We start from the raw sequence: 57,671 nt of genomic DNA on the forward strand, positions 1-57,671 counted from the left end.
TTTAATTATGGAAATGCAACAATTTTATTACGACAACAAAATTGTAAAGAAATTCATTTACGCAACCATCGTTTTTGGTGTCGTAGGAATGTTAGTGGGGCTTACGTTGGCCTTTATGTTTCTTTTTCCCAATATGACCGATGGAATTCCGTGGTTGAGTTTTGGACGCTTAAGACCCTTACATACCAATGCTGTAATTTTTGCATTTGTTGGTAACGCCATGTTTGCTGGGATTTATTATTCCTTGCAACGACTCTTAAAAGCTAGAATGTACAGTGATTTTTTGAGTAATTTAAACTTTTGGGGTTGGCAATTAATTATTGTCGCAGCAGCGATATCCTTGCCACTGGGATATAGCTCTTCCAAGGAATATGCCGAGTTAGAGTGGCCTATTGATATCGCCATTGCCTTGATTTGGGTTGCTTTTGGTGTCAATATGATTGGAACCATGCTTAAACGAAGAGAGCGTCACTTGTATGTTGCCATTTGGTTCTACTTGGCGACATTTATAACAGTAGCCGTTTTGCACATTTTTAATAGTTTAGAACTGCCTGTTTCGGCCATGAAAAGCTACTCTGTTTATGCAGGCGTTCAGGATGCTTTGGTACAATGGTGGTACGGTCATAATGCAGTTGCTTTTTTCTTGACCACACCATTTCTAGGATTGATGTATTATTTTGTGCCCAAAGTGGCCAATCGTCCGGTGTATTCCTATAGACTATCAATTATTCACTTTTGGTCGCTTATTTTTATCTATATCTGGGCAGGACCACACCATTTATTGTATTCGGCATTGCCTAACTGGGCTCAAAATTTAGGTGTTGTTTTTTCTATTATGTTGATTGCGCCTTCTTGGGGCGGAATGATAAATGGACTCTTGACTTTGAGAGGCGTTTGGGATAAAGTACGGGAAGAACCTGTTTTGAAATTCTTTGTGGTAGCTATTACGGGCTATGGTATGGCTACTTTTGAAGGGCCAATGTTGTCGCTCAAAAACGTAAATGCAATTGCCCATTATACGGATTGGATTATTGCTCACGTACACGTAGGTGCATTAGCATGGAATGGATTTATGGCTTTTGGTATCATCTATTGGTTGATTCCTCGTATGACCAAAAGTACTTTGTATTCTACTAAATTGGCTAATTTTCATTTTTGGATAGGCACTTTAGGAATCATATTGTACACTTTGCCTATGTATGTTGCAGGATTTTTGCAAGCTTCCATGTGGAAACAATTCAATCCTGACGGGACATTAACCTACGGGAATTTTCTGGAAACGGTAACTCAAATCATGCCCATGTATTGGATGAGAGCTATAGGAGGATCATTGTATTTAGTTGGAATGCTCGTCTTGGTTTATAATATTATTCAAACGGTTCGAGCTGGTGAAACCATTGAAGACGAATTAGCCGAAGCTCCTGCACTACAAGTAATTAGTTCTGGTCGTATTAAGGGAGAAAAATTTCATCCTTGGTTGGAACGAAAACCAATTCAAATGGCAATTCTAGCAACAGTAGCTATTTTGATAGGAGGGATTATTCAAATTGTTCCTACTATTATGGTCAAATCCAATATTCCAACTATAGCTAGCGTGAAACCGTATTCGCCGTTGGAACTCGAAGGACGTGATTTATACATTCGCGAAGGCTGTGTGGGTTGTCATTCCCAATCCGTTCGTCCGTTCAGGAGCGAAGTAGAACGGTACGGCCCACAGTCCAAAGCTGGGGAGTTTGTTTACGATCACCCATTCCTTTGGGGATCTAAACGTACGGGTCCAGATTTGTTAAGAGTTGGAGGAAAATACAATGACAATTGGCATTTTAACCACTTTTGGAGTCCACAAAGTATATCAGCAGGGTCTATAATGCCGGGTTACAAATGGTTGTTTGACAATAAACCATTAGACATTTCATTGACCCAAAAGAAAATGAAAGCTATGGTCACTCTTGGCGTTCCTTATAGTGACGCTCAAGTAGCTAATGGTTTGAAAGATTTAAGAAAACAAGCCATTCAAATTGAGGAAAGTTTGAAAAATGATCCTGATTTTGTAAAAAGCTATGCCGACAGCAAGAAAAAAGCCGAAGCGAAAGGAGAAAAATTTGTTCCAATGAACGAAAGAGAAATTGTAGCCTTGATTGCGTACATACAAAGGTTAGGAACTGATATTAAAGTAAAGAATTAAAACCTAAAAAAGATGTTCGAACAAATAAAACACAATCTGGAAACCATTGCAGGAGTTGCAATCTATCCCATTTTATCTTTGGTTATTTTCTTTGTCTTTTTTTTAGGATTGGGATTTTGGGTCTATTCGTATAAAAAAGATACCATTCAGGAAATGAGCCAAATACCGTTAAATGACAATCAAAAAGTATAATTTTTTAAAATTTAGAAAATGAAAAAAATAATTCCTGTATACGTTAGAGTTCCAGTTATTTTCTTTGCCGTTTTTGGTGCAATGGAATACTTCATTGACTCTGGAGACCAACCTGCCTTTATAAAATTCCCTATGGTTTCGGTGTTTTTATTTGTTTTTTTGTTTCTTTTGATTGCCATCGAGATTACCGCAAGTGCCATTGATGCCATTACCTATCAGCTGCTTACCGAAGACCAAAAAGCAACATTAGAAGCAGTGAGTTCCGTAGGCTTTAAAGAAAGCGAGTGGTACAAAAACCTCTTGCAAAAGCTGACCAAAACCCAACCAATAGAAAACGAAAGCCAATTATTACTAGAGCATGATTATGATGGTATTCGAGAATTAGACAATAATTTGCCGCCTTGGTGGGTGTATTTGTTTTATGCGTGTATTGTTTTTGCGGTAGTTTATTTAGTGAGATTTGAAATAATGGGAGGTGACAATCAAGAAACCGAACTCAAAAACGAGATGGCTAAAGCCAAAATTGATGTTGCCGAATACATGAAAACAGCACCCGATTTAATGGACGAAAAAACAGTTGTCTTACTAACAGATGCACCAAGTTTAGCCGAAGGGAAAAGTATTTTTGCCGCCAATTGTATACCATGCCATAGAGTTGACGCTGGAGGACAAATTGGGCCTAACCTAACCGATGAGTATTGGATTTTGGGTGGTGGTATCAAAAACATATTTCATACATTAGTCAATGGAGGTCGGGACGGAAAAGGAATGATTTCTTGGAAAGGAACTTTGAAACCAAAAGAAATGCAAAAAGTGGCCAGTTATGTTTTATCGCTTCGTGGTAGTAATCCTAAAGATCCTAAAGCACCGGATGGAGAAATTTGGATTGATCCTAGTGCACCTAAAACAGCAGTTGTTGCCACCAAAACCGGAGATAGTACAAAGGTTCAAAAATAAAAATATTTTTTTGATTGAAATTTCTATTCTTTGCAAAAATCCCCACTGTTTCTCTATAGCCCCGATAGTAGCGGCATCCTTTTTCTGGCTTCTTTAGACAGAAAAAGATAGAGCGGATAGCGGGACGATGTTTCCTGAAAAGAACCAGTGTTTTGGCTCCTGAAAGTAATCATGGAATCCCAATTTTGGGGTACTTATTTTAAATAATAAAGAAATGTCAAATTTACAAGACGAAGCTTTTAGAGATACAATCGGGACGATTGATAAAGAGGGGAATCGGAAATTTATTTTTCCTAAAAAACCGTCTGGGATTTTTTATGACTACCGGAAATGGGTAAGCTATTTTTTATTAATTGTTTTGGTCGCCAATCCGTTTGTCAAAATAAATGGCAACCAATTCATGCTGTTTAATGTTTTGGAACGTAGATTCAATATTTTTGGATTTCCTTTTTGGCCACAAGATTTTTATCTTTTTGTGCTCTTTATGATTATTGGAGTTGTCTTTGTTATCTTGTTTACGGTTATTTTTGGTCGAATTTTTTGTGGTTGGATTTGCCCACAAACCATATTTTTAGAAATGGTTTTTCGTAGAATCGAATATTGGATTGAGGGAGATCGTGGGGCACAAATTCGCCTTTCCAAACAAGAATGGAATGCCGAAAAAATTAGAAAAAAAGGCATTAAATGGTTCCTTTTTCTCATCATTTCCTTCTTTATTGCCAATGTTTTTTTGGCATATCTCATTAGTAGTGACGAATTGTTTCGCATGATTGAAGAAGGACCAGAAAATCATCAGAGTACACTGGTTTCATTGCTTATTTTTACAGGGATTTTCTATTTTATTTTTGCGTGGTTTAGAGAGCAAGTTTGTATTATTGCGTGTCCTTACGGCAGGTTGCAAGGGGTTTTATTAGATAATAAATCCATAAATGTTGCCTATGATTTTGTTCGAGGAGAAAAAGAATTAGGAAGAGCTAAATTCAACAAGCAAGAGGATAGATCTGCCACTGGCAAAGGCGATTGTATTGATTGTAAACAGTGCGTTAATGTGTGTCCTACAGGAATTGATATCAGGAACGGAACGCAATTAGAATGCGTGAATTGTACCGCCTGCATTGACGAATGTGATACTATTATGGACAGTGTTGGGTTGCCCAAAGGATTGATTCGATACGCATCCGAGGATGAAATTGAACGAAAAATACCGTTTAAATTCACGGCTAGAATGAAAGGATATTCGGCGGTATTGTTCATTTTGGTGGGCTTACTTACGGGACTTCTTTTTTTAAGAACCGAAGTTGAAGCTACCATTTTACGCTTACCAGGGCAATTGTATCAGCACAAAGGTGATGCTATTAGTAATGTTTTTACGTTCAAAATTATAAACAAAACCAATACTGATTTTAATGCTATTCATTTTAAATTGCACGGCATCAAAGGGCAAATAAAGGTAGTGGGGCAGCAGGAATTTATAATTAAGAAACAGGCCATTAGTAGTGGTACTTTATTTATAGAAATTAATCAAAATCTATTAGAACAGGATAAAACCAAAATTGAAATTGCCATTTATAATGGGGAAACCAAAATTGAAACTACGGCTACCAATTTTTTGAGTCCACGAACTTTTGATTAATTTTAGGGATGCTATTTTTTTTTAATGCAATCATTTCAATTTAATAACTAAATAAACCTATGAAAATTAACTGGGGAACTTCTATTGTCATTGCATTTGCCTTGTTTATGACCTTTATTTTGTATTTTGTAATCAAAGTACAATCGGATAGTAAGTATAATAATGATCTGGTTGTCGAGGAGTATTACAAACATGATGTGCATTTTGGGGATGAAATGGTGCGCATTCAAAATGCCCATGATTTGGTTCAAAAACCGATTATAACAGCAAATAGTAGCGGAATAACAATTGTTTTTCCAGAAACATTTTCCCCCGAAAAAGTAAAAGGAACAGTGTCTCTTTACCGACCGTCTAACAAGAAATTAGATTTTGAAGTCCCAATTTCATTATCTAATCCTACTTTGCTTATACCTAAAACAAATTTGGTAGGCGGTCGTTGGGACATTAATATGGAATGGAAATACGCAGGCAAAGCGTATTTGACAAAAGAAGTTATTTACATACAATAAGGTATTTTCTATCTACCAAAAATTCAAAAACTAAATGCTGTATACCGCTTTCTTGTTTGGGTTAATTAGCAGTTTTCATTGCATTGGGATGTGCGGTCCCATAGCATTGCTATTGCCTGTGGCTAGAAATAATTCAACCCAAAAAGTGTTACAAATTATAACGTATCATCTTGGGCGATTAAGCGCATACGGAACAATAGGATTGTTATTTGGATTACTCGGTCAAGGTTTTTTTATGGCTGGAATACAGCAAAAATTATCCATATTTATAGGAGTAGCCATGATAGTGGTAATTCTAACTCCCGAAAAAAGAATGGCTTCGTATAATTTTTCGAAACCCATTTTTAAATTCCTTTCCAAAATAAAAACTCGATTAGGAAGCCAATTCAAAAATCAAAGTTACCAATCCTTATTTACCATTGGACTATTGAACGGATTTTTACCTTGTGGTATGGTCTATGTTGCTTTGTTCGGTGCCATTGCAATGCAAAGTGCTGGATTTGGAGTTTTGTATATGGGTTTGTTTGGTTTAGGTACGGTTCCTATGATGAGCAGCGTGGTGTATATTAACTCTTTTTTGACTATTAGCACCCGCAATAAAATTCAAAAAGTGATTCCTTATGTGGCGGTTTTACTAGGAATAGTATTTATACTGCGTGGTTTAGGTTTAGGAATTCCCTATGTTTCTCCTACCAATATGAGTTTGTTTGTTCAGCAAAATCCCAATTGTCATTAGGATTTAAACCGTCATCGAAAACAACTCGGTTTGTGGTGCTTTTCTTTTCAAAAGCAAATCAAAAGCCATGCAAATATTGCGAACAAATGGTTTTCCAGCTTCCAAAACCATAATTTTTTTCTCATCAATGCGTAGCAGTTGATCTTGTTGCATTTCGTTTAATTGAAGAATAATTTCGGGGATTTCTTTGCAATAATCCGCTTCATTTGCCCAAGAAGTTTGAAACGTACACATTAAATTTAGGATGTGTTTTCGAATAATTAAATCCTCTTGCGTTAATAAATGACCTCTATATACTGGTAATTGATTCCATTCCAGCATTTGATAATAATCCTCTAAATTTTTTACGTTTTGGGCAAAACTGTACCAACTATCACTTATTGACGAAACCCCTAGTCCAATCATTACTTGGGTTTTAGACGAACTATAGCCCATAAAATTGCGGTGTAATTTCCCGTTTTGAAAGGATTGGTACAAACTATCCGTTGCTAGCGCAAAGTGATCCATACCTATTTCATAATACCCGTTTTTTGACAATAATTTTTTGCCTATTTCGTACAAAACTCTTTTTTCACCATCTTTTGGAATGTCTTCGTCCTTAAAACCTCGTTGTCCGTTTCCTTTTATCCACGGTACATGCGCATAACTGTAAAACGCTAATCGGTCGGGTTGTAATGATTTTGTTTTTTCAATAGTGTCAACCACATCTTCAATTTCCTGAAAAGGCAAGCCAAAAATAATATCGTGACCAATAGAAGTATACCCAATTTCTCGTGCCCAAAAAGTTACTTTGGCCACATTATGAAAAGATTGTTCCCTATGAATGGCTTTTTGAACTTTCTCGGAGTAATCTTGAACGCCAAAACTCACTCTGCGAAAACCCAAATCGTATAGTTTTTTTAAATGTTCGTGAGTTGTATTATTGGGATGACCTTCAAAACTAAATTCATACGTTTCGGCTTTGGTAGCATGATTTAAAATGCCATTAATAAGATCTTCGAGATTTTTTGTCGAAAAAAAAGTAGGCGTACCTCCACCCAAATGAATTTCTTTTATAACGGGTCTTGCTTCTACTAGCTGGCAATAGAGCGTCCATTCTTTCAAAACTGCTTCAATATAAGGATGTTCTACCTCGTGATTTTTTGTAATTCGCTTGTTGCAACCGCAAAAGGTGCACATGCTTTCGCAAAAAGGCAAGTGAATGTACAAACTAATTCCTTCTGATGTATTGCTTTCTTCAAATGATTTCTTGAGCGTTGCAGCCCAAATGGCATACGAAAAGTCAGTTTCATTCCAATAAGGCACCGTGGGATAGCTAGTGTAACGTGGACCAGGTACATTGTATTTTTGGATTAATGAGTTTTTCATAATGCAGTATATTTTATTCAAATGTAAGTGCAGTTGCCAAAAATTAAAATGATAATTATCATGGTATTTCATTTTTTTTATAAAAAAACCTCGAACTAGATTGTAGTTCGAGGCTGCTTTTGTGTGCGTTTTAAAAAACTTATTCTGTTTTTAAATTTCGCAATTGTTTTAATTTATCTTTCCAAACATCCAGACTTTCTTTATGAATGGCAATGTTTTTGCGAACTTCTAATACAATTGAATTTTCTTTTTTTGCATTTCGAGTATTGGTAAAAAACTGAATGTTGTTTTCCAATTGAAAAATTTCATTTTGTACTTCTTCGATTTTGCGCATCAAGAAAATTTTCTCATTGTCTAATTTTCTGGTATCATTACTTTCGGATAGGTTTTCCATTCGATTTGAAAAACGCATCATATCAGTATCTTTTTTACTCAAACTTAATTTTTCAAAAAGAGCGTCTAGTATTTTATTGAATTTCCCTTCGATATGTCTTCTAGCAAATGGTACTTTTCCAAAATTTTTCCAGGTTTCGATATGCAATTTTATGGCATCCAAATCTGTTTTATGATCACCCGTTAGTTCAAATGCTCTTAAGGTGTCCAAATACGCTTTTTTGTTGTCAAAAGAGAGGACTTCGTCGCTGTTTTCCTCGTTTTTTTGTTCTTTTAATTTGTCAAAATAGTGGTTGCACGCTTCTTTGAATTCTTTCCAAATTTTGTCTGAATACTTTCTTGGAACATGACCTATTTGTTTCCACTCTTCCTGAATTTGCTTCATGATTGGGGTTGTGGCAGCAAAGTTAAGGCTTTCTTGTAGTTCTTTTGCTTTGGCTACGAGCGCTATTTTTTTGCTTAAATTGTCGTTTTGGTCTTTCTTGATGTCTTTGTAAAAAGAATTTTTGAAAGTATTAAAATTTCTAACAGCGATTTTAAACGATGACCAAGTGGCTTCATTTACCTCCGAAGGCACTTTTCCAGTTGCAAAAAAAGCATTACGTAAGGCTTCTACTTTGTCTATTTGTGCTAGCCATAATGCATGTGCTGTTACTTTTTCGGTGGCTAGTACTTCTATTTTAGCAATAATTTCTTTTTTCTTTTCTAAATTTTCGAGTTCCGTTCCTCTTAATTTTTCAAACAAAACTTCACGTTTGTCATGCATTTGTTTGGTCAAAGCACTAAAGGTGTTCCAAATTTCGTCACGATGTTCTCTAGAAACAGGGCCAATATCTTCTTTCCAAATGCGGTGTAAATCTTGTAATTCTCGGAATGCTTTATTGATATCGCTTTCTTGAACCAAGGCTTCTACACGAGCAATTATTTTTAATTTTTGGTCTAAATTGTGCTTGAAATCAATGTCGCGCGCTTCACGGTCTAAATGCAAATAATCATAAAAATTTTCTACATGAAAATGATAATTATTCCAAACGTGGTTGTATTTATCCTTTGGAATCGAACCTGCAGCATTCCATCGTTCTCTTAATTCATTGAAATGTTTTAAGGTATCCTTGATGTTTGCTTGTGGATCGATTAGGTTTTTTAACTCTTCAACTATCGCCAAACGGGTTTCTAAATTTGTTTTTAGATTGGTTTGTAAACTCTTGAAATGCGTATTTTTATTATCTCTAAAAAGCGAATAGTATTGGTCAAATTTGGTTTTTAATGGCGAATTGTATTGAAAAGTCTCGTTTGGATCCGTATTTTCTGCATTGAATTCCTCTTTCTTTTCCTCGATTAAATGATTGTATTTGGCCAGAAATGCTTTTTTTATTTCCTCAACATGTTCTTTTACGGACATTACTTTTTCGTTTGAAACTAAATTTTTTAGTTCTTCAACAAGTACTTCCATCGATAGTGTTTCGTAATCCTGCATCGGAATATCGTGACGCTCTTTTAGCGTTTCGTCTTCACTTTCCTCGGCATTTGTCTCGGCAATGGCATCCAGAATGGTTTGATTTTCATCAGGAATATTGAGCTCGGGCGTGGGAGTTGTTTCCTCAAGAATTGGCGCATCACTTTCGGTAACGGCTTCTTCGGTAGCCACTATTTCTAAATTTCCATCTGCTTCAGTCGAAATAGATTCGGCTGCATGGTTTTCTAAATTTCCATCTGCTTCAAGCAGGTTATCATTCTTTTCTTCTAACATTTTTTCAATGTATAAGGTTTCTATTTTTTGAGTGCGAAAGGTAGTAAAGGTGTATCAAACTACAAAACAAATCGTTGATTTATAGTTATTGTGTTCCTATAATTCTTGGTTTTGTGGTGTATTTGATTCGGAAAATTACTTTTTTGACCCGCCAAAAAATATTTGTAAATCAAAAAAAGCATATTTTTTATTTTAATATAAAATGACCAATCCCAATTCCATTCCTGAATTGTAGGCTTTTTGGTAACCAAAACCAAGACTTGGATGGATATAAAACATAGAATTTGGAGTAAATTTTCGTCCATATTCTATAAAAGTGGAATTGGGAAATCCTTTTGATGTGGCATTGTAGCGCAAAGCCATATTAGTTCCAACCCAGTTTTTTCCAAAAGAATACAGCAGTGTGTTCTCAAAAACGCTAGTGTTTATCGTACTTCGAGTACTCGATCCAGCAAAGCTAGATTGGTTTTCTACTGTAGCCATCCAAAGCAATTTCTTGTCATTGCTCAAATAATGCCCATAAACAAGTGCCGTAGATAATACCCATTTTCCAGATCCAAAATTAGAATCACTGGCTGAATTGGATGTGATTTTAGTTCGAATGGCAAAACCATTTTTGGCACTTAAATAGGGAATGTATGAAATCGCCACCGCCACATCGCCAATACCGCTCTTATTAACAGCGGCTGTGTTGGTTGAAATTAAAGGAATATCGGTGCGTAAATTCCAAGAGCGATTCCCAATTGGATGTAAAACCCTTAAATTGGTGGTGTTAAAAGAGCCGTTATCCGTGTCTAAATATTCGTTAAAAACAAGAATGGTTTCCTTGAAATAATTAAAACGAGCTTCGCTTAATGGATTTTCTTGATCTTTTATATCTTGTGCTTTTGTAGAAAAAACAATCAAAATGCAGATTACTAGTGAATAGTATGTTTTTTTCATAATGAAACTTATTTTGCTAAAGCTAATTTAACAAAATAAGTTTTATGTTGTAGCATAATTATCGCAGGATATTGGCTTTTAAAACAAAAGGCACATTAAATAGAAAACATACCGCACATTTTGTATTAGTGTAATAAAACAGCATTGTTTTATTTTTAAAATCTGTGATAAACTTTATAGAAGCGAATGCCGTTGTTTGTTCTTAATTCCCGTATTTTTTTGGAAATAAGTTCTAATTATTTTACTTGTCAATGGTCAATTTATAGATAGCAGATTCTAGAACTTGAGTGTCGTTGTCTTCGCAAAGCAGGAATTCGATGGTTTGATCAGTAGTTTGATACACGGTAAGTCCTTCGAATTTATGGGTGTCACTGATTTTTTGAGTGAAATCTATTTTCATGGTTTTGATATCGATGCGACCCAGTAAACTGCCTAGAATTTTGCCATCGGTGTAAGTAGAATCCGTTTCTTCAGCGGTGGCTAGAAAGTAGATTTTGTTATCGACTAAAATCGCATCGGTAAAACTACTGCGTACGCCATTGATTTTAGGCAGTTTGTAGTCGTTGGATAGAATGTTGAATTCGTTGATTAAGTTTTTTCCTTGAATGGTAAAAAGTACGTTTTTCTTTGATTTTCCGTTGCCTCGATTGAGCAAAAACCATTCTTCACCTGTATAAATGGCGCCTTCTAGATTGAAATCATCGGATTTTATTTCGCCAAAACTTTGCATTACGGCATATAAATCTGTTAGGTCGTTAGTGGTAATTTCTTTCTCTTTGGTATTGACTTCAATCATTTTATTTCGGTTTTTGGTAGAACCAGAACCAAATATGTAGAGGCTGTTGTCAAAATGGGTGATGGCTTCAAAATCAGGTTTTTCTTTTTTGGGAATATTTTCGGTGGCATTTTCTATGATTTGATGCCGTTGTAGGTTTTTGGAATCGAGCGTGTATTCGTAAAGAAATCCGCTGTTATCGCCTATGAGGAATAAGGTGTTGTCTTTGTAAATGAGTCCTGATGCAGAGCCTATTCCAATGATTTGAAAAAGGAGTTCGAGTGAGAATTTTTCCATGTGAGTGTTGTTTTTAAAAGGAGTGCCGTAGCCCAGATGGAAGTGAAAATCCTTTTGAAGAGCCCTTATATTTTTTCTTGTTCTAGTAGAGCGATCAGAGGAAGCTCCTGCTAGGACGTAGAAAAAAATAAGGGATTGAAAAAGATTGTAACGTACAGCTGGAAATAGCTCCCCAAAAATAGTGTATTTTTTTGGCTGGTGAAAATGGATTTATATTTTCATTTGTGGTCAAAGCGTGGCGAAATGATTTACCTTTGCCAGCTAAAAAAAAGAGGTGGCGATGCAGCAATATATAAAAGAATTTTCATACAATATACGATTAGCTTATCCTGTTATTTTGGGAATGTTGGGGCATACTTTGATTGGAATTGTCGATAATTTTATGGTAGGTAATTTAGGTTCTACGGAGTTGGCGGCAGTTTCGTTAGGGAATAGTTTTATTTTTATTGCGTTGTCGATTGGGATTGGGTTTTCGACTGCGATTACGCCTTTGGTTGCCGAGGCGGATGCCGAAAAGGACGATAAAAAAATCCGAACCACTTTTCATCACGGGTTGTTATTGTGTACAATTTTGGGTGTTGGATTGTTTATACTTACGGTTTTGTCCAAGCAAATTATGTATTTTATGCACCAGCCCAAAGCGGTAGCCGACTTGGCTGCGCCTTATATTGATTGGGTGGCGTTCTCGCTAATTCCGGTGATTATTTACCAGGGGTATAAGCAGTTTGCGGACGGTTTGTCGCAAACAAAATACTCGATGTATGCTATTTTTATGGCAAATGTGGTGCATATTTTCTTTAATTATGTGTTGATTTATGGTTTTTGGATTTTTTCGAAAATGGGAATTTTAGGAGCGGCACTGGGAACGGTAATTTCTAGGATTATGATGGTGGTTTTTATGGATTTGCTGTTGCGAAAGAATGCTGCGTTCCAAAGGTATTTTCAAAATTTTAGTTTTAAGGAAATTAGAAAATCAGTTTTAAGGAAGATTATCAATCTAGGTTTGCCCTCGGCGATGCAAATGTTGTTTGAAGTAACGCTTTTTACAGCTGCGATTTGGCTATCAGGATCATTGGGCAAAAACAATCAAGCGGCCAATCAAATTGCCTTAACGCTGGCATCGTCAACGTTTATGGTGGCGATGGGATTGAGTGTTACGGCAATGATTAGGGTGAGTCATAGCAAGGGAATGGGAGATTTTAAAAATTTGATTGTAGTGGCACGATCTATTTTTTTGCTGGCGATTATTTTAGAAACATTTTTTGGAGTTGTATTTGTTGTTTTTCATAACTATTTGCCGCATTTGTTTTTGAACATGACTGATGCGAGTCAAAGTATAGATAACCAAGAGATTATTTTGATAACCGCCCAATTGTTATTGGTAGCGGCTGTTTTTCAAATTTCGGATGGTATACAAGTGGTCGTTTTGGGGGCTTTGCGTGGTTTGCAGGATGTAAAAATCCCTATGTACATTACCTTTGTGGCGTATTGGGTTGTTGGATTTCCTATTTCTTTTTATTTAGGAACGTACACCCATTTAGCAGCAGTTGGCGTTTGGATTGGGCTTTTGGCGGGACTTTCTACAGCGGCCGTTTTTTTATACATTCGGTTTGTTATTTTGACTCGAAAATTGGTTGTTGCTTGTAATGGGAATTAAAATTTTTCTTATTAAGTGTAACTTATACTCCATTTACTCGTATAATAAGCATATCAACTAAACCATAAAAAAATGATACTATTTATTATTCTCGGAATAATTTTGTTAATCGTTAGTTTTTCATTGAAAAACAATGTAAATCCTTTTTCTAAATTTTCTAATCTGCTCAAAATTATAGGGATTTTACTGGTAGCATTAGGACTTTTTTCGTCTATGTTCAAGCAAATTGATGCGGGGAAAGTAGGCGTGCAATCGCTATATGGAAGCGTGCAACCCGATGTATTAGAGAGTGGTTTGCACTTAATCAATCCGCTTTTGGATGTGACGGATTATGATATTCAAACCCAAAATTACACCATGTCAGCTGTTCATGGTGAAGGAGCTCAAGAGGGAGACGATGCGATTCGAGTTTTGTCAAATGATGGACTTGAAGTGGTAATTGATTTGACGGTTTTGTTCAGAGTATCACCACAGGATGCACCTAAAATTTTTAAACAAATTGGAGTGGATTATTCAGATAAGATTGTGCGTCCCGTAACTAGAACTCGTATTCGTGACAACGCTGTTTATTATGATGCTGTTGCTTTGTATTCGACTAAAAGAAACGAATTTCAACAGCGTATTTTCAAGACTATCGAGGCTGATTTCAAAACGAGAGGATTGATTTTAGAGCAACTCTTAATTAGAAACATTAACCTTCCTATATCCGTAAAAGCGTCCATCGAAAGCAAAATTAATGCCGAACAAGATGCTCAAAAAATGACTTTTGTTTTGCAAAAAGAAAAACAAGAAGCCGAGCGTAAACGAGTGGAAGCACAAGGTATTGCGGATTATCAACGTATTATTTCGACTGGATTATCAGACAAGCAATTGCAGTACGAACAAATAAAAGCACAAAAAGAATTAGCCGCTTCGCCAAATACCAAAATTATTTTTATGGGAAGAGGCAGTGCTCCCGTAATTTTATCGGATAAATAAAAAAGAAATTAGTTTGGCGTTATGGATTTACGTCAATGTCATTAAGTTAAGGAAGGAATTATAAAATTAGCACGCAGATTCAGCAGATTCAGCAGATTTTTTCCTGTTTTTGTGAGTAAATCGGCGAAATCTGCGTGAAAATAAAAAGAGCAATTTCTTAACTTAATGACATTGGGGTTTACGTTGTAAGTACCTGAAATAATTTAATAATATATTTTAAAGTTTAAAATAGTGACTTTAAAGCTAATGGCGAACAGCTAATTGCTATAAGCTACTTAAAATAGTTAACTCATAATTCATAATTCATAATTTATAACTTTTTAAAATGGAATTACCAAAATTTTTACTAGGCGACAATACTGATTTTCCAGAGGATATTTTTATCATTCACTTGGATTACCCTCGATTCATTATCAATCTAAAAGATGATGAAGTTGAGTTTATGGAAGAAGCCGAAGACCTTGACGAAGCCGAATTGAATGCCGAAATGGAAGGGCTTATTGTGCTCGCCAATGAATTTTACGACCGAGAAATAGGGAGGTATGAGGAATAATTTTTGATAGTAGTTTTTATTTAGTAGAACAAAAGCTGTAATCAAAAAACCGTTTCCCTGTTTTTATTTTGTATATATCATTCGTGTTCTTCCATGAAAAAAATCGCTTTTCTAAAACCGATATTTAATTTTATAGCCATTGGATTGCTATTGACCACAGTAAGTCGCTTGTTCTTGTTTGGGCTATTCAAAGAACGGGTTGAAGCCACGCCAGAATATGGGTTGATTTTTCCAATTGGTTTGCGAATGGACTTGATTTTATTGTGTTATTTGTCGTTTTTACCGGCCGTTTTAATTACTTTTTTGCCGCAAAAGGCATTGAAATTTACGAATGCTTTTTTAGTATTTTATAGTTTTTTATTTCTGTTTTTGATTCTTTTTGTGGAATTAGCAACGCCAGATTTTATCAAGCAATACGACACTCGCCCCAACAAGATTTTTTTGGATTATTTAATGTATCCAAAGGAAGTAGTCGGGATGTTGCTCAAAAGCTATTTGACTTCGATTGTCGTTACTTTTTTTATTTTAGGAATTGCTTTGTATGTGGGACTTAAAACAGGAAAGCAGCTCTTTCAAACCCAAGGGGAAGCTTATAAAACCAAGCTTTTGGTTTTTCCAATTCTTGCTTTTTTCTTGTTTTTTGGCGCACGTTCCAGTCTAACTTCAAAGCGACCTATAAATGCGAGTAATGCCGTTTTTTCGACAGATCAACTCACGAATTGTTTGGGATTGAATTCGTTTTATACTGTGGCTTTTGCGGCCTATTCGATGAAAAATGAAGCGAATACCCAAATGTATGGCAAAATGGATGAAGCCGAAGCCTATGCACGGGTCAAAAAGTACATGGATGTTCCCGAAACTGATTTTATAACGCCTGAAATTCCGTTGCTTCACAACCAAAAAGGGGATACTGTTAGGAAAAAGCCCTGTAATTTAGTGGTTTTTTTGCAGGAAAGTCTTGGTGCCGAATATGTTGGGATTCTGGGCGGTAAGCCTTTAACGGCCAACTTTGATGCTTTGTCCAAAGAGGGCATGCTTTTTACCAACTTGTATTGCACTGGTACTCGGAGTGTTCGCGGGATCGAAGCGGTAGTTACTGGTTTTTTGCCCTCCCCATCAGAGAGTGTTGTAAAATTAGGGAATTCGCAACAAGGCTTTTTTACCTTGGCCGATGCTTTGAAAGCCAAGGGATACAGCACCAGTTTTATATATGGCGGTATGGCTAATTTTGATAATATGGCTTCGTTTTTTAATGGGAATGGTTTTGAAGATATTGTGGATCAAGACGATTTCGAGTCTGATGGCAACCACTACGCTTTCAAAGGAACTTGGGGTTATTCTGACGAGGATTTGGCTGTAAAGGCAAATAATTATTTGAAATCAAAAGGCAATAAATCCTTCTTCTCCTTGCTGTTTTCTACTTCAAACCACGAACCTTTTGAATATCCATCGGGTAGAATTGTTCCTTTTGACAAAAAAGCCGCCACGGTGAACAATGCCATGAAATATGCCGATTTTTCGATTGGGAAATTCTTTGCTTTGGCCAAAAAAGAAACCTATTTCAAAAACACTATTTTTATCGTAATTGCCGATCACAATACTAGAACGTACGGCAAAAATTTAGTGCCTATAAATAAATTTCATATTCCAGCTTTTATACTAGGACCAGGCGTTCCCAGAGGAAAAGTGTATACCCAATTGTGCAGTCAAATAGACATTCCGCCTACTTTATTGGGTTATCTGGGGGCTTCGTTCCAAACGCCTATGCCCGGTAGAAATCTAAAAACCTTAAAAGCAAGGACCAAGGGAAGAGCCATTATGCAGTTTAATGACATTAATGCGTTTCGGGTAGAAAATCAGGTAATCATCATGCAGCCAAATCTAAAACCATTGCAATTTGAAGTGCAAAATGATACTACTTTGATTCCTGTCGCAGTTGACCAAGAACTGGCTAAAGATGCTTTGGCACACGTAATTACTGCAGGAAATTTATACCAACAAAATAAATATAAAAGTAAAAAATAAAACAACCTGTTATAATTGAATATTGTGACTTAAAAATTTGCAACAGTTGCAGATTGGCTAGTCATTTTTATGGTATTTTTGTATTTCATTTTGATTTATGTACCAGTTTGTTATTATTTTTGGTTTTCTACTTCTTGGAATTATTTTGCAATATGTAAAAGGGTTTCCTAAAAACGCCCATCAAATTTTGAATTGGATCGTAATTCATATTTGCCTTCCTGCTTTGGCTTTGTATTACATCCCTAAAATAAAATGGAATACGCAATTGTTGTACCCCATTCTGGTAACTTGGATTGGATTTATCCTTTCGTATTTGTTTTTTTCGATTTTAGGAAAACAATTTGGTTGGTCTAGGAAACTAACGGGTTGTCTCATTATTACTGCGGGTTTAGGCAACACTTCTTTTTTAGGATTTCCTATTATGCAGGCGCTTTATGGCGGCCAAGGCTTGAAAGTGGCTATTCTTGTAGATCAACCAGGTACGTTTGTCGTGCTGTCTACACTAGGTGTTTTGATGGCTACTTTGTACTCTAGTCAACAGGCAAACGGAGTGGCTATTGCCAAAAAGATTTTGTTTTTTCCTCCATTCATCACCTTTCTTTTGGCTTGTTTTCTTAACGTGATGCATTATGATTTGTATGCACCAATTTCTTTTTTTTTACAAAAAACAGGAACTGCTGTAACTCCTTTGGCTTTACTATCGGTAGGATTGCAATTGCATTTTGATAGAAAAAGCAATCATTGGAAATTTTTGGGGCTGGGGCTTTTGTATAAATTAGTCTTGACACCAGCAATACTCTATTTTGTATATGTTGTAGTTTTGCATCAACGGTCAGCTATTATCCAAGTGGCCATTATGGAGGCGGCTATGGCACCCATGATTACGGGTTGTATTCTAGCTTCGTCACATGGTTTAAAACCAAGGTTGTGTAGTATGATGGTTGGTTTTGGAATACCAATATCGTTTATAACATTGTTTTTTTGGTACTTTATAGTGCAATTTATTTAGGTTTTTTTAGAAACAAATTTTATTTATTTTTTATTTATGAGTGATTCAAACCAGTCTGTTCTACCACATGATACCGCTACTGTGGTTCAAAAAACGGTATATCCAATTTTATTTGCTATTGCTTTTGCCCATTTGCTGAATGATTTATTGCAAGCGGTTATTCCTGCTTCCTATCCTATTTTGAAGGATAATTTTCATTTGAATTTTACTCAAATTGGGTTGATAACTTTGGCCTATCAATTGGCAGCTTCTATCCTGCAACCCTTGGTTGGCTTGTACACGGACAAAAAACCAAAACCGTTTTCTCAAATTTTTGGGATGCTATTTACCTTGTCAGGAATTGTATTATTGTCCTATGCGTCCAGTTTTTATATGATTATTTGGGCGGTTATTTTGGTTGGAATTGGTTCTTCTATTTTTCACCCTGAAGCGTCTCGAATTTCGTTTTTGGCTTCAGGAGGCAAGCGTGGATTAGCACAATCTATATTTCAATTGGGAGGCAATGCTGGAACGGCAATTGGGCCGCTTTTGGTGGCGCTGATAGTTGTCCCAAACACGCAGCGGTATATTATTTGGTTTGCCATTGTGGCGATACTTGCTCTGCTTGTTTTGAGCCGAATTGCGTTTTGGTACCAAAGCCATTTGAGCGGAAGAGCTACCAAAAAAGCAGTTGTTGATTTGCCCAATCTTTCTCCAACCAAAATTGTTGTTTCGGTAGTGATTTTGATGGTTTTAATTTTTTCAAAGTTCTTTTACATGGCGAGTATGTCTAGTTATTTTACTTTTTATTTGATAGAAAAATTCCATTTATCGGTGCAGGATGCGCAGTTTCATTTGGTTTTGTTTCTTGCGGCTTGTGCAGTAGGTACTTTGATAGGTGGGTCGTTGGGCGATAAATTTGGTCGAAAATATGTGATTTGGTTCTCTGTTCTTGGGGCGGCTCCTTTTACATTATTGTTGCCCTTTGTTGATTTGTTTTGGACAGGAATTATATCTGTGGTTATTGGAATTATTATTTCCTCTGCTTTTCCTGCCATATTGGTTTATGCTCAAGAATTATTACCCAAAAAACTCGGAATGGTATCTGGACTTTTTTATGGTTTTGCTTTTGGAATGGGCGGTTTAGGATCAGCATTATTGGGAAATTTAGCGGATCATACCAGTATTACTTATGTGTATTATTTGTGTGCTTATTTGCCTTTGATAGGTGTAATTGCGTTCTTTTTGCCCAATTTAAAAAAGAAAGTATAGTGCTTAATTTTTTTGAAATTTATAAATGCTATCCTTGTTGATTTTGGATTTTATGGTTTTGCTATTTGAAATAGGTTTTAAATAAAATAGATTTTTTTTGAGTACTACTAGGTCCTAGCCCAGATAGTAGCGGAAAGCCCACAGCGAAAAACCCTATTTTTCTTGCCAGAAAAGAGCGACCAGCGGAAGCTCCTTTTATGGTGTAGAAAAATAGGATTTTGAGCGAGGACTTGTAGCGGATAGCTGGATTAGCTCCTTAAAAATCTACTCATTGATTTCGTCGTAACGTGCCGGAATTTGAGGATCGTAGAGCGGAGACTGGAACTCTTCTAGGGTAGTTGCAAGTAGATTCATGGTTTTTCCTTCGGTGCCATAACAATCTATTTGAATGCTCTGCAGGGTAGTTTTTACTTGAAAAGCACCTTTGCCATTGGTGTTTTTCCAGCTATTTTCATCGACTTTTTCCCAATGGGCAAATACTTTTTGAATTCGGTTTAGAATGACATCAACGGGAAGCGTCTCGAGTCCATCTACTTCTTGTTGTTCAACTAAAGCTTCATAAACCAAATGATGATTCAGATAGATTCCATCGTGGTATTTCCAAAAAAATAATTCGTACATTTTAAGAAGTTGAAAGGTTGAAAAATTAAACAATTTTTAGTACTCGAAAGTACCGTATTCACTTGTAATTGTTAGTTTTTTGGCATTGGCAGCTTCGACTCTACCTACGATTTGAGCATTGACGTTAAACGATTTAGAAATGGCAATTATCTCTTGCGCCACAGCCTCGGGAACGTATAATTCCATACGATGCCCGCAGTTGAATACTTGGTACATTTCCTTCCAATCGGTTTTGGATTGTTCTTGTATGAGCTTGAATAATGGAGGGATTGGAAATAAATTATCCTTTATAATGTGCAAATTGTTTATAAAATGCAAGATTTTGGTTTGTGCGCCACCACTGCAATGCACCATTCCGTGAATCTCGTTTGCGGTATAGTTATCCAAAATTTTCTTGATAATAGGAGCATAGGTTCGCGTTGGTGAAAGTACAAGTTGGCCAGCATCTATAGGCGAGTTTTCGACAGCATCCGTAAGTTGAACTTGACCAGAATAAATCAAATCTTCGGGCACGGCGGCATCATAACTTTCGGGATATTTGGTGGCTAGGTATTTCCCAAAAACATCATGTCGTGCCGATGTTAATCCGTTGCTTCCCATACCGCCATTATAGCTTTTTTCGTAAGTGGATTGACCAAAGGATTCCAATCCTACAATGACATCACCCGCTTTGATATTTGCATTATCAATTACCTTGCTGCGTTTCATGCGAGCTGTAACGGTTGAATCGACAATAATCGTACGTACAATATCGCCCACATCAGCGGTTTCGCCGCCAGTAGAATGTATGGTCACGCCAAAGGTTTCTAGCTCTTTGATAAGTTTCTCGGTACCGTTGATGATAGCCGAAATTACTTCGGCAGGAATAAGATTTTTGTTTCGGCCAATGGTGGACGAAAGCAAGATATTATCCGTTGCACCTACGCACAACAAATCGTCGATATTCATAATAAGTGCATCTTGTGCTATGCCTTTCCAGACTGAAATATCTCCTGTTTCTTTCCAATACATATACGCCAAAGACGATTTTGTACCTGCACCATCGGCGTGCATGATCAAGCAATAATCCGTGTCATTGGTTAAATAATCAGGAACAATTTTACAAAAGGCTTGTGGAAACAATCCTTTATCGATGTTTTTTATGGCATTGTGCACATCTTCTTTGGATGCCGAAACACCACGTTGTGCATATCTTTTTGAAGTAGCTGAACTCATGAACTGATTTGTATTGTGTGCGACAAAGGTAATTATTTTTTTTGGGTTTTGCCAAAAGGGATTGTCCAGGGATATATGCTTTTAAAATATAATGCGGTTCCTCGCCAAAAACAGTGGAATTTAAAAAAGGCAATTTATTAGTGAAACATAAAAAAATCTGCTAAATCTGCGGGAAGCAATTTAAAATTTATCCCGCAGATTTGGCAGATTTAGCGAATCCCATAGCTACCGAAAATTGATTTTCCATTAATTATGGCGAAGAACCTATAATGCCAGCTGAACGAAAAAGTTTGCCACAGATTCACAGATTTTAAAAAAATAGGTTGGGTATTTATTACACAAATTAACAAAATCAGTTTTTTTTAATAGATTTAGGTATTTTAAATCAGTGAATCAGTGGCAAATGTTTTAAAAGCGAATGCCCTGCTGTTTTAGGGCATTAATTCAAAAATCAATTTTTTTATATACTTTTATCCTTTCCAAATAATCCCATAAAAAGGCAATCATGTTTCAAAAATCAATACTTATACTGCTTTTGCTGGCTTTTGTTTCCTGCAAAAATTCGGAAGCTTCAAAAAATGAAAAAATAAAATCAGCACAATGGCTGCTAGGAAAATGGGAAAGCAAAACGGACGATGGCATCCTGGAAGAAACTTGGAACAAAGCAAACGACAGCACCTTTCTAGCCACTTCCTATTTTATAAAAGGAAAGGATACTTTGCATTTTGAATCCATACAATTGCAACAAAATGGGGAGCAATTGCTGTACAACGCAACAATTAAAGGACAAAATGAGGATAAAGCAATAGCTTTTTTGTTAACATCGGAAACTGAAAAAGAATTGGTTTTTGAGAATTCCAAAAATGATTACCCCAAAAAAATTAGCTATTCCCCCATTTCTAAAACGAGTTTAAAGCTCGTAATTTCAGGAATTCAAGACGGAAAACCCAACTCCGAAACGATAGCCATGAGCAAAACGGAATGAATTAGTATTCTTTTTAATACATAAAAAACCTTGATTTCACTGGAATCAAGGTTTTTTTATGGTCGTAAACTATATAAAATCAATGGTTTAGGTCTATTGTTTTTATTTATTCTAAATAAATATTGTTAAATAAAATCAAACGAATTACATTTGTGGTATTATTTTTAATCAATCTAAATAAAATGAAAAAAATACTGATTCTATTCACCGTATTATGTACTTCGATGGTAGGTTTTGGGCAAGAAACCAAAAAAGACACCATTAGTAATCTAAAAGAAGTTGCTGTAAATAACAAATACAAATACAAACGAGAAAAAAGCTCAACGGTTTCTAAAATGCCATTGACGAACATCGAGAATCCTCAAGTTTACAACACTGTTACTAGTGAATTAATGAAAGAACAAGTGGTTACCAATTTAAACGATGCCTTAAAAAATGCCACTGGTATTACTCGCGTTTGGGAATCCACTGGTCGAGGTGGTGATGGTGCCGAATTTTATACGATGAGAGGTTTTGCGGTACAACCTACAATGATTAATGGATTACCAGGAATAAATAACGGAAGTGTAGATCCTGCCAATGTTGATACTATTGAGGTTATCAAAGGACCATCGGGAACTCTTTATGGAAGTAGTTTGATTTCGTACGGCGGTTTAATCAATATTGTTACCAAAAAACCGTATTCAAAATTTGGCGGGGAAATAGGTTATAATTCCGGCACCTATGGAATGGATAGACTTACTGCGGATGTGAATATTCCATTGAATACAGATGTTTCGATTCGGGTAAACTCAGCGTATCAAAATGAGAATTCGTTTCAGGATGCAGGTTTTGGCAAATCCTTTTTCTTTGCGCCATCGTTGAGTTATAAAGTGAGTGATCGACTTTCGTTCTTTATAAATACTGAATTTACCGATAGAACAGCTGCTAATGCTCCGATGCTATTTTTAGGCGGAAGCACTCAAGCCCCCGCTCAATCTATGGATCGTTTTGACCAAAATTATAAAAAATCATATACTTCGAATGAGCTTACAATGAGTAATCCTACTTTCAATTTACAAGCCCAAATGAGTTATAAATTATCTGAACAATGGACTTCGCAAACCGTACTATCAAGAAGTAATAGTAAAACAGACGGTTATTATTCTTATTTATGGGATTATGCCAATAACGATCAATTTACACGATATGTTTCGAAAAGAAATGGTCAAACTTTAGGCACAGATATTCAACAAAATTTTATTGGAGATTTCAAAATAAGTAATTTAAGAAACCGGTTAGTAGCAGGTGTTGATTACTATGTGTCCAACATTATGAATGGAAGTTCAGGATGGGTTGGCAACGGAACTGTGTCTTTGACAAATCAAACTGATACTGGAGATGTAACACAAGCTGGTGTTGACAACTTATTAGTAGGTTCGTTTGAAGGAAATTCAACCGCTGAAACCAAAGTTTTAAGTGCTTATTTTTCGGATGTATTGAATATTACCGATAAATTTTCGGTTATGGGAAGTTTGCGTGTTGATAATTTTAAAGGAAGAGTGTCTTATTGGTCAACTGATGAAGTTAAAAGCCAAACCTCTTTTTCTCCAAAATTTGGAGCGGTTTATCAAATAATTGAAAACAAAGTTTCCGTTTTTACCAACTACATGAATGGATTCATAAATCAGGCTCCTGTACAAGTTTCGGATGTTGATGGTACAAATACTAGAATGCAAAGTTATGATCCAGAGCACGCTAATCAATATGAATTTGGATTAAAAACTAATTTGTATAAGGACATTATATCGGCAACTATTAGTTATTACAATATTGATGTGACGAATAAATTAATGACAGACCCAAGTAATCCAAATAATTCTATTCAAGGTGGAGAAATTGAAAGCAAAGGGTTTGAATTAAGTTTTACCGCCAATCCAGCAAAAGGATTCAATATTATTGCAGGGTATAGTAACAACGAGAACATAGTCCTAAAAGATACTGCTGGAAGTGGGCGTATAGGATTACGTTCAGATAGTGCTGGACCAGAAACTCTGATTAATTTATGGGCAAATTATGCTATCCCAGAAGGAAAATTAAAAGGATTTGGAATAGGATTTGGTGGCAATTATGTCAGCGAAAACAAAACATTAAATTCAACGACAACAGGCACTTTTGCATTACCTGAATCCACAGTTTTAAATTCGGCTTTATCCTACAACAATGATAAATTCAATTTTACATTAAAAGTAAACAATTTACTTAACGAGAAATATTATACCGGATGGTCAACTGTTAGCGCACAAAAGTTACGAAGCTTAATTGCTGGTTTGACTTATAAATTTTAATAAACAAATTAGTTAGGTTTTTTTAGGTTTTGTTTCTTTAAACTCCTCATTTTTATGAGGAGTTTTTATCCTTTTATAAATGAAAAATAATAGTTTCAAAAAAAGAATTGGTCAACTCCATCTTTGGCTAGGATTAGCCTCGGGCATGATTGTTTTTATAGTGGCCGTTACAGGCTGTTTGTATGCTTTTCAGGAAGAAATACAAAATTATACCCAAGAATATCGCTTTGTTTTAGAACAAGATAGCCCTTTTTTGCCGCCTTCAAAATTAGTTGAAATTGCCCAAAAAGAGCTTCCTAATAAACAACTCCATGCCATAAAGTACAATCAAAAAAATAATGCCGCTGTTGCTGAATTTTTTCATTATGAACCTACCTATTACTATACCGTTTTTATAAATCCATACACGGGAAAAATTTTGAAAACCGTAAATAATCAACAAGGATTCTTTCCTTTTATACTAGATGGACACTTTTATTTATGGCTTCCTAATGAAATTGGGCAAGTTGTTGTGGCAAGTGCTACTTTAGTTTTTTTAGTGTTGCTTATTTCTGGATTTATTTTATGGTATCCTCGAAATAAAAATGCAATCAAACAGCGTTTTTGGTTTCGATGGAAAAAAGGAACAACATGGAAAAGAAAAAATTATGATTGGCATACCATTACTGGTTTTTATGGGCTTTGTATTGCACTTGTTTTTGCGATTACGGGTTTAGTTTTTGGTTTCCAATGGTTTGCCTACTCCTATTATAAAGTGGTTGGTGGTCAAAAATCGTTAGTTTACGAAGAACCGCTTTCGAAAACAAAAGAAACGACTCGAATAACAAACCCGTTAGACAAAGTTTGGTATCAAATGCAAAAGGAATATCCTCAAGCGGAATCAATAGAAATACATCCTCCAGAAAAACCAACAGCACCAATAGCCGCCAATGCAAATCCTGATAAAGCGACGTACTGGAAAATAGAGTACCGCTATTTTGACCAATATACGTTAGAAGAAAAGGAAGTAAAACACCTTTATGGCAAATATAAAAACAACAAAATTCCAGACAACTTAATCCGAATGAATTATGACTTACATACAGGAGCTGTATTTGGATTAGCTGGAAAAATAGTCGCTTTTTTAATTAGCTTACTAATAGCCACTCTCCCAGTTTCCGGATTTTATATTTGGTGGGGACGCAATAAGAAAGCAAAAGGAGCAACAAATACCTGATTTTTAATCATTTATTTCCAATTCAAAACGCACGAACCAATATAGAATTTAACATTTCCCTCTAATCAAAGTGCTTTTCATCAAAAATGGGAAGTACTTTTTTTGTATGCAATAGCTTGATTTTATTGAACTTAAAGAGCAATTCAATTTATTATTCATATTTAATCTAAATAAATTTTGTTAAATTAAAATAGCGTTCTATATTTGCACTGTTATTTTTAATTATTCCAAATAAACAATCATGAAATATATTTTAGTACCCACATTAGCCTTGTTGTTTTCCTACAATAGCCAAGCCCAAGATATGGCAAGCCTTACTAAAAACAATAATTATAATGAAATTCAATATGCCGTTACCGATAGTGTAAAAGCAGTTTTGGATACCGTAAAAAACAAAAAAGGCGAAATCCTGCAAGAAGTTATAGTTACTTCGAGCCAACAAAAAAATCCTGTAACTATTGGTAAAGCGGGCATAAAACCTATGGATTTGCCACAAAGTGTTGCCGTTGTTAATCAAGCAACCATACAAAACCAACAAATTACAACCATGACCGATTTGTTAAAAAACACCAATGGTGTTTACATTATGGGGACAACTGGTGGGTATCAAGAAGAAATTGCTTCTCGTGGGTACGCATTAGGAAGCTCGAATACGTTCAAAAATGGTGTGCGTTATTTTAACGGAATGCCTGTAGAAATGAGTGGTGTTGAAAAAGCCGAATTCCTAAAAGGGAGTGCCGCCATCTTGTTTGGAAACGTTGCTGCAGGTGGTGTGATGAATATAGTAACCAAAAAACCTAAATTCGATTTTGGTGGCGAAGTAGGATACCGCTTTGGTAGTTTTGGAGTTGTAAATCCTAAATTGGATTTTTATGGTCCCATTGGAAAAAGTAAAAAAATAGCATTTAGAGTGAATGGAACTTTTGAAAAAGCCAATAGCTTCCGCAAAGAAGTAAGCTCCGAAAAGTACTATGTAAACCCATCGCTTTTGGTTAAATTCAATGACAAAACCCAACTTCTTGTTGAAGGGGATTATCTTAAATCAACAGCAACTCCTGATTTTGGCGCAGGTGTCATCAATTATGAGTTAGTTGCTATTCCAAGAGACCGTTTTGTAGGTGTTACTTGGGGGCATTATGATGCCAAACAAGGTTCAGCAACTGCAACTTTGACACACCAAATAAACAGCAACTGGAATCTTTCGTTTATCAACGCACTTCGCTATTATCAAACGGATTTATTTAGTACCACAAGACCTAATAACGGAACCTTAATCACCGCTGATGGAACCTACACTCGAAACCTACAGCGTTCCGAAATAAAGGACAATTACTTTATCCAACAACTGGATTTGAAAGGAAATTTCAAAACTGGGACTATCGATCACAACTTACTGGTAGGTGTAGAATCAGAACGATACAAAACCCTAACAACTGCTTATTTTGGTTTAACCAAAGCCAATAATAATGGACAAGCTTATTATGATATCATCAATATTTTTCAACCTTACAACAGCGCATTAGAAAAACCAGCTCCAGAATTGGCTAAAAACACACTAACAACAGCGCCTATTAATCGTGTTGGGTTTTATGTGCAAGATTTGATTTCTTTTAATGAATACATCAAACTTTTGGCAGGTGTTCGTTACAGTTATCAAGATACTGAATCTACAGTTTATACCTACACCACTCAAAAAGCAGTAGTCACTAATAATTACGATGGTGCCTTTTCGCCTAGAGTTGGACTTGTTTTTCAACCTACAAAAATGAACTCGCTTTTTGCCAGTTATTCGAACTCATTTACAGTAAATACAGGGACTGATATCAACGGAAACGCACTAGACCCTTCCTTAATTGACCAAGTTGAATTGGGTAGCAAAAACACATTGCTCAAAGAACGCTTGTATGCCAATGTAACTGTTTATCAAATTACGAATAGCAACTTGGCACAAACGTCATTAGAAAACGGAAATGCCAATACCAATATCAAGGAACTTGCTGGTAAAACACAAAGTAAAGGAGTTGAACTAGACTTTATTTACAACCCAGCAAAAGGACTTTCGATTCTAGCGGGATATAGTTTTAATGAAATCAAATACAGAGAAAGCAACACCTATATTGTAGGAAGTCAATTGTTGTACAATCCAAAAAATACCGCCAATTTAAACGTGAATTATAAATTTGAATCGGGAATTTTAAACGGATTTAATTTTGGATTAATCAACTCGTATGTGGGTACCCGTTATGCAGGGAGATCAACAAGAATTCAAGTACAAAACGATGCTAGAAAACCCGTAAAATTAGACGAATACATTCAAATGGACGCAACTATGGGGTACGTGATAAACCACTTTGGGATCCGAGCCAAATTGAGTAATCTTACCAATGAATTGAGTTACAACATGCACGATGACAATAGTTTAAATCCTATTGCGCCAAGAAATTATTCCGTTGCTTTGAATTATACATTCTAAAAAACTATAATTATGCCTTTAGAGAACTACTTTTTTAGTTTTCTAAAGGAAATTTTAAATCCTTTATTATCCTCCAAATGAAAAAAATAAATTTCAGAAACCTACACCGTGATTTAGGGTATTTCTACATTGGACTTATTGTTTCCTTTGCTTTTTCGGGGCTATTGATGAATCATAGAGAACATTGGCATCCCGAAAAATACACTACTCAAACCAAAGCCATTACTGTAACACTCCCCGCCGAAAGCGAAATCAACGACGATTTTGCCCAAGAGTTAGGTCATAAATTGGGTATTGAGGATAAAATACGCCGTCAAATGATAAAAAAGGGAACATTCAAAATCTCGTTTGAAAATCACGATGTCGAAATTGAGATCAAAACGGGAAAAGGCGAAGTGGTCACTTTCAACAAAACGCCAATCGTTAGCCAAATGATGAAACTGCACAAAGGCAACTCTAATTTTTGGATTTATTATTCGGATATTTTTGCCATAAGTTTAATCATTATTGCCTTAACGGGCACCATTATGATCAAAGCAGGTAAGTTCAGCTGGAGAAATCGAGGTTGGAAACTAGCCGTTGCAGGAGTGGTTTTTCCGCTGTTGTTTTTAATTTTGTTTGGTTAAAAATATAGTTGCATTACTCAAAAATCCCAATCCTGAAAAATTTTCAAGGTTGGGATTTTTATGTTTTTATCTAGATTTAAAATAGTTTTCTAAATTTTCGCAACCAGACAAATCCGAACTGAATTCTGGAAATTGTTCCGTTACCCTTTTGGAAGTGCTAAAGGTATTTTTCTCGGCATAATCCATCATTCGCAAACAGAGTGCTTTAAATTTTGCTGTTTTTCCATTTTGAAAAGCCAATTTATAATAAGCAACCGCTTTGATTTTATTTCGGTATTCGATTTCGTCGATATAGGATTCCTTTTCAAATTCTTGCCCGTAATACGATGAACTGCTCGAATACCGCCGCATCATCCAGGAATTGCCATAATCCGACATATTATAATAGCAATTTGCCAAGAGAAAATAGTAATAGTCTCGGTTTTTGGTTTTGGAATTGTATGCTAAATTAGTGTATTGTATCAAATGTTGGGTTATAGCAAGTTTAGTAACCAGGAATTTATCTTTGTGTTTTATAAAGTCTTGTGTGTATTTAAAATCATAAAACGGATTTTGGTCAAAAGAATATTCTTCGCCATAATTTCCTCTTTCCCAAGCATTATAATTGTCTTGCCAATATTTCTTGTCGATGGATTTAAAGGTGAGTAAAGCCATGTCCAACTCATTTTCTCGAATGTATTTGGTTCCTAATAAATCCGTTAAGTAGTCTTTGTCCTTGAGCAATTTGCCATAAATAACTTTTTCAAATTCAGTTGTAAAACCCGTTTTAAATTTAGTTACAATGGTTTGCAAATCTTGGGCAGCATACACAAAATCCAAATAATCAAAGTAGGAATAAAACACTTGTAAATTCCCTGACGTATTGATTCTGTTGGCTTGCCATTCTACATCGCTGGCATCATAACCATTTCCATAATTAGTTTCTAATAACGAAATCAGCACTATTCCATCCGTGATATTACCTTTGAATTCTAATTCTCTTCCCAATGCAAAAATAAAGCGTTCATCTTTTTTGTATTTCAAAATCACATTTTGAATTTCAGGCTTGATAATGGCTTTACCATTTTCCTGATTCGCCGTAAAGCAAAGTGCTTTTATTTTCTCGATTTCTTCTAGAATGTTGTTGCCTTTATACGTTTTTTCAAACAATGTAATTTGCTTCAAGCAATCTTCATATTTACGGGTTATAAATTGCAAATTGATTTGAGCTGCTTCCCAAATTATAGGGTTTTGAGTTGTTTTTAAATCTATAGATTGTATAAAATTCAATACTTCCTGCGCATATAAACGATCATTTTCGGAACGATTTCGTAATGTTTCGGTAGTAATTTTATCATTGTAGTCGCTCCATAAATTATATTGGGTTGATGGTAGATAGTTTGAATAATAAGGTGTGTAAACCCAATCTTCTATTTTGTTGATTTCCCGCAATAGCAAAAAGCCAAGAATTTCAGATTTTGGATTTTTTTTATAAATCTCTTTCAAATAATCCAACGTTTTATCTACTTTTTGGACTGAAGCAAAAGCATATACATTGGCAATTTCCTCCTTGGTTTTGGCGTATTGCAAAGCTACTTGAATTTTAAAATCTACGTGAAAATAATAATAACTCGCATAATTTTTTTCGGGACAATTCGCCATTAAATTGGCCGCATTAACCATTAATTCACCGCCTGATTTTGTAAAAGTATAAAAAAACAAGCCCCAATTGTACAGATAATCTTTGGTACTTGAATTGAAATTTTGTTCAAAAACTGTTTTCAAAACTTCCATTTTTCCAGCATAATACGCCAACCGTATGGTCAAAAAAGCATATTTTCGTTTGAAGTATGGATTTTTTTGCTTTTCAGTAATTCGGATTAACTTTTGGATCAAAATACTACGGTCTTTGTTGTTGGCAACGGCATTTCTCTCCCAAGTATCTTCGGTAAAAAAGTTGTTTATGGCTTCGCAATTCTTGGCTATTTTCAAATATTCAATTGCCTCTGTTTTCTTGTTTTGATACAAATAGGCAAGAAAAGCATTAGTGCTTTTTGGATGAATATCCGTGAGTGATAAATTGGTATTAAAGTCCTCGATGGCATCCAGCGAGACTTTTTCTTGAGTAAAATAATACCAATCCATGATGTTGGCATCCACATGAGGCTTGTAATTATTGGGGTTTTGGTCGTAATCAAATCCCCATAAATTAGCATTGTAATAAAAGGCTTTGTAATGTGAATAACCAAAATAGTCGGGCTTGAACAAGCAATACCGAATGTCTTCTCCATAAGGCGAATACCCACACGCCAGACTTTTGCAAAAACTACTTGCTAAAAGAACTATAAAAACTAGAAATTGCTTCATTGTCGTATTTTTTGAAAGTGCTGTCGTCTAAATGAAATAACGAAATTGTGGTATTTTTGTCTAATTCGACATTTTTTTTAATAATCGAAATGGCTTCGGTTAGCGTTGCCGTGTCTACTTCTTCACATTTTATTTGGTCGCCTTTTTTGAAAAAAGTATCGTATTGATACGTACTGTCTTGCGTGACTTCGTACCACATGGGTTTGGTTGGTTTGGCAAATCCCGTGATATCAGCCGAATTAAGGTTTAATAACCCCGAAAATCTATTGTTTTGGTACCATTGTGTCCAATAAAAAACTGGTAAAGCCACATCCAAATGCAGGGGATAACTGCGTCTTTTATCCAAATAAGATTTTAATTCGGGGATGTCCAAAATGGAGTTTTTGTCTTTGTTGGATAATGGTTTTATCAAATTATAACACATTAACATGGCTTTATCCACTGGCGGAACTCCCATAATATCGGGGTATTTATACGGATACAATCGCAGCGTACAACTAATTTGCTTGCCTGACAATTGCTTTATTTTTTTCAATAAATAGAAATAGTTGTCTTTGGTCGATTTAGTCCAATCGCAATCAATTTGAATTTCGGAATAGTCAAAAATTACTTTTTCGCCATACCCTTTGTGGTATTTATTAACCAAAAAAACGATATTGTCTGCCAATATATCCAATGATTTTTCGGTATTGTATTGAAAAATTTCATTTTTGATAAAAAGAGTTGGCACCACGTTTATAGAATCCAAATCCCGAAAATTATAATCATTTGGAGTATTTTTTTCATAAGGAAAATTACCCATAGTTTCATTATAATCAACCTCAAAAAGTTTTAGATATATTTTTTTGACCTTTAAGCTTTTCATTTTTTTGATAGTTTCATTACCAAAATCTGTCTTGCTTTTCCAGTAATAAAAAGCTCTTTCCACATTTTGTACGTTGCTTTCTTTTTGGGAACAAGCTAAAAATAAAGCAGAAATAAAGGCAAACAACAGGATTTTTTTCATAGGAAATGGCGGTTTTATGCAACTGTAAAATCATATTAAAAGTATATTATTTCCAGATACAAAATAAAGATTGAAACTGTTTTTTGCGAGAAAACAAAAAAAATCCCAATCCCGAAAAATTTTCAAGGTTGGGATTTATGTTTAAACGATAATGGCTCTTATTTCAATCCAGCCAAACTCTGCTCTAATGTGGCAATTTTCGACAAAGAATCGGCTTCTTTTTGTCTTTCGTTTGCCAAAACTTTCTCTGGTGCTCCGTTTACAAATTTCTCGTTAGATAATTTATTTTGAACTGATTTCAAGAAACCTTGCGTATAAATTAACTCAACAGTTAGTTTTTCTATTTCAGCTTCCACATCGATATTTCCTGTAATAGGGATAAAATATTCGTTCGATTTTACACGGAAAGACAGAGCGCCATCCACTTTATCCGAAACATATTCCAGTGAAGTGATATTTCCTAATTTGGTCACCACCGCATCAAAATAAGTCGACGCTTTATCATTATTTACCACTTTCAATTCGATTGTGTCTTTGAACGGAATGTTTTTGTCTTTACGAATGGTTCTGATTCCTGAAATGACTTCAATCGTATTCTCGAAATCAGTTATTAATTGCGCGTTGAATGGTTTTATTTCTGGCCAAGTCGAAACTATTAATGCTTCTTGCGGTGTTCTTTCTGCTAATAATTGCCAAATTTCCTCGGTCAAAAATGGCATAAACGGATGCAACAATTTCATGTTGTTTTCGAGCATTTCTATCGCTCTCGCAAATGTTACGCTGTCAATGGGTTGTTGGTAGGCTGGTTTTATCATTTCAAGAAACCAAGAACAGAAATCATCCCAAACGAGTTTGTAAATTCCCATCAAAGCATCGGAAATTCTGTATTTCTCGAAATTGTCTTCGATTTCCAAAAGTGTTTGTTGCAATTTGGCTTCATACCATTCAATCGCTACTTTTGAAGATTCGGGTTGCGGAATAGCATCCGAAACTTCCCAACCTTTTATCAGTTTAAAGGCATTCCAAATTTTATTGGTAAACCCTTTTCCTTGATTGCACAATTCTTCATCGAACATAATGTCGTTACCTGCCGAAGCGCTTAAAAGCAAGCCCACACGAACGCCATCGGCACCAAATTTTGTGATTAATTCTAATGGTTCTGGCGAATTTCCCAATGATTTCGACATTTTACGTCTTTGCTTATCACGAACCAAACCGGTCAAATATACATTTGTAAATGGTTTTTTACCCGTATGTTCATAACCCGCAATAATCATTCGCGCCACCCAGAAAAATAAAATATCCGGACCCGTTACCAAATCATTCGTTGGATAATAGTATTTAAAATCTTCGTTTTCAGGATCCATTATTCCGCCAAAAACAGACATCGGCCAAAGCCATGACGAAAACCAAGTGTCAAGGGCATCAACATCTTGTTTTAAATCTTTTGTTTCAAGTTTCACGTTTAAAGTTTTTTCTTTGGCTAAAATCAAAGCTTCTTCTATAGTTTCGGCCACTACAAAATCTTCTTTTCCGTCGCCATAGAAATAAGCCGGAATTTGTTGTCCCCACCACAATTGACGGGAGATATTCCAATCCCGAATGTTGTTTAACCAATGCGCATATGTATTGTTAAAACGAGCTGGGTGCAATTTAATATCTCCATCAACCAAAACCGATTGTATGGCTGGTTTTACCAAATCTTCCATTTTCAGGAACCATTGATCCGACAAACGAGGTTCGATTACGGCTTTGGTTCTTTCGGAAGTTCCCACTTTATTCATATGGATTTCGGTTTTTGCCAAAGCGCCAATTTCTTCTAATTCTTGAGCAATTTCAGTACGAACCACAAAACGATCTTTTCCTTGGTAATGTAATCCGAAACTATTTAGCGAAGCATCTTCATTGAAAATATCAATAATTTCCAAATTGTGTTTTTCGCCCAATGCCTTATCATTTACATCGTGAGCAGGAGTCACTTTCAAGCAACCTGTTCCGAATTCGATATCTACATATTCGTCTGCAATTACAGGAATTTCACGACCGCAAATAGGTATAACAACAGTTTTTCCTATCAAATGAGCAAATCGTTCGTCGTTTGGGTTGATACAAATTGCGGTATCTCCAAAAATAGTTTCTGGACGTGTTGTGGCAACGGTCAAAAAATCCTCCCCCAACCCCTCCGACGGCGGAGAGTTAAGAGTCTCGGCTCCCTCTCCTTCGGAGAGGGCTGGGGTAAGGATTTTATATTTTAGGAAATACAATTTCCCTTGCTGTTCTTCGTAAATTACTTCTTCATCGGACAAAGTCGTTTTGGCTTCGGGATCCCAGTTTACCATTCGATACCCACGATAAATCAAGCCTTTGTTGTACAAATCAACAAACGATTTAATTACAGATGCTGACATATCGGGATCCATCGTGAATTTGGTTCTGTCCCAATCGCAAGAACAACCCAATTGTTTCAGTTGTTCTAGAATGGTTCCTCCGTATTTGTCCGTCCAGTCGTACGCATGTTTCAAGAATTCGGCACGACTCAAATCCGATTTATTAATTCCTTCCTGTTTTAGTTTGGCAACCACTTTGGCTTCGGTAGCAATTGAGGCATGATCCGTTCCCGGAACCCAACACGCATTAAAACCTTTTAACCGCGCACGACGAATCAAAACATCTTGAATGGTATTGTTCAGCATGTGCCCCATGTGTAAAACTCCAGTTACGTTTGGTGGCGGAATTACAATAATATAAGGTGTTCTATGATCGGGTTTAGAATGAAAATAATTGTTTTTCATCCAGTAGGCGTACCATTTGTTTTCTATAGCTTTGGCGTCAAATTGTGCTGGAATAGTCATTTTGTTATGGATTTTATGTTTTGGAAAAATGGATAAACCATTGCCTTTTATAGTTTGGTCTGATTTTTGTAATTTGAATGGGCAACAAAAGTAAATAATAATGTACAGTATAAAAAGCGAAATAAAGAATTGTACATTAATAAAAACAAAGTACATTTACTACTCACGATTTTACCCTAGAAAACATGAAAAATAGCCTTATTATACTAGCATTAGTAGCATTTAGTTCCTTTGGATTTGCACAAAGTGGTCCCAAAATAACGTTTTCGGCCAAGGACAACACCATCGATTACGGTACGGTGTCCAAAGGGAGCGATTCTGGAATTAGAGCTTTTGAATTTACAAACACGGGAGATGCGCCCTTGCAAATTACTTCGATTCAATCTACGTCAAGTTGCACTATTTTGTCTAAACAAACTAGTACGATTTTGCCCGGTAAATCAGGTAAAATTGAAGTAAAATACAACATGACACCTGGGCCAATCCGAAAAACGATTACGGTCGAAACCAATGCTGTAAATTACGAAGAGGGTAGAGTTGCTTTAAAAATAAAAGGTGACGTAAATTAATTCCTTACAATACATTCAGCAATTGGAATTGAAATGTTAAATTTTGATTCCCCCTTTTAATTTCGAGTGTGATCCATTTTTCCTCTTCGGATTTTAAAAGCGTGTTGATTTTTTGTAATGAATATTTATGAACAGGCGTTCTGTTAATGGTTATAATAATATCGCCTACTAACAATCCAGCATTGGCAGCAGGCGAATTTTCTCGAAGATTCCCAATTTCATAAATTGGTTTTAGGTTGAATTTGTATTTAAAATCATGGGTCACTTTTATCCCGCCTGAATCCGATGTGCCAGACGAAAGGGGAACATTTTCTAACCGAACCATCTCTTCAACCCATTGCATTCCATTTTGTTGCAGCTCAATTCCACTTTTGTTATAGGTAAAAGGAGCATGATAGGAAGCATTCTTTTTTAGGTATAAATTGCCTTGCTGATAATCAAAAACCAGCGAAAATCTTCGCAATATTTCCCCTCCAACGGAACCCAATCGTCCAGGAACCATTTTTACATTCTTGATAGAACTTGAATCTGGAAACGCAACAATAGGATTATCAAATTGAAAACGAGCTATTTTGAATTGTGATATCATGGCTCTTTTACCCGCTACATCGCCGCTAAAACCTTTGCCAAGAAAATCCTCAAAATTTCTGGCAGGCACTTGTATCGCATCAGAATGATTTTGAAACAACCAAATGGCATCACTATTGCCAATATCGAGTAGTAATTTTGCCTGAACTGGATTGCCGTTGAGTGTCAAATTAGTTTGTGCATACGGCTTGGCACGTTCTATTGAAATGGGGATTTTTTCGAATTTAGTGTCAAATTTTTTCAAATTTTTGGCATTTGCCCGATAGACAATTACCTTTTTATTGGCATAATTCACTTCGACTAAATTGTTTTTGAAAAAATTATAGCCTATAATCCCATTTACAGGAATTCCTACATGTGCTGACAAATTAAAACTCTGATCTAGAATAACATACAATGACTCGTTTGTAGATTTGAGTCCGTTGTAATCCAATGTGTTATGAGCTGATTTTAAACCTTCTATCGCTGCATTACTACCTAAACCGCGAAGATCTATTTTTTCGACGTTGTAAAAATTAATATCTTTCTTGTCTTCTAAACTAAATAATATAGTCTCCTCTACGCCCGAATCCAATAAAAAAGTGAGTTCTATACCATTGACTTGTAAGGGTATAAAAATCAAATTGTTAATTAACTGAAAAGGAATAGTCACTTTATCGAGTTTTGAATCAATCGTAAAACCATCTTGAGCAAAGGGCGATTGGAATCCCAAGAGAAAGAAAAACAAGAAAATTAGTTTTTTCATTGAAAATCATTTCTATAAAATTACAAAAAATTCAACATATTTATGCGTATTTGACAACAAATACGGTAATAAATTACATTAAAGTTGAAAAAAAAATTGCAAATTTGCACCTCAATAATAATAAAATGCCAAAAATATCCAAGAGAGGCAAACAAATGCCCGAATCACCAATACGTAAATTGGCTCCTTTTTCAGATATTGCCAAGAAAAAAGGACTTAAAGTATACCATTTAAACATAGGACAACCGGACATAAAAACGCCCGAAGTTGCCATTAATGCTATAAAAAATATTGATTTAAGCATTCTAGAATACAGCCCATCTGCAGGTTACGAAAGTTACCGAAAAAAACTAACCCAGTTTTATGTTGATCAAAATGTTGCTGTAGCCATAGAAGATGTAATTATTACCACAGGAGGATCCGAAGCCTTGCTATTTGCCATGGGCAGCATCATGGATCCCGATGACGAAATTATTATTCCAGAACCTTTTTATGCTAATTATAGTGCTTTTTCGGCGGCATCAGGTGCCAAAGTTGTTCCTGTAAACTCTACCATAGAAACGGGTTTTGCTTTGCCTCCAATTGCTGATTTCGAAAAATTAATTACCCCAAAAACCAAAGCAATTTTAATTTGCAATCCCAATAATCCAACGGGATATTTGTACTCGGAATCCGAGATTTTGCAGTTGGGAACGTTAGTCAAGAAGCACGATTTATTCCTTATTGCCGATGAAGTGTATCGGGAATTCATGTACGATGGCGACATTCATTATTCCGTTATGAATCTTGTAGGATTAGAGCAAAATGTTATTATGGTCGATTCAGTTTCCAAAAGATACAGTATGTGTGGGGCACGAATTGGTTGTATGGTTACCAAAAATAAAGAAGTAATTTCGGCAGCAATGAAATTTGCCCAAGCGCGATTAAGTCCGCCTACAGTAGAACAAATTGCTTGTGAAGCGGCTATAGACACGCCCAAAAGTTATTTTGACGAAGTTATTTCGGAATATAGAGGTCGCCGTGACACGTTAATAACCGAACTAAATAAAATAGAAGGGGTACAAGTTACCAAGCCAAAAGGTGCTTTTTATTGCATCGCACAATTGCCAATAGACAACGCCGATACATTTGCACAATGGCTTTTGGAGCATTTTGAATTCAATGGCGAAACCGTTATGGTGGCACCAGCTGCTGGATTTTATTCGACTCCTGGGATGGGATTGAACCAAGTCCGAATTGCGTATGTACTCAAAAAAGAAGATTTAATTAGGGCAGTTCAAGTATTAAAAGAAGCTATACGTGTTTACAATGCGTTGTAAATGAAATCCATTTTTTTTGATTAAAACCAAAAGCAATAACTTCATTCGGTTATTGCTTTTTTTATGGAAAGGAGCGTTCCTTTTTTCTTTTTTAAAACAAAAAAAAGTCCCAAATAATACCATTAATAGTCAAAGCGATAGAAATTGTTTGCTTTTTATTAATTATCTTTACTCCCTAAAATTACTTACGCACTAATTAGTACCTTTTAATGACAAATAACGAAGAATTTCAAGACGAAATAGGAGACAACCACATTAGTAATACTGCCAAAAACCCAGTTCGGGAGGATGCTTTTGCCATTTCGGATGAAGAAAAAATAGAAAAAATTAAGAAAGATGTCGAAAATATTCTAATCACCCTTGGAATGGATTTGACGGATGATAGTTTAAAAGGTACACCAAATCGTGTGGCAAAAATGTTTGTGAAAGAGATTTTTGGAGGCCTTAATCCTGCCAAAAAACCCAAAGCCTCTACCTTTGACAACAACTACAAATACGGTGAAATGTTGGTCGAAAAAAATATCACACTCTATTCCACTTGCGAGCATCATTTATTACCCATTATAGGAAGAGCACATGTGGCTTATATTTCTAAAGGTACAGTAATTGGCTTGTCTAAAATGAATCGCATTGTAGAATTTTATGCCAAAAGACCTCAAGTTCAAGAACGTTTGACGATGCAAATTGTGCAAGAATTGCAACAAGCATTGGGTACTGCGGATGTGGCTTGTGTTATTGATGCCAAACATTTATGTGTGAATTCAAGAGGAATAAAAGACATCGAAAGCAGCACTGTAACCGCTGAATTTGGTGGAAAATTCAAAGATCCTCAAACCAAAAGAGAGTTTTTGGATTATATAAAAATGGAAACAAAGTTTTAAATTATTGTTTAATCGCTAATTTGTTTAATTGTTAAATCGAATTAAATATGTACGTCTTTTCATTTGAAAAACTCGACGTTTGGCAAAATTCTAGAGAATTTGTTTTGACAATTTATAAATTGACAAATAATTTTCCGTCAAACGAAATTTATGGTATCACCTCTCAAATAAAAAGAAGTTCATCAGCTATTGCAACGAATATAGCCGAAGGCACTTCTAGAAATACAAACAAAGATAAAGCTCACTTTCTTACTATTTCATATTCTTCGGCAACAGAAACTTTAAATCATTTAATAATTTCAAAAGATCTTGATTATATCACTAAAGAAGAATATTCCCTTTGTAGAGAAAAACTTGAAAAAATTTGTAACCAAATTAATAGCTTAAAAAAATATTATCTTTCACAACAATAAATCGTTTATTCGTTAATCCGATAAACAAATAAACGATTTAACAAATAAACGATTTAACCCTTATGCCATTATACAAAACGCAATCCCTAAAAATTTACAATTCGCTCTCGGGCGAGAAAGAAAATTTCACGCCAATTCACGAAGGAAATATAGGCATGTACGTGTGCGGCCCTACGGTGTATAGTAATGTGCATTTAGGGAATGTGCGTACGTTCATGTCGTTTGATATTATTTTCAGGTATTTTTTGCACTTGTGTTACAAAGTTCGCTATGTGCGTAACATTACTGATGTGGGACATATTGTAGATGATGTGGACGAAGGCGAGGATAAAATAGCCAAAAAAGCACGCTTGGAACAGCTCGAACCTATGGAAGTGGTTCAGCGGTATACGGTTGATTTTCATGATATTTTGAACGCTTTTAATTTTTTGCCACCCAGCATAGAACCTACTGCAACGGGACATATTATTGAGCAAATTGAGATTATCAAAACCATTATTGACAAAGGAATAGGTTATGAAGTAAATGGTTCCGTATATTTTGATGTGGTCAAGTTCAACCAAAACCATCATTATGGTGTTTTGAGTGGCCGCAATATCGAGGACATGCTTGCCAATACTCGGGAACTTGACGGACAATCAGACAAGAGAAATCCGCAAGATTTTGCACTTTGGAAAAAAGCCGAACCCCAACATATCATGCGTTGGCCTTCGCCTTGGAGCGATGGTTTTCCTGGTTGGCATTTGGAATGTACCGCTATGAGCACCAAGTATTTGGGTAGTCATTTTGACATTCACGGCGGTGGAATGGATTTAAAATTTCCACACCACGAATGTGAAATTGCACAAAACGAAGCTTGCACAGGACAAACACCTGTCAACTATTGGATGCATGCCAATATGCTGACTTTGAATGGAAAAAAAATGGCAAAATCTACAGGGAATAATATCCTGCCAAGAGAGATTTTGACTGGCGATAATACCATTTTGAGTAAAGCATTTTCGGCATCGGTGGCACGATTTTTTATGTTGCAAGCTCATTATAGAAGCATTCTTGACTTTTCTGACGATGCCATTGTTGCCGCCGAAAAAGGCTATAAAAGATTGATGGAAGCGATAGCTACTAGTACCGAAATTGTCGCTAATACTACTTCGACACTTGCTATTGCGAGTTGGAAACAGCAGTGTTATGATGCTATGAATGATGATTTTAATAGTCCCATCTTGATAGCCCATTTATTTGAAGGCGTTCGGTATATCAATTTGCTCAAAGAAGGTAAAGAAACCTTGAATACGGTCGATTTAGATCTTTTGATACAAACCATGCGCGCTTTTGTGTATGATGTTTTAGGACTAGAAAACGAAACCGTTTATGATGGCAATACGGATAAATTAGAAGGCACAATCAATATGCTGATTGCGATGCGAAAAGCAGCTAGAGAAGATAAAAATTTCGCTTTATCAGATCAAATCCGAGATCAATTGATTGCATTAGGAATCCAGTTGAAAGACGGAAAAGAAGGTACGACGTTCAGTATTTAGTAATTTGATTTCGTGTTCATCCTGAACCCGAATCAAAACTGTTTGTAAAAATATGGGCAACAAGATTCTCATCTATCCGTTTGTTTTGCTGGTTCGATTTTATCAAGGGGCAATATCACAATTTACTCCCGCAGCATGCCGTTTTGAGCCTACTTGCTCGTCGTATATGATAGAATCGTTGCAAGTACACGGGTTGTTTTACGGTGGTTTCTTGGGAATCAAAAGAATTTTGAGTTGTCATCCTTGGGGAAAAAGTGGTTACGACCCAGTGCCACCTTTGCCACAAAAGGACGATGCAAAACAAAATGAATGTTTACACAAACATTAACTTTTTATACAATACCATTGTACTAAAAATATTTATTTTTACACCAAAAAAAATTGAAATGATACACGCTTTAAATATTGTTTGGAACCCATCAGAAGGAATTGATTTAGGATTTTTTGTAATTCGGTATTACAGTTTGATGTTTGTGGTGGCTTTTGGATTGGGCTGGTACATTATGAAAAATATTTTTGAACGTGAAGGTGAATCTATTGATAAATTGGATTCGCTATTCATTTGGACAGTACTTGCTACTTTAATTGGAGCTCGATTGGGGCACGTTTTGTTTTATGATTGGGAATATTACCGCAATCATTTATTAGAAATATTCTTGCCTTTTCGTTTTGAACCCAAACTTGAATTTACAGGATTTCAGGGATTAGCTAGTCATGGTGCGGCCATTTCGATAATTATTGCTATGTATTTTTATAGCAAAAATATTTTGAAAAGACCCCAATTATGGATTTTAGACCGAGTTGTAATTCCAGTAGCGAGTGGTGCTATATTTGTACGTTTGGGTAATTTTTTTAATTCGGAAATAGTAGGAAAAGAAACCACGTCGTCCCTTGGAGTTCGTTTTGTAAAAGATCATTTTAGCGCTAGAGATGCTGTAAATGCGACACAAATACCCAATCCAAAAGAGGCTTATCAAGCTATTGTGAGCAATCCACAATTTGCTAATTTGCTTGAAGAAGTTCCAGCCAAACATCCTGCACAATTGTATGAAGCGTTTTGTTATATTTTTGTATTTGCGATTTTATTTTTCTTGTATTGGAAAACCAATGCAAGACAAAAATCAGGATACTTGTTTGGTTTATTTTTAGTGTTATTATTTACCGTGCGCATCTTTGTAGAATCGGTAAAAGAAAGTCAAGGAGGTTTCGAAAGTGATTTAGGGAACGTCCTTTCTACTGGACAATGGTTGAGTATTCCGTTTATACTTGTGGGATTATATTTTGTAATTACTGCCAAAAAAGAGCCTACTGCGTAGCATATTGTTCTGTCAGTATTGTTGTCATTGCATACTATTTTTTATTCCTTTTTTGAAATTGTAAGTTCCTTAAGGTAAGTAAAAAGCATAAAAAAAACAGGCAATTATGCCTGTTTTTTTTGGAGTCATTCGAAACTATTATTTTTTCTTGCTCTTATTTTTTTTGTTCTGCTTTGCTTTTTTTGATTTTGCTTTCGCTTTTTTCTCTTTTGCTTTTGCTTTTACCTTTGCTTTTTTGGCTTTTTCTTTTTTAGCCTTTTTAGCTTTTTTGGCTTTCGCTTTGGCTTTTTCTTTGGCATTTGCTTTTTTCGCTTTCTCTTTTTCCTTTTCTTTCATTTTTGATTTGTTTTTTTTCTTGTTTTTCTTTATTTCTTCAATAACTATAAACGTTTCCTCAACGATTATTTCCTCTTGGTTAGCTTCTTCAGTAATTGCTTCAACCGAAGTGTTTTCGGCCACAGCTGGACTTTCAATAGCATCTACAACTTCGTTTGTTGCTTTAACTCCTCGTGGTTTTCTTGCTTTAGGAGTGGTTGCTGCTTCGGTTGTTTCGGGTGTGATTGCTGCTCCAATCTCTTCTTTATTTTCTTCCATAATGCGTGTTGTATTTTAATGTAAATTAATTGTTACTGTATTGTTAACAAATGTAAGCATTAAAAGTATTCGCCAATGTTAAGCTTTTGCTGGTTAAGAATTATTTTGCAAATCAAAAAAAAAACCATCAAAAAGATGGTTTTTGTAAAGCGAAAAATATCAAAATATTATTTTTTTTCAGCAGTAAGTTCGGCTATTTTTACAATTACTTGAACTGCTTTTTGCATACTTTCGACAGGGACATATTCGTATTTTCCATGAAAATTATGTCCTCCAGCAAAAATATTAGGGCAAGGCAATCCTTTATAGGACAGTTGGCAACCGTCAGTACCGCCACGAATGGGTTTTATGAGCGGTTTTATTCCGAGTGTTCTCATGGCCTTTTCGGCAATATCAACAATGTGTTTTACGGGTAAAACCTTTTCTTTCATGTTGTAATACTGGTCTTGTATGTCAGCGATTGCAATATCTTCGCCAAATTGTTTTGCGAATTTCTTATTGATTTTTTTGGTTATTTTGTCGATTAACTCTTTTCTGTTTTCGAACTTTCGCTTGTTGTGATCACGGATTATTAATTCAAGAACCGTTTCTTCAATGCTTCCAGAAAGGTGGTGTATGTGAAAAAAACCTTCGTAACCTTTAGTCATTTCTGGGGTTTCCTCTTTGGGTAATTCGTTGATAAAATGATTGGCAATCAACATCGAATTAATCATTTTTCCTTTGGCGTAGCCGGGATGAACGCTTTTTCCTTTGAAGGTTATTTTGGCACTAGCGGCATTAAAATTTTCATATTCTAGTTCACCCACTTGGCTTCCGTCCATAGTATACGCCCAATCGGCTCCAAATTTTTCGACATCAAAATGGTGTGCACCTCGACCAATTTCTTCGTCAGGGGTAAAGGCAATTCGAATTTTTCCATGGGGAATTTCGGGATGATTGATGAGGTATTCCATGGCGGTAACAATCTCTGTAATGCCAGCTTTGTCATCGGCACCAAGAAGCGTTGTTCCGTTGGTTGTAATCAAGGTTTGTCCTTTGTATTGCAATAAATCTTTAAAATACGATGGCGACAAAACGATATTGAGTTCGGCATTTAGCACAATGTCCTTCCCATCATAATTAGTAATAACTTGCGGTTTTATATGTGCGCCACTAAAATCAGGTGACGTATCAAAATGCGATATAAACCCAATAGTGGGCACTTCATGCGCTACATTACTTGGCAAAGTCGCCATGATGTAGGCCTTGTTGTCTATGGTAATATCTTGTAGTCCAATGGTGTTTAGTTCTTTGACTAATAGGTTGGCCAAGTCCCATTGTTTGTTAGTGCTTGGAGTAGTTTGGGAATTGGGATCGGATTCGGTGTCAATGGTGACGTACCCAATAAATCGGTCTATGAGGTGTTGCATGGTATTTGTTTTGGGGTAAAGATACTTCTTTTTTAAAAAGTTTTTTTGGTGACTTTGAAACACCAGGGCGTTCGCATTTAAAACAATTGTAAATAAAAAAAGAAAATACACCACTGATTGCTTCGCCTGTTCGCTATCGCTCGGGTCACAGATTTTAAAACCAAAATAATGCTGTTTGATTGCACAAATCCAAAAATCAGTGTCAATTTAATTCATTTTAAGCTATTGAAATCTGTGAATCTGTGGCAGTCTTTTTAAAAGCGAAAGCCCTATTGAAACACCGTATGCGCTGATTGCAAGTTTGCCAAAAACAGCTTATAACCAAAACATGTTTTGGTTTTTAAGCACAAAAAAATCTGCTTATTACAGCAGATTTTTTTTAAAGTAGCGCAACTATTTTACTTTTTTGGAATTTCTTTATTTGCGTTGGTGTCCATCATTTCCATAAGTTTTAAACCAAGCAAACCGCTCATGGAGCCATCGGTGCCGTTGCTGCCAGAAATGAGTACGTCTGGAATGACTTTGATTTTTCCTTTGCCAATTTCTTCGGTAATTTTATATTTGGTAAAATTATCGCCACCCATTGCTGAAACTTGTAATTGATACGCTTCGGCAGTTGATTTTCCTATAGCCATAATTTTTTCGGCTTCGGCTAAACCCGTTTTTGAGATGCGTTCGGCTTCGGCACTTGCGGTAAGTTTGGTGGCTTCGGCTTGTGCACCAGCTCTAGCTTTGGTGGCTTCGGCTTCGGCATTGGCACGCATTTTAGTTGCTTCGGCTTCGGCGTTTACGTTTAGTTTTAAACTGGTAGCATCACCCTCGGCTTTTTTTACAGTGGCATCGGCAGTTCGTTGCGCAATTTCGACACTTTGGGAGGCTTTTACAATTTCTTTTTGCATATCAGCAATAGCGGTTTCTTTTTCCATTCCTTGGCGTTGCTCTTGCGCCATTCGTTGCGTTTGATAGGTTTTTTGCTCTTCCTCTGCAATTTTTCTATCGGTTAAGGTTTTCATCAACGAATCAGGTGGAACAATATCACCAATGAGTGTATCAACGGCATTTACATTGTACTCATCCAAAACGGTTTTGATGTGATTTTTGGCAGATTCTTGGCGTTCTTTTCGGGTGGAAAGAAACGAAATCACATCGCTGTCTTGTGCTGAATTTCTAAAATAATTTCCAATAGTAGGTTCTAAAACTTGCGAAACGAGATTGTTCATGCTACCAAAACGAGCAATTACTTTGGGTGCTTCGTTAGCCGGAACATGAATAATTTGAGCTACATCGAGATTAAATGGGAAACCATCCTTGGAGCGTACCGTAATGGTCGAGAGGTTTTTGTCTAGGTTATGGGATTCGCTGCGGGCATTTGCCCAATTCAAAACCAAGTTGGTTGTAGGTACAGCCTCTAGTTTTGTGGTGTATTTATTGAGTGCATATTTTCCCGGGCCAAAAGGCTCCATCCAAACCCCACGTTGCCCTTTGGAAACGATATTCCCGTGTTTGAAGGTGTCGCCAGTCACATCTTTTCCGTCCTCGCCAATGTAAGAAATCACAACTCCTACGTACCCAATAGGGACATCGGTCATAGGTGTTTGCTCGATTTGAACAGCCCAAGTATTGATGTAATACGATCCTGCCAGCATGACTTGAGGTTGTAATCCACGATTTCCCCCATTTTTTAAAAACTGGTCAAAATCTTGAAAATTATTATGATTGTCTACAAATTTACCAGCTATTTGTCCAATAGGAATGGGTTCGCCGTCCATTGCGGTCACAATACCAACCATGTTTTCGGAAATGACAATTTGAGGTGAGGTTACCACTTCAAATAAAAAGGTGTTGATACGGTAGGAACCAGTGGTTATAAATGCGGATTGACGTCCTTTTTGCCCGCCATTGTCAAGAAATAAAGTGGCATCTTGAAAATTATCGGAGCTTACTTTTTGAGCCAGAATGCGACCTGTAGGTATTTCGGCACCATCTTTACTCAATAATAATCCAATATTGCCTTCTGGTATGATGGTAAACGGCGCCATGTTTACGGAGTATTGCCATGGCCACATCATCCAGTACAATCCGGGTGCTAGTGTTTTGGCTTGAAATCCTGCTTCTCCTTTGGTGGCAATAATTCGGCCATCAGGTAGGGATTTTTCGGCACCAAAGAGCACGAATTTTTTGGTTACCAAACCAATTTTGTCTTCGGGAACGATGACCATTCCGAAGAAAACGCGCAATACAAATTTGTAGAAAATGATTGAAAAAATAAGTAGTGCTACCCACCAATAGGAAGTAATCTCTGTTGTCATAATTAAGGATTTTGATTACAAATATAATTAAAAAAAAGGATACTGTTGCTATAATTTTTTAGTTTTTAAAGCAATAAAAGTCGTAAATTGACACTCTTTACTTTTAGGAAAGTTCTTGTTTTTTTTGCGTGAGGGATGGCAGTGGAGCTCTTTTTTTGGGCTACCCAGTCAGGGTTCAAAACCCTGACTGGGTAGCCCAAAAAAAAGCGGGAACGTACAGCCCGACCCGACCTTTTTGAGAGGGTCACGCCCAAAGGACATTAATTTAGGATAAAAATAATTATAAAAACCCCTGCTTATGTTTACTTTAAAAGTCAGCGAAACGGTTTGGAATCATTGTTCAGAGCAAGTTGAGAACTATAATTTTGGTCAACGCCGTGTTGCAAATGGGAGTAAAGACCAGCAACTTACGGGTGTTATTGGGCAAAGTGTGGTCATGGATTTATTTGGTTTTGATTGGATTGACGGTACTTTGGGTTTTGATAATGGTATTGATATGGTGTACAATAACCATAAAATTGATATAAAAACCATGGGGCGTACCACAGACGTTCGCTTGTCCTACACGAATAATTTCTTGCAATTGCAGGATTATTTAGAGACCGAAATCTATGTTTTTTGTAGTTATCACAAACTAAAAAGGGAAGTAACAGTTTGTGGCTGGATTGCAAAAAAGGATTTTGTAGCCAAACGCAGATTTTATCCCAAGGGAACGATGAGGACTCGATATGACGGAACGAGTTTTGAAACTTTTGCTGATTTGTATGAAATTGACAATCAGGATTTGAATGCTGTTGCCACTTTTGAGGAATTGAAAGCGGCTTGGGATGGGTTAGATTGAGTGTTGCTTTTTTGGGAACAGGTACTAAAATGTAAATTCTATTCTTTACTTTTGCAAAATAGATTCATTATATGTACAAATTAGTAATTCGCCCCATCCTTTTTTGGTTTGATCCAGAGAAAGTTCATTATTTTACCTTTTCTTTAATTAGGATACTTTCCAAAATTCCAGGAGTTCCGTTCCTTTTTAGATCGCTTTATGAAGTCAAAGATGCTCGTTTAGAGACCACCGTTTTTGGGCTTACCTTCAAGAATCCAGTAGGATTAGCAGCTGGTTTCGATAAAGATGCGAAATTGTATCAAGAGCTTTCTAATTTAGGTTTTGGATTTATCGAAATAGGAACATTAACGCCCAAAGGCCAAGAAGGAAATCCCAAAAAACGCTTGTTTCGTCTCAAAGCCGATGCTGCAATTATTAACCGAATGGGGTTTAATAATGGTGGTGTAGCAGAGGCAGTAGTACGCTTGAAAAACAATTCGAATGTATTAATTGGCGGAAATATTGGCAAAAATAAAGTAACTCCTAACGGGGAAGCTGCCTTGGATTATGAGATTTGTTTTGATGCTTTGTATGATTATGTAGATTATTTTGTGGTCAATGTGAGTTCGCCTAATACACCTAATTTACGAGCGTTGCAAGACAAAGAGCCTTTGACGCAGTTGTTGCAAACGTTGCAAAATAAGAATGTAACGATGCCAAAGCAAAAGCCTATTTTGTTGAAAATAGCACCTGATTTAACCAATGAGCAATTGCTAGATATTATTGCAATTATAAAAGAGACCAAAATTGCAGGTGTAATTGCAACCAATACGACTTTATCAAGAGAAGGTTTGCAATCCGAAGCCAAAATAGAAATGGGTGGATTATCCGGAAAACCATTGACCAATCGGGCGACCGAGGTGATTCGGTTTTTGGCGCAGCAAAGTAACAATGCTTTCCCAATTATTGGGGTTGGAGGCATTCACTCGGCTCAAGATGCGTTGGATAAACTAGATGCTGGCGCAAGCTTGATTCAGTTGTATACAGGGTTTATATACGAAGGCCCCAATTTAGTAAAAGCAATCAACAAGGCTATTTTGAACAGAATGTAATGGTTTTGGTTCTTCCAAAAGAAGGGTTAGGACTTAAAATTCAATACATTTGTAGCTGATTTTCTTTTTTGAAATGGCTCAAATGAAACCTAAATTTTGTTGCGAATAAAAATCCGATTACTTGCCAAAAAAACTACTTCAATTTTATTAAAACTCATTTTGTACCCTGCAATTGTTTAGTATCTTTGAAAATATGGAACCAATAAAAATTATCGAATGTCCTCGGGATGCCATGCAAGGAATCAAGCCTTTTATTCCTACACAAAGGAAAGTAGCTTACATTCAAGCCTTGTTGCGTGTGGGGTTTGATAGTATTGATTTTGGAAGCTTTGTATCGCCTAAATCCATTCCGCAAATGCAGGATACTGCAGCGGTTTTGGACCAGCTTGATTTATCCCAAACGACCAGTAAATTACTCGCCATTATTGCTAATACACAAGGTGCTAGAGAGGCTGCAAAGCACGATGCAATTCAATATTTAGGGTTTCCTTTCTCGATTTCGGAGAATTTTCAAATGCGGAATACCCATAAAACCATTGCCCAATCCTTGGTCACCTTGCAAGAAATTTTAGAAATAGCCGAACAAAATAGAAAAGAAGTTGTTGTTTACCTTTCGATGGGTTTTGGTAATCCGTATGGTGATCCTTGGAACGAAGTAATTGTAGGCGAATGGACTGCGCAACTTGCTGCCATGGGAGTCAAAATCCTGTCCCTTTCGGATACTGTGGGCTCTTCGACACCAGCTGTGATTTCGAATTTATTTTCAAGTTTAATTCCCCAATATCCCAAAATAGAATTTGGTGCACACCTTCATACCACTCCCGATAAATGGTTCGAAAAAATTGATGCTTCTTATACTGCAGGTTGTCGCCGATTTGATGGTGCGATTCAAGGTTTTGGTGGTTGCCCAATGGCTACCGATCATTTGACAGGAAATATGCCTACGGAGAAATTACTTTCCTTTTTTACGGCGCACAAACAAAACACGAATTTGCGTCCCATGAGTTTTGAAAGTGCCTACAACGAGGCTTCTCAATTGTTTAAAGACTATCAGTAACAATTGGTTTTTAAGAATTAAGATTGTTTTTTTGGGTGTCATTAGACTTTTAATCCTACTTCACTTCCTAAATGAACGAAGCGCTAAAAAAAGCTTCCTTTGATTGCATTGATTAGGAGTTCTTTAGGGTGTTAATCCCTTGTTTTTGTTACTGACTTCAATACTAATAGTCAATTTTTAGCGTTCTTATAAATACGCATTATTTGGTTTTTTTTTTCTTTGTTAATCCATTTTATATGATGTTCAAAAAAAGTTTTAGGCTACTTTTAGGACTCCTAGCTTTAGGTGTTTTTAGTTATTCGTGTTCTAGCGATTTGGATTTTAACCAAGCCAATACGCTTGAATTGCGACCTATAGTTGTGGCCAATCTAGCCGCTTTTGATGTTCCAGCACATCAGTTTGTGACCAATGGAGTTGAAAACCCAATTGGTGTCGATGTGCCCACGGTAGACCTCTTTAGTACTGCTTTTTTTAAAGATAATTTAGATAAAACTGACTTGTTTTTTGAAATCAACAACACCATAAATAGAAAATATACGGTAGAAATGTATTTCCTTAACAGTAAAGATGCACCGCTATATTCCATCAAAATTCCCGTTCCAGCTTATTCAGGTACCGAGCAATTAGTTACTAAAACCGAGACTTTTCAGGGAACTAATTTGAATTTTTTAAAAAACACCAAAAAAATAGCTTTTGTAGTCAAAATGCTTGCAGGGCCACCACTAACCGAAACTAGTTTGGGAAGTTTACAATTGCGTTCCAGTGTAACCGCTTATTTTATTGTAAAATGAGAACAACACTTTTAGTTTTAATCGCAATGATATCTGGGATTTGTTTTGCTCAAAACAAACAAGTTTTGTATAATTTCAACGGAATCCCACAATCAGGACTCACAAATCCGGGTGCTGATATTGCTTACAAATGGTATTTTGGAGTGCCTTTATTATCCGGATTTTCGGCAAATGTAGGCTCGAGCGGATTTTCGGCTTATGATTTATTTGCTGCTAATGGCGTTGATTTTAATACCAAATTGCGAAACGTTATTTTTTCCTCCTCTCGAAACGATAAAGTCACAGTCAATGAGCAACTGAATATTTTTGATGCGGGATTCAAAATTGGAGGCTGGCAAGGTACTTCGTATGTGTCGTTTGGAATGTACCAAGAATTTGATTTTTTGAGTTACATGCCCAAGGATATTGCGATTCTCGCATTAGACGGAAACAGTAATTATTTAGGAAAATCATTTGATTTATCCGACGTAAATCTTCGAGCCGAAATGCTAACTGTTTTTCATCTAGGCTATCATAAAAAAGTTAGTGAATCCCTAATTTTAGGCGCACGAGGCAAAATTTATTCTAGTATTTACAATGCCACTTCTACTAAAAATTCAGGGTATATTTACACCATTCCAAGTTCTCAAAGTACTATTTACGAGCAAGTAATCGAAGCTAATTTGGAACTCAAAACCTCGGGAATTGCAAAATATGACGATAAAAATTATACCCCAGATATTGCCAAAGATATTACCAAAAGAGCCTTTTTGGGAGGTAATTTAGGGCTAGGTTTTGATATAGGATTGACTTATTATCCCCAAAAAAACATTCAGTTTACCGCCAGTTTGCTCGATGTAGGTTTCATTCGCCACAGCAAGGAAGTCCAAACCTTACGAATGAAAGGAACCTATAATTATCAGGGTATTCACCCAGATTTTTTCACTGGAAATGGTACGAACAACATCTCGCAAGAATTTCAAGATGCGATTCCGTTAGACACCTTGTACAAAAAATACACCACTTGGCGTCCTGCCAAAATAAATGCGTCCCTACAATATTCTTTTGGCGAAGACCGAGCCGATGATTGCGTATGTACAGGACAAAATTCCGAAATAAAATATAAAAACGCAGTAGGAGGACAGCTCTTCGTGCGGACAACTCCACGAACGCCTATGGTCGCTTTGACAGGATTTTATACCCGCCAACTCCTCAAGGGTGTTGCCTTAAAAGCTACTTATACAATCGATTCGTACTCGTTTACCAACATTGGTTTGGGGTTTTCCAGCAAAATTGGTCTCTTTCATTTCTATGTCCTTGCCGATAATATCCTCGAATACCGTGACATCAGCAAGGCCAATAGTGCCTCTTTTCAATTGGGATTTAATTTTATTTTAAAGGACAGTTCGGATCCCTATTGATTTTTTTAGGAGCTAATCCAGCTATTCATTACAAGTCCTCCCTCAAAAAAACTATTTTTCTATGCCCTAAAAGGAGCTTCCTTTGGTCGCTCTTTTAGGACTAGAAAAATTATTTTTTTTCAGTCCGGGCTTTCCATTTCTATCTGGGCTAGGGGAGCAGTAGTACTCAAAGCGGATGATTGTAACAAACAAATTCGTTTTCATAATTTTAAGATCCCAAAATAGGATTCTTTGCCATTTTTAAATATATAATCAAAATAATTTACTACATTTGCACGCAATTCAACTAGAAATTGCACCATGATAGCACACAACACCAAGATTATCGGCGAAGGTTTAACTTACGATGATGTATTATTAGTTCCCAACTACTCGAATGTGCTTCCCCGCGAAGTGAGTATTCAATCAAAATTTTCAAGAAACATTACACTTAACGTACCTATTGTATCCGCAGCTATGGATACTGTAACCGAAAGTGCCATGGCAATTGCAATGGCTCAAGAAGGTGGAATAGGCGTTTTGCATAAAAACATGACCATTGAGCAACAAGCTGCCAAAGTGCGTAAAGTAAAACGTGCCGAGTCAGGAATGATCATTGATCCTGTAACTTTGCCCTTATCATCTACCGTTGCCGATGCCAAAAACGCCATGAAAGAATATGGTATAGGCGGTATTCCAATTGTTGACGAAAACCGAATCCTAAAAGGAATTGTTACCAACCGCGATTTGCGTTTCGAAAAAAACAGCTCAAGACCTATTGTAGAAATTATGACCAGTCAAAATCTGGTGACGGTTGCCGAGGGCACCTCGCTAGAACAAGCCGAAGTTGTTTTGCAAGGACACAAAATAGAAAAACTACCCGTTATTAACGATAAAAATGAGTTAGTAGGTTTAATCACTTTTAGAGACATAACCAAGTTAACTCAAAAACCAAATGCCAACAAAGACAAATACGGTCGTTTGCGAGTTGCTGCTGCTTTAGGAGTAACCGCCGATGCTGTTGAACGAGCAACTGCTCTAGTTCATGCTGGTGTCGATGCCGTAATTATTGACACCGCTCACGGACATACCAAAGGTGTGGTCGATGTATTGAAGTTAGTAAAAGCTAAATTCCCAGAATTAGATGTAATCGTAGGAAATATTGCAACTGCAGAAGCGGCTAAATATTTAGTCGAAAATGGCGCCGATGGTGTAAAAGTAGGAATTGGCCCAGGTTCAATTTGTACCACACGTATCGTTGCAGGGGTTGGTTTTCCTCAATTTTCTGCGGTGTTAGAAGTGGCTGCAGCTATCAAAGGATCAGGAGTTCCCGTTATTGCCGATGGTGGAATTCGCTACACGGGCGATATCCCAAAAGCAATTGCCGCAGGTGCCGATTGTGTGATGCTAGGTTCATTATTAGCAGGAACAATGGAATCTCCCGGAGAAACTATTATTTTTGAAGGAAGAAAATTCAAATCCTATCGCGGAATGGGTTCTGTAGAAGCCATGCAAGAAGGTTCAAAAGACCGTTATTTTCAAGATGTTGAGGACGATGTTAAAAAATTAGTTCCCGAAGGAATCGTTGGTCGTGTGCCATACAAAGGCGAGCTAAACGAAAGCATGCAACAATTCATAGGTGGACTTCGCGCAGGAATGGGGTATTGTGGTTCTAAAGATATTCCAACATTGCAAGAAACAGGACGTTTTGTTCGCATCACTGCCAGCGGAATCAACGAAAGCCATCCACACAATGTAACCATTACGAAAGAAGCTCCTAATTATTCGAGATAGTTTTTTTGTTGAAAAACACAAAAATTCGGAAAATAATAATTACCTAAAAAGGCGCAAGATTGAGTTCTTGCGCCTTTTTATGCTTATCCATTTAACCCTTGAATTTACGGCAATAAAAAGTTTCTTTTCGTTACAGTAAATTCAAATTTTAAATGGTATTAATCATGAACCAAATCGCTCAATAATTTCCTATCCCCAACAATCCAAAGAATATCGTCTTTTTCTAGAATAATCGTAGATTCTGGGTTCAAGATGCGTTTTCCTTTTTTTTCGATTCCCACAACCAATCCTTTTGTTTTTTCTCGTAATTGCGATTCTTTGATACTTTTACCATGAAAAAGATGGTTCTTTAATTCGATTTGGCGCAAGACAATATCCGGTTCTACGCGTTCTGGCGATAGGCTAATTTCATGTAAATCCAAGTATTTTTTGAATTCTTGCACTTGAATATCGGTGCCAATTACGGCTATTTCGTCACCAGGAAACAAACGCTCATTGGCATTTGGGATGTGTATCGTAATTTCGCCTCTTTTTATCGAGGCAATATTAATTCCGAGTTGCTCTCGTATTTTTAATTTTTTCAAAGTACTTCCAGCGATATTGGACTCTGCTGCGATTTCAAAATTTGCCATGTGCCCGTCCCAAGGCGATAAATCACTGCGGCTTCGTTTGGATTTACTAATTTCTCGGTCATGTAGATTCAGCAAGAAATGATCTTCTATTTTATGGTATTGGATGTGGAGTTTTTTTTGAAAAAGCAAATAAATAACAATCGAAAGCACCAAAGCAAAAAAGGCTATTTTAGGCGAAAAAAAGATATTCAACAACAATCCAATAAAGAAAACGGAAAGCAAAACCCTAATTAGAAACAGCATAGCCAATGGCCCACGAGATTTGCGTTCGGTCATTAAAATGTCAACTTGTTCAACGGCAACACGACGGAACGAAAGTGCCCATAAAAATGGCGACAAAAGCACCAATGTAAGTAAGGCTCCCAATGCATTTCCTAAAAAGAAATCCCTGACCAAAGGCAATATAAAGCGGGAAGAAAGCACTATGGCGGCCACTATAATGATAGAAAGGGGCACCACTTGTATCAAATAGGCATTGATAACTGTTTTCCAGTTGCTTACGGTGTTAATAGCTTGCGCACTAGCGCTATAGCGTTCGATTCGTTTGTTCCATTTTCGGGGTAGTTTTTTGGACACATATTCGGAAAAAGGCAGTGAATATTGTATCATAAAAGGCGTTGTAAAAGTAGTAATTGCCGAAACCGCTACTACAATAGGATATAAAATCCCACTGGTCACCTGAAGTGTCAATCCCAATGTGGCAATAATAAAGGAAAACTCACCAATTTGCGACAAACTCATCCCGGTTCGAATAGCCTCTTTTAGCGGTTGTCCAGACAATAAAGATCCAAATGTAGCACTTATAGACTGCCCCAAAATAGTAACTACAGCCAATACTATTACTGGAACGGCATGAGCATACAAAGTGTGAGGGTCAATTAACATTCCTACCGATACAAAAAAAACTGCGCCAAATAAATCTTTTACGGGTTTTACTAAATGTTCAATGTGTTCTGCCTGTGTGGTTTCGGCAATGATGGAACCCATGATAAAAGCACCCAAAGCGGGAGAAAAACCAACAGCTGATGCCAGCATTACCATCATAAAACACAAAGATAAAGACAGAATGAGCAGCATTTCATCCGTTAATAGCGGCTTTATTTTTTTTAGAATCGTAGGAATTATAAAAATCCCACCCAAAAACCATAGAATCAGGAAAAAGAGCAGTTTAAAAACCGAAAGTACCAATGCCCATCCCGAAAAATGTTCACTAACAGCTATTGTTGCTAATAAAACCATCATTAATATGGCAACAATGTCTTGTACAATGAGTACACCAATTACGTTTCCTGCAAATTTTTGGGTTTTTACACCTAATTCTTCAAATGATTTTAAGATAATGGTAGTCGAAGAAATGGAGAGAATAACGCCTAAAAAAATACTATTCATAGTCGACCAGTCCATCCAGCGACCTACGGCATAGCCCAAAATGCACATCGTAATAATTTGTGTAAAAGTGGTAATCGAAGCCGTACCGCCCACTTTCATCAATTTTTTGAAACTAAATTCGAGTCCTAAACTAAAAAGTAAAACGATAACCCCAATTTCAGCCCAAACTTCGACACTTTTCATATCCGTAACCGATGGAAAAAAATCAAAATGATTTCCAGCCAAAAAACCCGCAATCAAATACCCCAAAACCAAGGGTTGTTTTAATTTTTTGAAAAGCAAAACTGCCACCGCAGCAGTCATTAGAATCAATCCTAAATCAGCAATCAAAGGTTCTAGGTGATTCATAGTTGCCGTAACTGTTTCAGGATTGTTCATTAGTTTTTGATTTTTTGTGAAGTTAAAAAAAAGACTTGAGTTTATAAATACAAACGGAAAGGACATCATAAAAAATCTCGTTAAAACCTATTTCTAGATTTTTAACGAGATTATATAACTTTATATGACTATACGATAAGCGGACTAACAAGGCAATAATGCGACGCAGATTTGGCAAATTTTCACATTTTACTATATAAAAATCTGTTTTTATCCGCTTAAATTCGTGTCATCCGTGTCCCATTTTCAAAATTGGTGCAAGTAACGTATGTCATCACTTTAAACAGTTTTAGACCCTAAATTCCCAAGAAATTACTCGGTGTAATTTGCATTAATTCGGCTTTTATAACCTCCGAAACTTCCAAAGTCGCTATAAACGCATGAATAGAATCTTTGGTTATGGCTTCATTCGTTCTAGTCAACCCTTTCAATGCTTCATAAGGATTTGGATACGCTTCCCGACGCAAAATAGTTTGAATTGCTTCGGCAACAACGGCCCAGTTTTTCTCTAAATCCTCGTGGAATTTGGGTTCGTTTAATAACAATTTGTTCAATCCTTTCAAGGTAGCTTCAAAGGCAATTAGTGTATGCCCAATTGGCACCCCAATATTTCTTAAAACGGTACTATCCGTCAAATCACGTTGCAATCTTGACAAAGGCAATTTAGCCGATAAATGTTCAAAAATAGCATTGGCAATTCCTAAATTCCCTTCCGAATTTTCAAAATCAATGGGGTTTACTTTATGAGGCATAGCCGAGGAACCAATCTCTCCTGCTTTGATTTTTTGTTTGAAATAATCCATGGAAACATAGGTCCAAATATCTCGATCTAAATCGATTATAATTGTATTGATTCTTTTCAACGCATCAAAAAAAGCGGCAAAATGATCGTAATGCTCAATTTGAGTAGTCGGGAAGGAGTGGTGCAAACCCAAATTTTCCTCCACAAAAGTACCTCCAAATTTTTTCCAGTCAATTTGTGGATACGCCACATGGTGCGCATTGTAATTTCCAGTTGCACCACCAAATTTGGCTGCAAAAGGAATATTGAACAACAACCGCATTTGCTCTTCCAATCGCTCTACAAAAACACCAATTTCTTTACCTAAACGAGTTGGTGAAGCAGGTTGTCCGTGCGTTCTTGCTAGCATCGGGATGTCACGCCATTCCACGCTTAAATCCTTTAATTTAGAGGTCAAAGTGATTAATGATGGCATATACACTTTTTCAAAAGCTTCTTTTGTCGAAAGCGGAATAGCCGTATTGTTAATATCTTGAGACGTCAACCCAAAATGAATAAACTCTTTGTAAGTGGATAGTCCTAGTTTTTCAAAAGCTTCTTTAATGAAATATTCAACTGCTTTTACATCATGATTGGTCACTTTTTCGGTTTCTTTAATCCAAAGCGCATCTTGGGTAGAGAAATTTTTATAAATGGCGCGCAAACTATCAAAAAAAGTCGGGTTTACGGCTGCAAGTTGCGGTAATGGCACTTCGCATAAAGCAATAAAATATTCAATTTCAACCAGTACGCGGTATTTTATTAGTGCCTCTTCCGAGAAAAAGGGAGCCAAAGATTGCGTCTTATTTCTATATCTTCCGTCAATTGGGGAGATGGCATTCAATTCGTTTAAAGTAGTCATTGTTGTGTTTTTTGTTCGAAAGGCACAAATATAAGCAGAATTTAGAGATTTAAAATCAGAATTTTAGCAAGCCATTCGCTTTTAATAAAGTGAGCCACGAATTTAACTGATAAAA

The 57,671-nt window shown here is 36.3% G+C and carries 46 protein-coding genes (1 of these 46 cut by a window edge); 31 read left to right on the forward strand and 15 right to left on the reverse strand.

Annotated elements, in window-relative coordinates:
- The 7 genes from ccoS to FNW21_RS04640 form a co-directional block, all read left to right on the forward strand.
- Nucleotides 1–5, forward strand: partial view of a cbb3-type cytochrome oxidase assembly protein CcoS gene (gene ccoS / locus FNW21_RS04610; protein ID WP_144255572.1) — the 3' portion only. It extends 187 nt beyond the left edge of the window; only the last 5 of its 192 coding nucleotides appear in the window; its start codon lies off the left edge, out of view; the stop codon is at nucleotides 3–5.
- 2 nt (nucleotides 6–7) lie between these two features.
- Nucleotides 8–2,185: a cytochrome-c oxidase, cbb3-type subunit I gene (gene ccoN, locus FNW21_RS04615; protein WP_144255573.1), complete on the forward strand. Its 2,178-nt coding sequence runs from the start codon at nucleotides 8–10 to the stop codon at nucleotides 2,183–2,185.
- A gap of 12 nt (nucleotides 2,186–2,197) precedes the next feature.
- Complete coding sequence (locus FNW21_RS04620) at nucleotides 2,198–2,377, forward strand: CcoQ/FixQ family Cbb3-type cytochrome c oxidase assembly chaperone (RefSeq protein WP_144255574.1); 180 nt, start codon at nucleotides 2,198–2,200, stop codon at nucleotides 2,375–2,377.
- Nucleotides 2,378–2,395: 18 nt separating this feature from the next.
- Nucleotides 2,396–3,334 carry a cbb3-type cytochrome c oxidase N-terminal domain-containing protein gene (locus FNW21_RS04625; RefSeq protein ID WP_144255575.1) on the forward strand — a complete coding sequence of 313 codons (939 nt, stop codon included), beginning with the start codon at nucleotides 2,396–2,398 and terminating at the stop codon, nucleotides 3,332–3,334.
- A gap of 214 nt (nucleotides 3,335–3,548) precedes the next feature.
- Nucleotides 3,549–4,967: a cytochrome c oxidase accessory protein CcoG gene (ccoG, locus tag FNW21_RS04630; RefSeq protein WP_144255576.1), complete on the forward strand. Its 1,419-nt coding sequence runs from the start codon at nucleotides 3,549–3,551 to the stop codon at nucleotides 4,965–4,967.
- A gap of 59 nt (nucleotides 4,968–5,026) precedes the next feature.
- Nucleotides 5,027–5,476 (forward strand): FixH family protein, encoded by a 450-nt coding sequence (locus FNW21_RS04635; RefSeq protein WP_144255577.1) that lies wholly within the window; start codon nucleotides 5,027–5,029, stop codon nucleotides 5,474–5,476.
- A 34-nt stretch (nucleotides 5,477–5,510) separates the two neighbouring features.
- Entirely contained in the window at nucleotides 5,511–6,212 is a 702-nt protein-coding gene (locus FNW21_RS04640) for a sulfite exporter TauE/SafE family protein (RefSeq protein WP_144255578.1), read from the forward strand.
- Between the two features lie 3 nt (nucleotides 6,213–6,215).
- On the opposite strand, the gene hemN is transcribed toward FNW21_RS04640, so the two are convergent.
- The 4 genes from hemN to FNW21_RS04660 form a co-directional block, all read right to left on the reverse strand.
- On the reverse strand, nucleotides 6,216–7,580 hold the full coding sequence (gene hemN / locus FNW21_RS04645; RefSeq protein ID WP_144255579.1) for an oxygen-independent coproporphyrinogen III oxidase: 1,365 nt from the start codon (nucleotides 7,578–7,580) through the stop codon (nucleotides 6,216–6,218).
- Between the two features lie 139 nt (nucleotides 7,581–7,719).
- Nucleotides 7,720–9,723: a DUF349 domain-containing protein gene (locus FNW21_RS04650; RefSeq protein WP_144255580.1), complete on the reverse strand. Its 2,004-nt coding sequence runs from the start codon at nucleotides 9,721–9,723 to the stop codon at nucleotides 7,720–7,722.
- Between the two features lie 192 nt (nucleotides 9,724–9,915).
- Nucleotides 9,916–10,665, reverse strand: coding sequence for a lipid A phosphoethanolamine transferase (locus FNW21_RS04655; RefSeq protein WP_144255581.1), 750 nt, complete (start codon nucleotides 10,663–10,665; stop codon nucleotides 9,916–9,918).
- Nucleotides 10,666–10,906: 241 nt separating this feature from the next.
- Nucleotides 10,907–11,737 (reverse strand): DUF6929 family protein, encoded by an 831-nt coding sequence (locus FNW21_RS04660; protein WP_144255582.1) that lies wholly within the window; start codon nucleotides 11,735–11,737, stop codon nucleotides 10,907–10,909.
- 280 nt (nucleotides 11,738–12,017) lie between these two features.
- On the opposite strand from FNW21_RS04660, the gene FNW21_RS04665 reads away from it, so the two are divergent.
- The 6 genes from FNW21_RS04665 (at nucleotide 12,018) to FNW21_RS04690 (ending at nucleotide 19,210) form a co-directional block, all read left to right on the forward strand.
- On the forward strand, nucleotides 12,018–13,394 hold the full coding sequence (locus tag FNW21_RS04665) for an MATE family efflux transporter (protein ID WP_394344687.1): 1,377 nt from the start codon (nucleotides 12,018–12,020) through the stop codon (nucleotides 13,392–13,394).
- A 72-nt stretch (nucleotides 13,395–13,466) separates the two neighbouring features.
- Entirely contained in the window at nucleotides 13,467–14,372 is a 906-nt protein-coding gene (locus FNW21_RS04670; protein WP_144255584.1) for a prohibitin family protein, read from the forward strand.
- 325 nt (nucleotides 14,373–14,697) lie between these two features.
- Nucleotides 14,698–14,925: a hypothetical protein gene (locus FNW21_RS04675; protein ID WP_121336660.1), complete on the forward strand. Its 228-nt coding sequence runs from the start codon at nucleotides 14,698–14,700 to the stop codon at nucleotides 14,923–14,925.
- Nucleotides 14,926–15,018: 93 nt separating this feature from the next.
- Nucleotides 15,019–16,950, forward strand: a complete 1,932-nt coding sequence (locus tag FNW21_RS04680; RefSeq protein ID WP_144255585.1) for an LTA synthase family protein — start codon at nucleotides 15,019–15,021, stop codon at nucleotides 16,948–16,950.
- 97 nt (nucleotides 16,951–17,047) lie between these two features.
- Entirely contained in the window at nucleotides 17,048–17,959 is a 912-nt protein-coding gene (locus FNW21_RS04685; RefSeq protein ID WP_144255586.1) for an AEC family transporter, read from the forward strand.
- A 36-nt stretch (nucleotides 17,960–17,995) separates the two neighbouring features.
- On the forward strand, nucleotides 17,996–19,210 hold the full coding sequence (locus FNW21_RS04690; protein ID WP_144255587.1) for an MFS transporter: 1,215 nt from the start codon (nucleotides 17,996–17,998) through the stop codon (nucleotides 19,208–19,210).
- 264 nt (nucleotides 19,211–19,474) lie between these two features.
- Here FNW21_RS04690 and FNW21_RS04695 read toward each other — a convergent pair whose 3' ends face one another.
- Both FNW21_RS04695 and FNW21_RS04700 read right to left on the reverse strand, forming a co-directional pair.
- On the reverse strand, nucleotides 19,475–19,831 hold the full coding sequence (locus FNW21_RS04695; RefSeq protein WP_144255588.1) for a hypothetical protein: 357 nt from the start codon (nucleotides 19,829–19,831) through the stop codon (nucleotides 19,475–19,477).
- Between the two features lie 36 nt (nucleotides 19,832–19,867).
- Nucleotides 19,868–21,046, reverse strand: a complete 1,179-nt coding sequence (locus tag FNW21_RS04700; protein ID WP_144255589.1) for an AIR synthase related protein — start codon at nucleotides 21,044–21,046, stop codon at nucleotides 19,868–19,870.
- A gap of 505 nt (nucleotides 21,047–21,551) precedes the next feature.
- Here FNW21_RS04700 and FNW21_RS04705 point away from each other — a divergent pair.
- From FNW21_RS04705 to FNW21_RS04725, 5 genes are all read left to right on the forward strand, one after another.
- Nucleotides 21,552–22,031, forward strand: coding sequence for a DUF6265 family protein (locus FNW21_RS04705; protein WP_144255590.1), 480 nt, complete (start codon nucleotides 21,552–21,554; stop codon nucleotides 22,029–22,031).
- A gap of 182 nt (nucleotides 22,032–22,213) precedes the next feature.
- Entirely contained in the window at nucleotides 22,214–24,358 is a 2,145-nt protein-coding gene (locus tag FNW21_RS04710) for a TonB-dependent siderophore receptor (RefSeq protein ID WP_144255591.1), read from the forward strand.
- Nucleotides 24,359–24,437: 79 nt separating this feature from the next.
- Entirely contained in the window at nucleotides 24,438–25,574 is a 1,137-nt protein-coding gene (locus tag FNW21_RS04715; protein ID WP_144255592.1) for a PepSY-associated TM helix domain-containing protein, read from the forward strand.
- 241 nt (nucleotides 25,575–25,815) lie between these two features.
- On the forward strand, nucleotides 25,816–28,047 hold the full coding sequence (locus FNW21_RS04720) for a TonB-dependent siderophore receptor (protein WP_144255593.1): 2,232 nt from the start codon (nucleotides 25,816–25,818) through the stop codon (nucleotides 28,045–28,047).
- Nucleotides 28,048–28,124: 77 nt separating this feature from the next.
- Nucleotides 28,125–28,673: a PepSY-associated TM helix domain-containing protein gene (locus tag FNW21_RS04725; protein WP_144255594.1), complete on the forward strand. Its 549-nt coding sequence runs from the start codon at nucleotides 28,125–28,127 to the stop codon at nucleotides 28,671–28,673.
- 66 nt (nucleotides 28,674–28,739) lie between these two features.
- On the opposite strand, the gene FNW21_RS04730 is transcribed toward FNW21_RS04725, so the two are convergent.
- From FNW21_RS04730 to FNW21_RS04740, 3 genes are all read right to left on the reverse strand, one after another.
- Nucleotides 28,740–31,019: a hypothetical protein gene (locus FNW21_RS04730; protein ID WP_144255595.1), complete on the reverse strand. Its 2,280-nt coding sequence runs from the start codon at nucleotides 31,017–31,019 to the stop codon at nucleotides 28,740–28,742.
- A complete protein-coding gene (locus FNW21_RS04735) occupies nucleotides 30,979–32,025 on the reverse strand; it encodes a hypothetical protein (RefSeq protein ID WP_144255596.1) in 1,047 nt (348 codons plus the stop codon). Before FNW21_RS04735 ends, FNW21_RS04730 begins: the two co-directional genes overlap by 41 nt.
- A gap of 158 nt (nucleotides 32,026–32,183) precedes the next feature.
- Nucleotides 32,184–34,877, reverse strand: coding sequence for a valine--tRNA ligase (locus FNW21_RS04740; RefSeq protein ID WP_144255597.1), 2,694 nt, complete (start codon nucleotides 34,875–34,877; stop codon nucleotides 32,184–32,186).
- A gap of 185 nt (nucleotides 34,878–35,062) precedes the next feature.
- On the opposite strand from FNW21_RS04740, the gene FNW21_RS04745 reads away from it, so the two are divergent.
- Nucleotides 35,063–35,446: a DUF1573 domain-containing protein gene (locus FNW21_RS04745; RefSeq protein WP_144255598.1), complete on the forward strand. Its 384-nt coding sequence runs from the start codon at nucleotides 35,063–35,065 to the stop codon at nucleotides 35,444–35,446.
- Between the two features lie 4 nt (nucleotides 35,447–35,450).
- Here the strand turns inward: FNW21_RS04745 and FNW21_RS04750 are convergent, their stop codons facing one another.
- Entirely contained in the window at nucleotides 35,451–36,779 is a 1,329-nt protein-coding gene (locus FNW21_RS04750) for a PDZ domain-containing protein (protein ID WP_144255599.1), read from the reverse strand.
- 125 nt (nucleotides 36,780–36,904) lie between these two features.
- On the opposite strand from FNW21_RS04750, the gene FNW21_RS04755 reads away from it, so the two are divergent.
- The 6 genes from FNW21_RS04755 (at nucleotide 36,905) to lgt (ending at nucleotide 42,249) form a co-directional block, all read left to right on the forward strand.
- Complete coding sequence (locus tag FNW21_RS04755) at nucleotides 36,905–38,098, forward strand: pyridoxal phosphate-dependent aminotransferase (protein WP_144255600.1); 1,194 nt, start codon at nucleotides 36,905–36,907, stop codon at nucleotides 38,096–38,098.
- A gap of 209 nt (nucleotides 38,099–38,307) precedes the next feature.
- Complete coding sequence (folE, locus tag FNW21_RS04760) at nucleotides 38,308–38,979, forward strand: GTP cyclohydrolase I FolE (RefSeq protein WP_144255601.1); 672 nt, start codon at nucleotides 38,308–38,310, stop codon at nucleotides 38,977–38,979.
- A 47-nt stretch (nucleotides 38,980–39,026) separates the two neighbouring features.
- Entirely contained in the window at nucleotides 39,027–39,392 is a 366-nt protein-coding gene (locus FNW21_RS04765) for a four helix bundle protein (protein WP_144255602.1), read from the forward strand.
- Between the two features lie 62 nt (nucleotides 39,393–39,454).
- Nucleotides 39,455–40,933: a cysteine--tRNA ligase gene (cysS, locus tag FNW21_RS04770; RefSeq protein ID WP_144255603.1), complete on the forward strand. Its 1,479-nt coding sequence runs from the start codon at nucleotides 39,455–39,457 to the stop codon at nucleotides 40,931–40,933.
- 52 nt (nucleotides 40,934–40,985) lie between these two features.
- On the forward strand, nucleotides 40,986–41,261 hold the full coding sequence (yidD, locus tag FNW21_RS04775; protein WP_144255604.1) for a membrane protein insertion efficiency factor YidD: 276 nt from the start codon (nucleotides 40,986–40,988) through the stop codon (nucleotides 41,259–41,261).
- Between the two features lie 58 nt (nucleotides 41,262–41,319).
- Nucleotides 41,320–42,249, forward strand: coding sequence for a prolipoprotein diacylglyceryl transferase (lgt, locus tag FNW21_RS04780; RefSeq protein ID WP_144255605.1), 930 nt, complete (start codon nucleotides 41,320–41,322; stop codon nucleotides 42,247–42,249).
- 138 nt (nucleotides 42,250–42,387) lie between these two features.
- Here the strand turns inward: lgt and FNW21_RS16270 are convergent, their stop codons facing one another.
- The 3 genes from FNW21_RS16270 to FNW21_RS04795 form a co-directional block, all read right to left on the reverse strand.
- Complete coding sequence (locus FNW21_RS16270; RefSeq protein ID WP_185963880.1) at nucleotides 42,388–42,843, reverse strand: hypothetical protein; 456 nt, start codon at nucleotides 42,841–42,843, stop codon at nucleotides 42,388–42,390.
- Between the two features lie 167 nt (nucleotides 42,844–43,010).
- A complete protein-coding gene (gene pepT / locus FNW21_RS04790; RefSeq protein ID WP_144255606.1) occupies nucleotides 43,011–44,252 on the reverse strand; it encodes a peptidase T in 1,242 nt (413 codons plus the stop codon).
- A gap of 398 nt (nucleotides 44,253–44,650) precedes the next feature.
- Entirely contained in the window at nucleotides 44,651–46,561 is a 1,911-nt protein-coding gene (locus FNW21_RS04795) for an SPFH domain-containing protein (RefSeq protein ID WP_144255607.1), read from the reverse strand.
- A gap of 298 nt (nucleotides 46,562–46,859) precedes the next feature.
- On the opposite strand from FNW21_RS04795, the gene FNW21_RS04800 reads away from it, so the two are divergent.
- From FNW21_RS04800 to guaB, 6 genes are all read left to right on the forward strand, one after another.
- The gene (locus tag FNW21_RS04800) at nucleotides 46,860–47,402 is read left to right on the forward strand and encodes a hypothetical protein (protein WP_144255608.1); all 543 of its coding nucleotides are present in this window, start codon (nucleotides 46,860–46,862) and stop codon (nucleotides 47,400–47,402) included.
- 71 nt (nucleotides 47,403–47,473) lie between these two features.
- Nucleotides 47,474–48,493: a quinone-dependent dihydroorotate dehydrogenase gene (locus FNW21_RS04805; protein WP_144255609.1), complete on the forward strand. Its 1,020-nt coding sequence runs from the start codon at nucleotides 47,474–47,476 to the stop codon at nucleotides 48,491–48,493.
- Between the two features lie 193 nt (nucleotides 48,494–48,686).
- On the forward strand, nucleotides 48,687–49,550 hold the full coding sequence (locus tag FNW21_RS04810) for a hydroxymethylglutaryl-CoA lyase (RefSeq protein WP_144255610.1): 864 nt from the start codon (nucleotides 48,687–48,689) through the stop codon (nucleotides 49,548–49,550).
- A 236-nt stretch (nucleotides 49,551–49,786) separates the two neighbouring features.
- Nucleotides 49,787–50,341 carry a hypothetical protein gene (locus tag FNW21_RS04815; RefSeq protein WP_144255611.1) on the forward strand — a complete coding sequence of 185 codons (555 nt, stop codon included), beginning with the start codon at nucleotides 49,787–49,789 and terminating at the stop codon, nucleotides 50,339–50,341.
- Complete coding sequence (locus FNW21_RS04820) at nucleotides 50,338–51,741, forward strand: DUF5723 family protein (protein WP_144255612.1); 1,404 nt, start codon at nucleotides 50,338–50,340, stop codon at nucleotides 51,739–51,741. The genes FNW21_RS04815 and FNW21_RS04820 overlap by 4 nt, the downstream gene beginning before the upstream one ends.
- Before the next feature lie 300 nt (nucleotides 51,742–52,041).
- Nucleotides 52,042–53,514, forward strand: a complete 1,473-nt coding sequence (gene guaB, locus FNW21_RS04825; RefSeq protein ID WP_144255613.1) for an IMP dehydrogenase — start codon at nucleotides 52,042–52,044, stop codon at nucleotides 53,512–53,514.
- Nucleotides 53,515–53,672: 158 nt separating this feature from the next.
- Here the strand turns inward: guaB and FNW21_RS04830 are convergent, their stop codons facing one another.
- Together FNW21_RS04830 and purB are read right to left on the reverse strand one after the other, a co-directional pair.
- On the reverse strand, nucleotides 53,673–55,913 hold the full coding sequence (locus tag FNW21_RS04830) for a cation:proton antiporter domain-containing protein (RefSeq protein ID WP_235889590.1): 2,241 nt from the start codon (nucleotides 55,911–55,913) through the stop codon (nucleotides 53,673–53,675).
- A gap of 296 nt (nucleotides 55,914–56,209) precedes the next feature.
- The gene (purB, locus tag FNW21_RS04835; RefSeq protein ID WP_144255614.1) at nucleotides 56,210–57,556 is read right to left on the reverse strand and encodes an adenylosuccinate lyase; all 1,347 of its coding nucleotides are present in this window, start codon (nucleotides 57,554–57,556) and stop codon (nucleotides 56,210–56,212) included.
- Between the last annotated feature and the right edge of the window lie 115 nt (nucleotides 57,557–57,671).

The sequence above is a fragment of the Flavobacterium restrictum genome, assembly GCF_007097245.1.
Classification (GTDB): domain Bacteria; phylum Bacteroidota; class Bacteroidia; order Flavobacteriales; family Flavobacteriaceae; genus Flavobacterium; species Flavobacterium restrictum.

Coding starts and splice junctions, on each gene's coding strand:
- ccoN (WP_144255573.1), top strand. CDS start 8: ATGGAAATGCAACAATTTTATTACGACAACAAAATTGTAAAGAAATTC.
- FNW21_RS04620 (WP_144255574.1), top strand. CDS start 2,198: ATGTTCGAACAAATAAAACACAATCTGGAAACCATTGCAGGAGTTGCA.
- FNW21_RS04625 (WP_144255575.1), top strand. CDS start 2,396: ATGAAAAAAATAATTCCTGTATACGTTAGAGTTCCAGTTATTTTCTTT.
- ccoG (WP_144255576.1), top strand. CDS start 3,549: ATGTCAAATTTACAAGACGAAGCTTTTAGAGATACAATCGGGACGATT.
- FNW21_RS04635 (WP_144255577.1), top strand. CDS start 5,027: ATGAAAATTAACTGGGGAACTTCTATTGTCATTGCATTTGCCTTGTTT.
- FNW21_RS04640 (WP_144255578.1), top strand. CDS start 5,511: ATGCTGTATACCGCTTTCTTGTTTGGGTTAATTAGCAGTTTTCATTGC.
- hemN (WP_144255579.1), bottom strand. CDS start 7,580: ATGAAAAACTCATTAATCCAAAAATACAATGTACCTGGTCCACGTTAC.
- FNW21_RS04650 (WP_144255580.1), bottom strand. CDS start 9,723: ATGTTAGAAGAAAAGAATGATAACCTGCTTGAAGCAGATGGAAATTTA.
- FNW21_RS04655 (WP_144255581.1), bottom strand. CDS start 10,665: ATGAAAAAAACATACTATTCACTAGTAATCTGCATTTTGATTGTTTTT.
- FNW21_RS04660 (WP_144255582.1), bottom strand. CDS start 11,737: ATGGAAAAATTCTCACTCGAACTCCTTTTTCAAATCATTGGAATAGGC.
- FNW21_RS04665 (WP_394344687.1), top strand. CDS start 12,018: ATGCAGCAATATATAAAAGAATTTTCATACAATATACGATTAGCTTAT.
- FNW21_RS04670 (WP_144255584.1), top strand. CDS start 13,467: ATGATACTATTTATTATTCTCGGAATAATTTTGTTAATCGTTAGTTTT.
- FNW21_RS04675 (WP_121336660.1), top strand. CDS start 14,698: ATGGAATTACCAAAATTTTTACTAGGCGACAATACTGATTTTCCAGAG.
- FNW21_RS04680 (WP_144255585.1), top strand. CDS start 15,019: ATGAAAAAAATCGCTTTTCTAAAACCGATATTTAATTTTATAGCCATT.
- FNW21_RS04685 (WP_144255586.1), top strand. CDS start 17,048: ATGTACCAGTTTGTTATTATTTTTGGTTTTCTACTTCTTGGAATTATT.
- FNW21_RS04690 (WP_144255587.1), top strand. CDS start 17,996: ATGAGTGATTCAAACCAGTCTGTTCTACCACATGATACCGCTACTGTG.
- FNW21_RS04695 (WP_144255588.1), bottom strand. CDS start 19,831: ATGTACGAATTATTTTTTTGGAAATACCACGATGGAATCTATCTGAAT.
- FNW21_RS04700 (WP_144255589.1), bottom strand. CDS start 21,046: ATGAGTTCAGCTACTTCAAAAAGATATGCACAACGTGGTGTTTCGGCA.
- FNW21_RS04705 (WP_144255590.1), top strand. CDS start 21,552: ATGTTTCAAAAATCAATACTTATACTGCTTTTGCTGGCTTTTGTTTCC.
- FNW21_RS04710 (WP_144255591.1), top strand. CDS start 22,214: ATGAAAAAAATACTGATTCTATTCACCGTATTATGTACTTCGATGGTA.
- FNW21_RS04715 (WP_144255592.1), top strand. CDS start 24,438: ATGAAAAATAATAGTTTCAAAAAAAGAATTGGTCAACTCCATCTTTGG.
- FNW21_RS04720 (WP_144255593.1), top strand. CDS start 25,816: ATGAAATATATTTTAGTACCCACATTAGCCTTGTTGTTTTCCTACAAT.
- FNW21_RS04725 (WP_144255594.1), top strand. CDS start 28,125: ATGAAAAAAATAAATTTCAGAAACCTACACCGTGATTTAGGGTATTTC.
- FNW21_RS04730 (WP_144255595.1), bottom strand. CDS start 31,019: ATGAAGCAATTTCTAGTTTTTATAGTTCTTTTAGCAAGTAGTTTTTGC.
- FNW21_RS04735 (WP_144255596.1), bottom strand. CDS start 32,025: ATGAAAAAAATCCTGTTGTTTGCCTTTATTTCTGCTTTATTTTTAGCT.
- FNW21_RS04740 (WP_144255597.1), bottom strand. CDS start 34,877: ATGACTATTCCAGCACAATTTGACGCCAAAGCTATAGAAAACAAATGG.
- FNW21_RS04745 (WP_144255598.1), top strand. CDS start 35,063: ATGAAAAATAGCCTTATTATACTAGCATTAGTAGCATTTAGTTCCTTT.
- FNW21_RS04750 (WP_144255599.1), bottom strand. CDS start 36,779: ATGAAAAAACTAATTTTCTTGTTTTTCTTTCTCTTGGGATTCCAATCG.
- FNW21_RS04755 (WP_144255600.1), top strand. CDS start 36,905: ATGCCAAAAATATCCAAGAGAGGCAAACAAATGCCCGAATCACCAATA.
- folE (WP_144255601.1), top strand. CDS start 38,308: ATGACAAATAACGAAGAATTTCAAGACGAAATAGGAGACAACCACATT.
- FNW21_RS04765 (WP_144255602.1), top strand. CDS start 39,027: ATGTACGTCTTTTCATTTGAAAAACTCGACGTTTGGCAAAATTCTAGA.
- cysS (WP_144255603.1), top strand. CDS start 39,455: ATGCCATTATACAAAACGCAATCCCTAAAAATTTACAATTCGCTCTCG.
- yidD (WP_144255604.1), top strand. CDS start 40,986: ATGGGCAACAAGATTCTCATCTATCCGTTTGTTTTGCTGGTTCGATTT.
- lgt (WP_144255605.1), top strand. CDS start 41,320: ATGATACACGCTTTAAATATTGTTTGGAACCCATCAGAAGGAATTGAT.
- FNW21_RS16270 (WP_185963880.1), bottom strand. CDS start 42,843: ATGGAAGAAAATAAAGAAGAGATTGGAGCAGCAATCACACCCGAAACA.
- pepT (WP_144255606.1), bottom strand. CDS start 44,252: ATGCAACACCTCATAGACCGATTTATTGGGTACGTCACCATTGACACC.
- FNW21_RS04795 (WP_144255607.1), bottom strand. CDS start 46,561: ATGACAACAGAGATTACTTCCTATTGGTGGGTAGCACTACTTATTTTT.
- FNW21_RS04800 (WP_144255608.1), top strand. CDS start 46,860: ATGTTTACTTTAAAAGTCAGCGAAACGGTTTGGAATCATTGTTCAGAG.
- FNW21_RS04805 (WP_144255609.1), top strand. CDS start 47,474: ATGTACAAATTAGTAATTCGCCCCATCCTTTTTTGGTTTGATCCAGAG.
- FNW21_RS04810 (WP_144255610.1), top strand. CDS start 48,687: ATGGAACCAATAAAAATTATCGAATGTCCTCGGGATGCCATGCAAGGA.
- FNW21_RS04815 (WP_144255611.1), top strand. CDS start 49,787: ATGATGTTCAAAAAAAGTTTTAGGCTACTTTTAGGACTCCTAGCTTTA.
- FNW21_RS04820 (WP_144255612.1), top strand. CDS start 50,338: ATGAGAACAACACTTTTAGTTTTAATCGCAATGATATCTGGGATTTGT.
- guaB (WP_144255613.1), top strand. CDS start 52,042: ATGATAGCACACAACACCAAGATTATCGGCGAAGGTTTAACTTACGAT.
- FNW21_RS04830 (WP_235889590.1), bottom strand. CDS start 55,913: ATGAACAATCCTGAAACAGTTACGGCAACTATGAATCACCTAGAACCT.
- purB (WP_144255614.1), bottom strand. CDS start 57,556: ATGACTACTTTAAACGAATTGAATGCCATCTCCCCAATTGACGGAAGA.